The 55620-nt window shown below is 56.6% G+C and carries 62 protein-coding genes (2 of these 62 cut by a window edge); 42 read left to right on the plus strand and 20 right to left on the minus strand.

Annotated features, from left to right (window positions below; all coding sequences use genetic code 11):
* The 24 genes from flgG to nadA form a co-directional block, all read left to right on the plus strand.
* Window positions 1-555, plus strand: the 3' portion of a protein-coding gene (gene flgG, locus DFR26_RS09315) for a flagellar basal-body rod protein FlgG (protein ID WP_116208700.1). 231 nt of this gene lie to the left of the window's left edge; the window shows 555 of its 786 coding nt (coding positions 232-786); its start codon lies off the left edge, out of view; the stop codon is at window positions 553-555.
* 58 nt (window positions 556-613) lie between these two features.
* On the plus strand, window positions 614-1288 hold the full coding sequence (flgH, locus tag DFR26_RS09320) for a flagellar basal body L-ring protein FlgH (protein WP_220375762.1): 675 nt from the start codon (window positions 614-616) through the stop codon (window positions 1286-1288).
* A gap of 10 nt (window positions 1289-1298) precedes the next feature.
* On the plus strand, window positions 1299-2402 hold the full coding sequence (locus DFR26_RS09325; protein ID WP_116208702.1) for a flagellar basal body P-ring protein FlgI: 1104 nt from the start codon (window positions 1299-1301) through the stop codon (window positions 2400-2402).
* 12 nt (window positions 2403-2414) lie between these two features.
* Window positions 2415-2786 carry a rod-binding protein gene (locus DFR26_RS09330; RefSeq protein ID WP_116208703.1) on the plus strand — a complete coding sequence of 124 codons (372 nt, stop codon included), beginning with the start codon at window positions 2415-2417 and terminating at the stop codon, window positions 2784-2786.
* Window positions 2783-4417 carry a flagellar hook-associated protein FlgK gene (gene flgK, locus DFR26_RS09335; protein ID WP_116208704.1) on the plus strand — a complete coding sequence of 545 codons (1635 nt, stop codon included), beginning with the start codon at window positions 2783-2785 and terminating at the stop codon, window positions 4415-4417. Before DFR26_RS09330 ends, flgK begins: the two co-directional genes overlap by 4 nt.
* A 22-nt stretch (window positions 4418-4439) precedes the next feature.
* Window positions 4440-5459 carry a flagellar hook-associated protein FlgL gene (gene flgL / locus DFR26_RS09340; RefSeq protein WP_181899038.1) on the plus strand — a complete coding sequence of 340 codons (1020 nt, stop codon included), beginning with the start codon at window positions 4440-4442 and terminating at the stop codon, window positions 5457-5459.
* A gap of 138 nt (window positions 5460-5597) precedes the next feature.
* Complete coding sequence (locus DFR26_RS09345) at window positions 5598-6764, plus strand: flagellin (protein ID WP_116208706.1); 1167 nt, start codon at window positions 5598-5600, stop codon at window positions 6762-6764.
* A gap of 123 nt (window positions 6765-6887) precedes the next feature.
* The gene (locus tag DFR26_RS09350) at window positions 6888-7247 is read left to right on the plus strand and encodes a flagellar protein FlaG (RefSeq protein WP_116208707.1); all 360 of its coding nucleotides are present in this window, start codon (window positions 6888-6890) and stop codon (window positions 7245-7247) included.
* Window positions 7248-7317: 70 nt separating this feature from the next.
* Window positions 7318-8736 (plus strand): flagellar filament capping protein FliD, encoded by a 1419-nt coding sequence (fliD, locus tag DFR26_RS09355; RefSeq protein WP_116208708.1) that lies wholly within the window; start codon window positions 7318-7320, stop codon window positions 8734-8736.
* A gap of 93 nt (window positions 8737-8829) precedes the next feature.
* Entirely contained in the window at window positions 8830-9282 is a 453-nt protein-coding gene (gene fliS, locus DFR26_RS09360; RefSeq protein WP_116208709.1) for a flagellar export chaperone FliS, read from the plus strand.
* A 5-nt stretch (window positions 9283-9287) separates the two neighbouring features.
* Window positions 9288-9638, plus strand: coding sequence for a flagellar protein FliT (locus DFR26_RS09365; RefSeq protein ID WP_116208710.1), 351 nt, complete (start codon window positions 9288-9290; stop codon window positions 9636-9638).
* Window positions 9639-9645: 7 nt separating this feature from the next.
* The gene (locus DFR26_RS09370) at window positions 9646-10212 is read left to right on the plus strand and encodes a PilZ domain-containing protein (protein ID WP_116208711.1); all 567 of its coding nucleotides are present in this window, start codon (window positions 9646-9648) and stop codon (window positions 10210-10212) included.
* 113 nt (window positions 10213-10325) lie between these two features.
* A complete protein-coding gene (locus DFR26_RS09375; protein ID WP_116208712.1) occupies window positions 10326-11516 on the plus strand; it encodes a sigma-54 interaction domain-containing protein in 1191 nt (396 codons plus the stop codon).
* A 78-nt stretch (window positions 11517-11594) separates the two neighbouring features.
* Window positions 11595-11948 carry a flagellar hook-basal body complex protein FliE gene (fliE, locus tag DFR26_RS09380; RefSeq protein WP_116208713.1) on the plus strand — a complete coding sequence of 118 codons (354 nt, stop codon included), beginning with the start codon at window positions 11595-11597 and terminating at the stop codon, window positions 11946-11948.
* Window positions 11945-13591 carry a flagellar basal-body MS-ring/collar protein FliF gene (fliF, locus tag DFR26_RS09385; RefSeq protein ID WP_116208714.1) on the plus strand — a complete coding sequence of 549 codons (1647 nt, stop codon included), beginning with the start codon at window positions 11945-11947 and terminating at the stop codon, window positions 13589-13591. The genes fliE and fliF overlap by 4 nt, the downstream gene beginning before the upstream one ends.
* Window positions 13592-13595: 4 nt before the next feature.
* Window positions 13596-14591: a flagellar motor switch protein FliG gene (fliG, locus tag DFR26_RS09390; protein ID WP_181899039.1), complete on the plus strand. Its 996-nt coding sequence runs from the start codon at window positions 13596-13598 to the stop codon at window positions 14589-14591.
* Complete coding sequence (locus DFR26_RS09395; RefSeq protein WP_181899040.1) at window positions 14581-15219, plus strand: FliH/SctL family protein; 639 nt, start codon at window positions 14581-14583, stop codon at window positions 15217-15219. Before fliG ends, DFR26_RS09395 begins: the two co-directional genes overlap by 11 nt.
* The gene (fliI, locus tag DFR26_RS09400; RefSeq protein WP_116208717.1) at window positions 15216-16568 is read left to right on the plus strand and encodes a flagellar protein export ATPase FliI; all 1353 of its coding nucleotides are present in this window, start codon (window positions 15216-15218) and stop codon (window positions 16566-16568) included. The genes DFR26_RS09395 and fliI overlap by 4 nt, the downstream gene beginning before the upstream one ends.
* Window positions 16565-17020: a flagellar export protein FliJ gene (fliJ, locus tag DFR26_RS09405; protein WP_116208718.1), complete on the plus strand. Its 456-nt coding sequence runs from the start codon at window positions 16565-16567 to the stop codon at window positions 17018-17020. Before fliI ends, fliJ begins: the two co-directional genes overlap by 4 nt.
* Before the next feature lie 21 nt (window positions 17021-17041).
* Window positions 17042-18382: a flagellar hook-length control protein FliK gene (locus DFR26_RS09410; RefSeq protein ID WP_116208719.1), complete on the plus strand. Its 1341-nt coding sequence runs from the start codon at window positions 17042-17044 to the stop codon at window positions 18380-18382.
* 82 nt (window positions 18383-18464) lie between these two features.
* The gene (gene acuI, locus DFR26_RS09415) at window positions 18465-19451 is read left to right on the plus strand and encodes an acrylyl-CoA reductase (NADPH) (RefSeq protein WP_220375763.1); all 987 of its coding nucleotides are present in this window, start codon (window positions 18465-18467) and stop codon (window positions 19449-19451) included.
* A gap of 39 nt (window positions 19452-19490) precedes the next feature.
* The gene (locus DFR26_RS09420) at window positions 19491-20189 is read left to right on the plus strand and encodes an NAD(P)H-dependent oxidoreductase (RefSeq protein WP_116208721.1); all 699 of its coding nucleotides are present in this window, start codon (window positions 19491-19493) and stop codon (window positions 20187-20189) included.
* Window positions 20190-20204: 15 nt separating this feature from the next.
* On the plus strand, window positions 20205-21146 hold the full coding sequence (locus tag DFR26_RS09425; RefSeq protein WP_116208722.1) for a sterol desaturase family protein: 942 nt from the start codon (window positions 20205-20207) through the stop codon (window positions 21144-21146).
* Window positions 21147-21259: 113 nt separating this feature from the next.
* On the plus strand, window positions 21260-22327 hold the full coding sequence (nadA, locus tag DFR26_RS09430) for a quinolinate synthase NadA (protein WP_116208723.1): 1068 nt from the start codon (window positions 21260-21262) through the stop codon (window positions 22325-22327).
* Window positions 22328-22363: 36 nt separating this feature from the next.
* On the opposite strand, the gene DFR26_RS09435 is transcribed toward nadA, so the two are convergent.
* Window positions 22364-23833, minus strand: coding sequence for a M48 family metalloprotease (locus DFR26_RS09435; RefSeq protein ID WP_116208724.1), 1470 nt, complete (start codon window positions 23831-23833; stop codon window positions 22364-22366).
* Between the two features lie 80 nt (window positions 23834-23913).
* On the opposite strand from DFR26_RS09435, the gene DFR26_RS09440 reads away from it, so the two are divergent.
* A complete protein-coding gene (locus DFR26_RS09440; protein WP_116208938.1) occupies window positions 23914-24156 on the plus strand; it encodes a sulfurtransferase TusA family protein in 243 nt (80 codons plus the stop codon).
* Here the strand turns inward: DFR26_RS09440 and DFR26_RS09445 are convergent.
* The 16 genes from DFR26_RS09445 to aspS form a co-directional block, all read right to left on the minus strand.
* The gene (locus tag DFR26_RS09445; RefSeq protein ID WP_116208725.1) at window positions 24153-24620 is read right to left on the minus strand and encodes a peroxiredoxin; all 468 of its coding nucleotides are present in this window, start codon (window positions 24618-24620) and stop codon (window positions 24153-24155) included. The genes DFR26_RS09440 and DFR26_RS09445 overlap by 4 nt on opposite strands.
* Window positions 24621-24637: 17 nt before the next feature.
* Window positions 24638-25180, minus strand: a complete 543-nt coding sequence (locus DFR26_RS09450; protein WP_116208726.1) for a glycine cleavage system transcriptional repressor — start codon at window positions 25178-25180, stop codon at window positions 24638-24640.
* Between the two features lie 37 nt (window positions 25181-25217).
* Window positions 25218-25886, minus strand: a complete 669-nt coding sequence (gene queC / locus DFR26_RS09455) for a 7-cyano-7-deazaguanine synthase QueC (RefSeq protein WP_116208727.1) — start codon at window positions 25884-25886, stop codon at window positions 25218-25220.
* Window positions 25887-25889: 3 nt separating this feature from the next.
* A complete protein-coding gene (queE, locus tag DFR26_RS09460; protein WP_116208728.1) occupies window positions 25890-26531 on the minus strand; it encodes a 7-carboxy-7-deazaguanine synthase QueE in 642 nt (213 codons plus the stop codon).
* Window positions 26532-27416, minus strand: a complete 885-nt coding sequence (locus DFR26_RS09465; protein ID WP_181899041.1) for a tetratricopeptide repeat protein — start codon at window positions 27414-27416, stop codon at window positions 26532-26534.
* Between the two features lie 88 nt (window positions 27417-27504).
* Window positions 27505-28140 (minus strand): peptidoglycan-associated lipoprotein Pal, encoded by a 636-nt coding sequence (pal, locus tag DFR26_RS09470; protein WP_220375764.1) that lies wholly within the window; start codon window positions 28138-28140, stop codon window positions 27505-27507.
* A 127-nt stretch (window positions 28141-28267) separates the two neighbouring features.
* On the minus strand, window positions 28268-29554 hold the full coding sequence (gene tolB, locus DFR26_RS09475; protein WP_116208730.1) for a Tol-Pal system beta propeller repeat protein TolB: 1287 nt from the start codon (window positions 29552-29554) through the stop codon (window positions 28268-28270).
* A 3-nt stretch (window positions 29555-29557) separates the two neighbouring features.
* Window positions 29558-30361: an energy transducer TonB gene (locus DFR26_RS11105; RefSeq protein WP_181899042.1), complete on the minus strand. Its 804-nt coding sequence runs from the start codon at window positions 30359-30361 to the stop codon at window positions 29558-29560.
* On the minus strand, window positions 30358-30801 hold the full coding sequence (gene tolR / locus DFR26_RS09490; RefSeq protein WP_220375765.1) for a protein TolR: 444 nt from the start codon (window positions 30799-30801) through the stop codon (window positions 30358-30360). Before tolR ends, DFR26_RS11105 begins: the two co-directional genes overlap by 4 nt.
* 2 nt (window positions 30802-30803) lie before the next feature.
* Window positions 30804-31502, minus strand: a complete 699-nt coding sequence (gene tolQ, locus DFR26_RS09495; RefSeq protein WP_116208732.1) for a protein TolQ — start codon at window positions 31500-31502, stop codon at window positions 30804-30806.
* Window positions 31499-31912, minus strand: a complete 414-nt coding sequence (gene ybgC / locus DFR26_RS09500; protein WP_116208733.1) for a tol-pal system-associated acyl-CoA thioesterase — start codon at window positions 31910-31912, stop codon at window positions 31499-31501. Before ybgC ends, tolQ begins: the two co-directional genes overlap by 4 nt.
* Window positions 31905-32924 carry a Holliday junction branch migration DNA helicase RuvB gene (ruvB, locus tag DFR26_RS09505; protein ID WP_116208734.1) on the minus strand — a complete coding sequence of 340 codons (1020 nt, stop codon included), beginning with the start codon at window positions 32922-32924 and terminating at the stop codon, window positions 31905-31907. Before ruvB ends, ybgC begins: the two co-directional genes overlap by 8 nt.
* Window positions 32921-33523: a Holliday junction branch migration protein RuvA gene (gene ruvA / locus DFR26_RS09510; RefSeq protein WP_116208735.1), complete on the minus strand. Its 603-nt coding sequence runs from the start codon at window positions 33521-33523 to the stop codon at window positions 32921-32923. Before ruvA ends, ruvB begins: the two co-directional genes overlap by 4 nt.
* 50 nt (window positions 33524-33573) lie before the next feature.
* Window positions 33574-34092, minus strand: coding sequence for a crossover junction endodeoxyribonuclease RuvC (gene ruvC / locus DFR26_RS09515; protein WP_116208736.1), 519 nt, complete (start codon window positions 34090-34092; stop codon window positions 33574-33576).
* Between the two features lie 3 nt (window positions 34093-34095).
* Complete coding sequence (locus tag DFR26_RS09520; RefSeq protein WP_116208737.1) at window positions 34096-34845, minus strand: YebC/PmpR family DNA-binding transcriptional regulator; 750 nt, start codon at window positions 34843-34845, stop codon at window positions 34096-34098.
* Between the two features lie 3 nt (window positions 34846-34848).
* On the minus strand, window positions 34849-36657 hold the full coding sequence (aspS, locus tag DFR26_RS09525) for an aspartate--tRNA ligase (protein WP_116208738.1): 1809 nt from the start codon (window positions 36655-36657) through the stop codon (window positions 34849-34851).
* Window positions 36658-36887: 230 nt separating this feature from the next.
* Between aspS and DFR26_RS11110 the strand changes: the two genes are divergently transcribed.
* The 4 genes from DFR26_RS11110 (at window position 36888) to DFR26_RS09540 (ending at window position 39610) form a co-directional block, all read left to right on the plus strand.
* Window positions 36888-37055: a PA3496 family putative envelope integrity protein gene (locus tag DFR26_RS11110; protein WP_181899043.1), complete on the plus strand. Its 168-nt coding sequence runs from the start codon at window positions 36888-36890 to the stop codon at window positions 37053-37055.
* 103 nt (window positions 37056-37158) lie between these two features.
* The gene (locus DFR26_RS09530; protein WP_116208941.1) at window positions 37159-37758 is read left to right on the plus strand and encodes a superoxide dismutase; all 600 of its coding nucleotides are present in this window, start codon (window positions 37159-37161) and stop codon (window positions 37756-37758) included.
* Window positions 37759-37851: 93 nt separating this feature from the next.
* Complete coding sequence (locus tag DFR26_RS09535; RefSeq protein ID WP_181899044.1) at window positions 37852-39066, plus strand: ATP-binding protein; 1215 nt, start codon at window positions 37852-37854, stop codon at window positions 39064-39066.
* A 13-nt stretch (window positions 39067-39079) separates the two neighbouring features.
* Window positions 39080-39610, plus strand: a complete 531-nt coding sequence (locus DFR26_RS09540) for a response regulator transcription factor (protein WP_245953056.1) — start codon at window positions 39080-39082, stop codon at window positions 39608-39610.
* Between the two features lie 6 nt (window positions 39611-39616).
* Here the strand turns inward: DFR26_RS09540 and DFR26_RS09545 are convergent, their stop codons facing one another.
* Window positions 39617-40255: a DedA family protein gene (locus DFR26_RS09545; RefSeq protein WP_116208741.1), complete on the minus strand. Its 639-nt coding sequence runs from the start codon at window positions 40253-40255 to the stop codon at window positions 39617-39619.
* Window positions 40246-42084 (minus strand): protein-disulfide reductase DsbD, encoded by a 1839-nt coding sequence (gene dsbD, locus DFR26_RS09550; protein WP_181899045.1) that lies wholly within the window; start codon window positions 42082-42084, stop codon window positions 40246-40248. The genes DFR26_RS09545 and dsbD overlap by 10 nt, the downstream gene beginning before the upstream one ends.
* Window positions 42085-42233: 149 nt before the next feature.
* Here dsbD and ccmA point away from each other — a divergent pair, with 149 nt between their 5' ends.
* Genes ccmA through ccmE form a run of 5 tightly spaced genes read left to right on the plus strand, consistent with a single transcriptional unit; the run spans window position 42234 to window position 44984 of the window.
* Entirely contained in the window at window positions 42234-42866 is a 633-nt protein-coding gene (gene ccmA, locus DFR26_RS09555) for a cytochrome c biogenesis heme-transporting ATPase CcmA (protein ID WP_245953057.1), read from the plus strand.
* The gene (gene ccmB / locus DFR26_RS09560) at window positions 42866-43537 is read left to right on the plus strand and encodes a heme exporter protein CcmB (protein WP_220375766.1); all 672 of its coding nucleotides are present in this window, start codon (window positions 42866-42868) and stop codon (window positions 43535-43537) included. Before ccmA ends, ccmB begins: the two co-directional genes overlap by 1 nt.
* An 11-nt stretch (window positions 43538-43548) precedes the next feature.
* Window positions 43549-44319: a heme ABC transporter permease gene (locus DFR26_RS09565; RefSeq protein WP_116208744.1), complete on the plus strand. Its 771-nt coding sequence runs from the start codon at window positions 43549-43551 to the stop codon at window positions 44317-44319.
* A 32-nt stretch (window positions 44320-44351) separates the two neighbouring features.
* Window positions 44352-44528, plus strand: a complete 177-nt coding sequence (gene ccmD / locus DFR26_RS11360) for a heme exporter protein CcmD (RefSeq protein ID WP_425453367.1) — start codon at window positions 44352-44354, stop codon at window positions 44526-44528.
* A gap of 3 nt (window positions 44529-44531) precedes the next feature.
* Window positions 44532-44984, plus strand: coding sequence for a cytochrome c maturation protein CcmE (gene ccmE / locus DFR26_RS09575; protein WP_116208746.1), 453 nt, complete (start codon window positions 44532-44534; stop codon window positions 44982-44984).
* Here the strand turns inward: ccmE and DFR26_RS09580 are convergent.
* Window positions 44981-46261 carry an MFS transporter gene (locus DFR26_RS09580; RefSeq protein WP_116208747.1) on the minus strand — a complete coding sequence of 427 codons (1281 nt, stop codon included), beginning with the start codon at window positions 46259-46261 and terminating at the stop codon, window positions 44981-44983. The genes ccmE and DFR26_RS09580 overlap by 4 nt on opposite strands.
* A 61-nt stretch (window positions 46262-46322) precedes the next feature.
* On the opposite strand from DFR26_RS09580, the gene DFR26_RS09585 reads away from it, so the two are divergent.
* The 8 genes from DFR26_RS09585 to pheT all read left to right on the plus strand — a co-directional run.
* On the plus strand, window positions 46323-48125 hold the full coding sequence (locus DFR26_RS09585; RefSeq protein ID WP_116208748.1) for an autotransporter assembly complex protein TamA: 1803 nt from the start codon (window positions 46323-46325) through the stop codon (window positions 48123-48125).
* A complete protein-coding gene (locus DFR26_RS09590; RefSeq protein ID WP_116208749.1) occupies window positions 48122-51082 on the plus strand; it encodes a translocation/assembly module TamB domain-containing protein in 2961 nt (986 codons plus the stop codon). The genes DFR26_RS09585 and DFR26_RS09590 overlap by 4 nt, the downstream gene beginning before the upstream one ends.
* Window positions 51083-51151: 69 nt before the next feature.
* Window positions 51152-53095 (plus strand): threonine--tRNA ligase, encoded by a 1944-nt coding sequence (gene thrS / locus DFR26_RS09595; RefSeq protein WP_116208750.1) that lies wholly within the window; start codon window positions 51152-51154, stop codon window positions 53093-53095.
* Window positions 53085-53633 carry a translation initiation factor IF-3 gene (gene infC, locus DFR26_RS09600; RefSeq protein ID WP_116208751.1) on the plus strand — a complete coding sequence of 183 codons (549 nt, stop codon included), beginning with the start codon at window positions 53085-53087 and terminating at the stop codon, window positions 53631-53633. Before thrS ends, infC begins: the two co-directional genes overlap by 11 nt.
* A 102-nt stretch (window positions 53634-53735) precedes the next feature.
* Complete coding sequence (gene rpmI, locus DFR26_RS09605; RefSeq protein ID WP_116208752.1) at window positions 53736-53933, plus strand: 50S ribosomal protein L35; 198 nt, start codon at window positions 53736-53738, stop codon at window positions 53931-53933.
* Between the two features lie 18 nt (window positions 53934-53951).
* Window positions 53952-54311, plus strand: coding sequence for a 50S ribosomal protein L20 (gene rplT / locus DFR26_RS09610; protein WP_116208753.1), 360 nt, complete (start codon window positions 53952-53954; stop codon window positions 54309-54311).
* A 169-nt stretch (window positions 54312-54480) separates the two neighbouring features.
* Window positions 54481-55497, plus strand: coding sequence for a phenylalanine--tRNA ligase subunit alpha (pheS, locus tag DFR26_RS09615; protein WP_116208754.1), 1017 nt, complete (start codon window positions 54481-54483; stop codon window positions 55495-55497).
* A gap of 49 nt (window positions 55498-55546) precedes the next feature.
* A protein-coding gene (gene pheT, locus DFR26_RS09620) for a phenylalanine--tRNA ligase subunit beta (RefSeq protein ID WP_116208755.1) crosses the window boundary here: on the plus strand, window positions 55547-55620 show its start. The gene runs 2293 nt beyond the window's last position; only the first 74 of its 2367 coding nucleotides appear in the window; its start codon is at window positions 55547-55549; its stop codon lies off the right edge, out of view.

Here is a 55620-nt window from a genome sequence, read left to right on the forward strand (position 1 = left end):
GAGAAAATGTTCTCGCAAGGTGGCATCAACCAAACCAGCAATCAGCTCGATGTAGCGATCAATGGCCGCGGCTTTTTCCAAGTGCAAATGCCCGATGGCTCGGTCGGCTACACCCGCGATGGCTCACTGAAACTCAATGAGCAAAGCCAGCTGGTCACCGCCTCGGGCTATGTCATTGCGCCCGGCATCACTGTGCCTAGCAGTGCGCAGTCGGTCAGCATTGGCCGCGATGGTGTGGTCTCCGCACTGGTCGCCGGTGAAACCACGCCGCAGCAGCTCGGCAACTTACAGCTCACCGATTTTATTAACCCCGCCGGTCTGCAAGCGCGTGGCGAAAACCTCTATGTTGAGTCCGCCGCCAGTGGTTCGCCGCAAACCGGTACTGCTGGTATCGGTGGTTTAGGCACGCTCGAACAGGGTGCGCTCGAAGGCTCCAACGTCAATGTCGTGGAAGAGCTGGTGAATATGATTGAGACCCAGCGTGGCTATGAGATGAACTCAAAAGCCATCTCTGCCAGCGACCAAATGATGCAGTACTTAAACAACAACGTCTAAACCTGAGATAAGCCTGTGATGGCTAAGCCCCAGCATCCGCTGGCGGAGGAGTGTGCCTGTGAAAAACCTCATCATTATCTGTGCTGCCTTGCTGAGCACCGCCTGCAGCCAACATTTCATGGCCGCGCCAGGTGATGCCGCGTGGGCGCCAGCCGCGCCGCAAATAGCCCAACCATCTGCGGCCACGCCAGGGGCGATTTTTCAGGCCGGGCATAACCTCAATTTATTTCTTGATCATCGCGCTCGCCAAGTCGGCGACACGCTGACCATTGCGCTGGTGGAGCGCACCGAGGCCAGCAAACAGGCCAGTACCGGCACCGATCGCAGCACCAGCCTAGATGTCACGCCGCCCACGGTGTTTGGCGCGCCGGTGACCATCAACGGCCAGCCAGTATTTGGCACCAGCCTGAGCAGTGAGTCGGCCTTTGCCGGCAATGGCAAAAGCAGCCAGAGCAATCGCCTCAGCGGCAACATCACCGTGACGGTTTACGAGGTCTTGGCTAATGGCAACTTGCGCGTGCGCGGCGAGAAATGGCTGACGCTGAACCAAGGCGAAGAGTTTATTCGCGTCTCCGGCACCATCCGCCCAGTCGATTTAGCGCCGGATAACTCCGTGCCCTCATTCAAGCTCGCCGATGCGCGCATCACCTATAGCGGCAAGGGCGTGCTCGATGATGCCAATTCGATGGGCTGGTTGGCACGATTATTCCAATCCGTCTTGTCACCCTTGTGAGGATGACGCCATGAACCTGATTAAAGCTGTTTTTTTCGCCACATTACTGACACTGCCGCTCATCTCGCAGGCCGATCGCGTCAAGGATTTGGCAGGTGTGGCTGGTGTCCGTGACAACCAGCTGGTTGGTTATGGCTTAGTTGTGGGCCTCAATGGCACCGGTGACCAAACCAGCCAAACGCCATTCACCGTGCAAAGCATCCGCAATATGCTCAGCCGTTTTGGCATTCAAGTGCCGGATAACATCAACCCGCAGCTGAAAAACGTTGCGGCGGTGACCGTGCACGCCAATTTACCGGCGTTTGCCAAGCCCGGGCAGACTCTCGATATCACCATTTCATCGATCGGTAATGCCGGCAGCCTGCGTGGCGGCAGCTTGCTGATGACGCCGCTACTCGGTGCCGACAACCAGGTCTATGCCATGGCGCAGGGCAGCTTATTGGTCGGTGGTCTTGGTGTCTCAGGTGCCGACGGCTCGAAAGTCACCATCAATGTGCCGAGCGCGGGTCGTATTCCCAATGGCGCCACGGTAGAGCGCGCCGCGCCCAGCAGCTTAGCGGCCAATGGCTTAATTCAGCTGAACTTGCGCAGGCCTGATTTCACCACCGCCAAGCACGTCGCGGAGACCATCAATGCGCAATTTGGCGAGCAGACCGCGCGCGCGCTCGATGCTGTCAGTGTGCAAGTGGTGGGACCCATCGACAGCAATCAGCAAGTTAGCTTTATTTCGCTGCTGGAAAATTTAGAGGTCACACCCGGCGCTCCCTCAGCGCGTGTGGTGATCAATTCGCGTACCGGCACCATTGTCATTGGTGGCAATGTGCGGGCGCTGCCGGCGGCGGTCACCCACGGTTCATTGACGGTGACGATTAATGAAAAACCGCAGGTCAGCCAACCGGCGCCATTCTCGCAAGGCCAGACTGTGGTCACGCCAAACACCGGCATTGCTGTCGATCAAAACAAGCCGCGTATGTTTGCGCTGGACTTAGGTGTGACGCTCGATGACATCGTTAAATCCATCAATGCCGTGGGCGCCTCGCCAGCCGATTTGGTCGCCATTTTAGAAGCCTTGAGCCAAGCCGGTGCTTTGCGCGCCGAGCTTATCGTCATCTAAGGGAGCGCGCTCATGACCTCGTCTATTGGCAGCAACTACCACGGTTTTAGCGACCTCGCGGCGCTGAAAAAAGAAGCCGCCGAGTCGCCGCGTGAGGCCATCATGCCGGTGGCGCGCCAGTTCGAGTCGGTGTTTCTCAACATGATGCTGAAAAGCATGCGTGAGACCGTCGGCGAGGGTGGCCTGTTCGATAACGAATCCATGAAAACCTATCAGGGCATGTTCGATAACCAGCTCGCCTTGAGTCTTTCCCAGCAAGGTGGCATAGGCCTTGCAGAGTCTATAGCCAAGCAACTGGCACCTGAGGGCAGCGCGCTACAAAGCAGCCTGCACAGCCAGTCAGCACAGGCCGCGGCCATCAAGCCGCCAAGGGATGACTCATGAGCGATATGTTAGGCAGCGCACTGTCGGGGTTAAATACCTATCAGCGCGCCTTGGCCACCACCAGCCATAACATTGCCAACGCCAACACCGACGGCTATAGCCGGCAAACGGTGACAATGAACACGCGTAATCCGCAGCAGCTCGGGCCATTAACCTTAGGTTCCGGTGTGCAGCTGTCGAGCGTGCAGCGCGCCTACGATCAATACGCGGTAGTACAGCAGCGCTCCACCACCGCGAGTTTTGCCCAACAAGACACGCTGCATTCGCTGTCGGGCCGCATTGATACGCTGCTTTCTGATAGCGATCAGGGCTTGTCGCCGGCCATGTCGAAGTTCTATGACAGCATTCAAGCCGCCAGCACCGACCCCTCATCATTAGCCGCGCGCCGCGAGCTACTCGCCACGAGCAGCACGCTGACCGCACGCTTTCAAGGTATTGATGCCGAACTCAGCAGCATCAATGACGAGACCAACGCGCGTATTTCAGCCTCGGTCACCGAGATCAATGGCTTAAGCAAGCGCATTGCCGATTTAAACTTGAGCATCAGCCGCACCGTGGGCCAGGGCGGTAAGCCCAATGATTTGCTCGATCAGCGCGATACCGCGGTGCTGGAGCTCAATCAGATTGTTCGCGTGAGCACGCTGGAACAAAAAGACGGCACCATGAGTTTGTTTGTCGGCAATGGCCAACCACTGGTTTTGGGCACCCAGCAAAATACCTTAGCGCTGACGGGCAACCGCTTCGATCCAACCCGTGCGGAGGTGAGCTTTTCCGGTCAAGGTGAGATTACTAGTGCCTTAGAGGGTGGCTCATTAGGCGGGATTTTGGCGTTTCGTGACGATGTCTTGACGCCGACACGCAACCAGCTTGGGTTGCTTGCCAATCAATTGGCGAGCGCCTTTAACGATCAGCATGCGCAAGGCACGGATTTGCGCGGTGATGTTGGTGGTGATTTATTCAGCATCGCGGCCATTGAGCCGCAAGCCTCAAGCGCCAATACCGGCACTGCCGCGCTGAGCGTGACCGCTACCAATACGTTTGCGCTCACCGGCGATGCCTATGTGCTCAGTCAGACCGACACCGGTTGGCAATTGCGCAACACCACCAATAAACAGGTGGTGAGCTTAAGCGGCGATGGCAGTGCCGCGAATCCATTGAGCGCTGACGGCTTTTCGATGGTGGTCACTGGCAGTGCCGCGCGCAATGATGAGTTTTTGATCGCACCAACGGGCCTGTCGGCGAAAACCGTAGCGGTCGCTATTACCGATCCTGCAAAAATAGCGGCGGCTGCAAATGACGCCAACGCTGGGCCCGGTGATAACCGCAATATGCTGGCAATGGCGGGTCTAGAGAACAAAAAAGTATTGGTCAATGGCACCGCGACGCTCAGCGATGGCGTGCAGAGCATGCTTGGCAAAGTGGCGGCGACCACCCGCAGCTCACAAGTCGGTGCCGCGGCTCAGCAAACGCTGCTGACACAGGCCACCGCACGGCGCGACGACGTCAGTGGCGTCAACCTTGATGAAGAGGCCGCCAATATCTTGCGTTTTCAACAGGCCTATCAAGCCTCGGCACAGGTGGCGAGTGTCGCCAACTCCCTTTTTCAAACCATTATCAATGCCTTTAATTAAGGCGTTAGGGTGGAGGTCGACTATGCGTATTTCAACTCAGCAAATTTACCGGCAATCCATCGGCAATATGATGGAGCAACAAATACAGCTGACTAAAACGCAGCAGCAAGTCGCCACCGGCAAGCGCTTTCAAAACGCTTCGGAAGACCCCGTCGCCGCGCAGCAAAGCCTCGCCATGCAGCGCAGCTTGGATCGCCTCGCGCAATACGATAAGCAGTCGGTGTTGGTTGATGGCCGCTTGCGCGAAGAAGAAAATGCTGTGACGAGTAGCGTGCAAGTGTTGCAGCGCGTACGCGAGCTGGTCGTTGGCGCGAATAACGGCACGCAGAGCAATGACAGCCGTGCCGCGACTGCCGCAGAGATTCGTGAGCAGGTCAAATCATTGATGCAGCTCGCCAATAGCCAAGATGGCAATGGCCATTATTTATTTGGCGGCTACCAAGATGACACCGCGCCCTATAGCTTTGATGACGCCTCGCAAGCGGTGCAGACCAATACCCATGCCGGGCAGCGTTTGGTCAGTATTGGCCCGGGCCGGCAAGTCGCCGACGGCGATACCGGTGCGGCCGTGTTTCAGCAAGTACCTGCCAATGCCACGGATGTGGCGGCCGGGCAAATTGATCTGTTTACCGCACTCAGCCAAATTGCCACCGCCCTAGAAACACCCCGCAGTGGTGGCTTGGAGCCAGTCGTGCCACCGACCGTGCCAGCAGACCCCACCGAGCCCTATAACTTAAGTGACAGCACAACGACCGTCGATGGCCTCAATAAGGTCTTGGCGAAATCCTTAGTGGTGCTCGATCGCGGCCTCGACCATTTGAGCGATGTACGCACCAGTATTGGTGTGCGCTTGAATCAGATTGATCAGCAAAGTGAAACAAATGCCAGTAGCAGCCTTCAGTTATCGGCCCTAAAAGCCGATAACGAAGACATTGATATTGCCGAGGCTTACAGTCGTTTATCACTGCAAATCAGTGGCTTGCAAGCGGCTCAGAAAGCCTATGTGCAGGTTCAAGGGCTGTCATTGTTCAACTATTTGTAAGTCTCTGCAGGCTTTTGTGGTGCAAATGTAAAAGCCCCTCAAGTCTGCAAGCATCGGTTCGATATCTAGTGTGTCCGCGATACAAAGCCATTTGGGCAGAGGTCGCACAGTAACCAACGGTAGAAACGGAGAAACATCATGGCCCTGTCCATTAACACCAACGTGGCATCCTTGAACGCTCAACGTAACCTGAGCACTTCACAAAACAAAATGGCCGACTCACTGCAGAAACTGTCGACCGGTATGCGCATCAACAGCGCCAAAGATGACTCAGCTGGTCTGGCCATCTCCGAGCGTATGACCTCGCAAATCCGTGGTCTGAATGTTGCCGTGCGTAACGCCAACGATGGCATCTCGCTGGCACAAACCGCTGAAGGCGCGTTGAGCGAAGTCGGTAACAACTTACAGCGTATGCGTGAGCTCGCTGTGCAAGCCTCCAACGGCACCAACACGCAAGCCGACCGCGACGCGCTGAACACCGAGTTCACCGCACTGCAGTCAGAAATCCAACGCGTTGGCGAACAAACCAGCTTCAACGGCACGAAATTGCTCGATGGTTCTTTCTCGGGTGTGCAGTTCCAGGTTGGCGCCAACGCCGGTGAAACCATTGGCATCAGCTCGATCGCTAACGTGCAAACCTCAGCATTGGGTGGTGCACTGACACGTAACACCGCTACGGTTAACGCCTCAGCACTGACAGGCTTTGCAACAGCCATTGCAGCTGGTGATGTCACCATCGATGGCCCAGACAGCGCAGCAGGCGTGAGCATTGGCGCCATTGGCTCGGCAAGCAGTGCACAAGAGCGCGCCGGTCAGCTGGCTGAAGCAATCAACCGTGTGTCGTCACAAACCGGTGTTGGCGCCTCCTATGACAAAGTCACGGGCGACTTGAGCTTGACCAGCTCGGGCACCATCACTGTTGGCGGTGCGTCACCAGCCGTTGTCAGCAGTGGCTTTGCTGCCGGTGCTGCGGGTTCGGCAACCACAACAACAGGTATCGGTTCGCTGAGCCTGTCGAGCTTCACCAACGCTCAGCAGTCCATGGCTCACCTCGACAAAGCCATCTCTGAGGTCAACACCTCGCGTGGCAACTTAGGTGCTGTGCAAAACCGCTTCAGCTCCACCATTGCTAACTTGCAGTCGACATCGGAAAACCTCTCCGCATCACGCGGTCGTATCCAAGATACTGACTTCGCTGCCGAGACTGCCAATATGTCGAAAGGTCAGATCCTGCAACAAGCCGGTGTGGCGATGCTGTCACAGGCTAACCAGCTGCCACAAAGTGTGCTCAGCCTGCTGCGTTAAGGCCGAGCGTCAGCGCCAAGTCCCCAGGGCTTGGCGTCATGACTCCAACAAAAGGCAGCCGGTCTCACGACTCGCTGCCTCTTTGTCGTCTCGGTCAAACGGAATCTTGCTAGGAGATTAGCCATGACTATTGCCCATGTGCCCGCAAACACGTCATCGAATGCGAGCCTTACCGTAGTTAAAAGCACGCCAGAGCGCGCGACGTCTGTGGCGGCGGCGGAGCCAAAGCCAGTCGTTGACAAGTCTGCACCGAAGGCCGCGCCTGAGCCTGTCAGCCCTGCTTTACTGCAGCAATGGCAAGCGCAGCTGCAAGCACAACGCAAACTCGAGTTTTCTGTCGATGAAAGCAGTGGCCGTGATGTGGTCAAGGTCATCGACAGCGACTCGGGCGACCTCATTCGGCAGTTCCCCAGCGAGGAAGTGCTGAAGCTCTCGAGTGTGGCGAAAAGTGGCAAAGGCGGCTTATTTGCCGATGAAGCCTGATGCTATGGCACAAAGCTTGCTTCATTTAAAGCCAGTACCGTGCACATGCCAGACCAATGAGGATTGAGCCATGCCAACCATTACCAGTAGCGGCGCCAATGGCATTGATGTTAACAGCCTGGTGTCGCAACTCGTGGCCGCCGAACGCGCAGCGCCAGAGGCGCGCTTAGCCGCGAAAGAGTCGAAGGCTCAAACCAAGCTCTCGGCCTTTGGCTCGCTGCAATCGAGTGTCGATACCTTTCGTCAGTCGCTCGATAAGCTCAATAATGCCGACAGCTTGAGTGCGCGCACCACCAGCGTTGGTAAGCCCGAGCAGATGAGCGTCTCTGCCACACCAAAAGCCGTGGCGGGCAGTTACCGGGTCTCGGTTGAGCGTCTGGCTCAAACCCATCAAGTCGCCAGTACTGCCTTTACCGACAGCGACGCGGCGGTGGGTGAGGGGCGTCTGACTTTTAGCAATGACAGCGCTAGCTTCTCAGTGGTTATTGATAGTGAAAACAATAGCCTATCGGGTCTTCGTGATGCCATTAATAGCGCCAGTGCCAACACCACGGTACGCGCCTCTATTGTCCGCTCCGATGACGGCGATCATTTGGTGATGACCAGTTTGCAAAGCGGCGAGGCCGGTGAGCTCAGCGTCAGCGCCAGCGATGCCAGCGGTAACCCATTGCCGGCGATTCCGCTCGGTGGTTTGCTGCCAGGTGACTCGCCGAGTTTATCTGCCTTTAGCTACAGCACCGGTGGCAGCAGCAATGGCTTAGTGGAAAAGCAGGCTGCCCAAGATGCACAAATCATTGTTGATGGCTTTACCCGCAGCTCAAATAACAACACCTTTGATGATGTGGTTGAAGGCGTGACGTTTACCGCCAAAACCGCCGATGCTGGCAATCCGTTTACGGTCAGTGTCAGTGAAGATACAGGCGGCAGCAAAAAGTTGGTGGAAAACTTTGTCTTTGCCTACAACACCTTACAAACCACACTTAATGCGCTCACCAGCTATAACAGCACCAGCGGGCAGGCGGGTCAGTTGCAGGGCGACTCCACCACCTTGCGCTTGGCATCGGTGATTCGCGCAGAACTCAACACCGCCGTGAGTAGTGCCAGTGCCAATGCCGATACGCTGTCGGAGCTGGGCATTACCTCGCAAGTTAAAACTGGCAATTTAAGCATCGACAACACGCGCTTGGATGCGTTGTTGGACGAGTCGCCGGATGCGCTGGCCGGGTTTTTCAGTGGCGATGAGGGCTTTGCCTCACGCATTGATACGGCCTTAAAAAGCTTTTCCGGTAGCGATGGCTTGTTGGCCTCCCGCACCGATGGCTTGCGCACGCAATTGAAGGACTTAACCAGCCAGCGTGATGCCCTCGATTTTCGCATGGAAGGTGTGGAGGCGCGCTATTCAAAGCAATTTAACGCGCTCGACAGTTTATTGACGCAGCTCAATGGCACCGGCTCATTTTTGGCCGGCCAATTAGCCAGCTTGCTGTGATTAATTGCCGCGCGGCCCTAAAGATTTGGCCAAAATGGTCGTTAATAATCCTAGCTAGCGCTGCACAGACGCGCTGATTTCAGGAGATGATAAATGACGTATGCCATGGCCCGTGCCTCAAAGGCTTATGCCAACATTGGCGCGCAAACCAGTGTTGAGGCGGCCAGCCCGCACCGCTTAATACAACTGCTGTATGCCGGTGCAATCGATCGTATTTCGCGTGCGCGTGGTCACATGCAGCGCAATGATGTGGCTGATAAAGGCCTGTGCATTAGCCGGGCGATTGATATCGTCGATAGCCTGCGCGCCAGCCTCGATACTCGCCACGGCCATCCGCTCGCGCACAACCTAGAAAGCCTCTACGACTATATGTGCCGGCGTTTATTGCAAGCCAATAACGACAATGACGTGGCGCCACTCGATGAAGTTAGTCACTTGCTCGCGGAATTGAAGTCGGCATGGGATGCCATTCCCAGCGAACTGCACCGCGGTGCGCCCGAAGTATTTGACACACAGATGGGTAATGCCCAGGTGGTAGGAGCCTAAATCTCATGTCATCGCCGAATGTCCTGCCATTTCCCACACCGGCAAAGCGTCGCCCCACGCTCCAGTCGTTGCTGGGCATGACGCATGATTTATTAGCATTGGCTAAGCTCGGTGACTGGGAGGGTGCCATGCGTTTGCAAGAGCAGCGCCGAGATGCACTGGAGCTGTTTTTTGCCGATGTGCCGGTGACGCTGGCAAAAGCTGACATCGCCAGCACCATTCGCGCGATTTTGCAGTTTGATGCAGAGCTCACGGGGCATTTACAGCAAAGTCGCCAAGCCTTGATGGTCGAGGCCCGTGGTGCACGTCAGCAGCGTCAAGCCGCTGGCGCCTATTTGAGTTATTCGAGCTCTTGAGATTGCCATGACCGACATCCACTACGACAGCCAAGATGAAGCGCTGCATGAGACCATCAGCCTCAGCGGCCAATTGCCGATGCGCTATAGCGTCAGTGCTGAAGCACTGACCGAAGCCGAGCTGCTCAACATTAACGAGCGCAACTTAATGCTCTTTAATGCCATTGAGGTCGCCGAGGTGCAGCGCTACGTTGCCGACCCCGATGCCGATGATGGGGTGCAGGTCGAGTTGCAGCGCCTGGAGGCTAAGGTCGATTTATTGCTCGGCTTAATGAATCAGTTGCTCAGCCAGCAGCAAGACATTCCGCAAGCCCGCGCCGTGGTGCTTAATGCCGCTGCGTTGCAATGGCAATCCGGTGCCATTAAAGCGTCAGTAGGCGACTATGTGGTGGTGTCATTACATGTGCATAACGCCGTGGCGATGCCGTTGAGTTTGCCCTTGCGACTTACCCAAGAAGGCCGCGGTGAGCTCTATGGATTAACCGCATTAACACAAAATGCCCTCGATAAATTCCTCTTCCGCCAGCACCGGCGCGCCATTGCGGTGAGTCGTATGGCCCGCCAAGAGACTTAGCGCGCTTACACAATTCACAGTTGAGCAACACTTCTCGCTACGAAACCCGACTGAAGCAAAGCGTCAAATAACCGACTAATAGGACATCAAAGTTCTGACACGGATATTTGGCTATGACCGCTTCTCTCGCACTCAACGCAACCACCCCTATTCGCGCTTGCAACCCACTGGGCCGCTCGGATGCCATCGTCACGGTACGCGAATTGATTGGCCAAGTAGCCCCGCATGCCACCGTGGTGCTTATTCAAGGCGAGTCAGGCAGCGGCAAAGAAGTCGTCGCCCGCGCATTGCATGATGCCTCTCCGCGTCGCAACAAGCCGTTTGTGCCCGTCAATTGCGGCGCCATTCCTGCCGACTTGCTGGAAAGCGAGTTGTTTGGCCACGAAAAGGGCGCATTCACCGGCGCCATCAGCACCCGCAAAGGCCGTTTTGAGATGGCCGAGGGCGGTACGTTATTTCTCGATGAAATTGGCGACATGAGCTTGCCCATGCAGGTGAAATTGCTGCGGGTCTTGCAAGAGCGCTGCTTCGAGCGCGTGGGCAGCAACCAAACCATCAAAGCCAATGTGCGTATTGTTGCCGCCACCCACCGTGACCTCGAAACCATGGTGGATGCCGGCAGCTTTCGCCAAGATTTGTATTTCCGCCTCAATGTCTTTCCCATCATGGTGCCGGCACTGCGCGAGCGCCTCGATGATCTGGCCATGCTCACCAAACATTTTTGCCAGCGTCAGATTGAGCGCGACACCACGCCACCGGTATTTACCGAGGAGGTCATGGCCGCACTCTCGACTTACCAATGGCCTGGCAATATTCGTGAGTTGGAAAATCTCGTGGAGCGCTTATCGATTACGCACGCGGGCAAAACGCTCAGCACCACCGATCTGCCTGCACGCTATTACCCATTGGATGTGCTAGAGGATGAGATGGCTCGCGAGGCCGAGCGCAAAGCCGCGCGTCAGGCGCAGCTGGAGCAGGCGGCAAATCGTCAAGCCGTTGTTAGCGCCAATAAACCGCCGCTGATTGCCGTGGATCTTGACTCGCCAGCGCAGCGTAAGGCTGAACAGGCCATGCTGTTTGATCTGCAATCGGCTCCCGCCGAGCGCGCCCCAGCAGCCGATGCTGAACTGCCCGAAGAGGGTCTCGATCTGAAACAAACGCTGCAAGCGCTTGAAATACGCTACATCACCGAGGCTTTGGCCCGTGTTGATGGCGTGGTGTCGCGCGCGGCGCGCTTGCTGTGTCTGCAACGCACCACCTTGGTGGAAAAAATGAAAAAGCTGGGACTGCAAACGGCAAGCTAAAACTGGCATAGCACTTGCTATGTAACAGGGAAGACGGGCCACGAAGCGCCCAGCCATTGCACAAAAGAGGGTATGCGCATGACCAGTGTCAGCGGAGTCGACAACATACTCAGCCAAATTCGCGCCATGCGCCAATCCACACCGGGTGTGGGTTCCGCGCCAACGCCGGGCATTAACACGGTTGATCCCAGCCAAGGTGCCGTTAAGCCAGCCGGTTTCGGCGACATGCTGAAAGCCGGTATCGATAACGTCAATAGCGTGCAAAAAGCCGCCGCCGCCAATACCGCGGCCTATGAGCGCGGTGACAGCGAGATGAGCCTGACGCAAGTCATGGTGTCGCTACAAAAATCAGATGTGTCATTTAAGGCCGCCACTGAGGTGCGCAACAAAATGATTGATGCCTATCACGAAATTATGCGGATGTCGGTATGAGCCAGTTAAACGCCATGAATGCGAATTTATCGACCTTGGCGCAAGCGCCGTGGCTGCGCCAATTACTCATTTTAGTCGGCATCGCCGGCAGTGTTGCGTTTGGTGTTGGCTCGGTCATGTGGTCGCAAGGGCCAGACTACAAAATGCTCTACAGCAGCTTGGCGCCTGATCGCGCCGCCGCCGTGGTCGATACGCTCAACGCATTGAATATTCCTTACAAGCTTGAAGATGGCAGTGGCGCCATTTTAGTGCCCAATGAGCGTCTCCATGACGCCCGCCTGAAGCTCGCCAGCAGTGGCTTAGCCAGTGGCGATGGCAGCGGCCTGGAAATGATGAAAGACGAAAAGGGCTTTGGCGTTAGCGAGTTCATGGAGACAAAAAAATACCAACACGCCATTGAGACCGAGCTGGCGCGCACCATTGAAAGCCTACGCCAAGTGCGGCGTGCGCGTGTGCATTTAGCCATTCCGAAGCAAAGCGTGTTTGTGCGTGACCGTAAATCGGCTACGGCTTCGATTTTTCTCGATGTCTTTCCAGGCAGCGTGGTGGAAAAGCAAAACGTCAATGCCATTGTCAATTTAGTGGCGTCGAGCATCCCTGACTTGAGCGCTGAACAGGTCACCGTGGTCGATCAGCAAGGCAACTTGCTCTCGCAAAAAGACGATGACGCGCTGGCACAAGGCTCTCGCCAGTTTGACTATCGCCAGCGCGTGGAAAAAACCTATGAGTCGCGCATTGAGCAGCTCATCGCGCCCATCGTGGCTTCCGGTAAAGTCCGCGTGCAAGTTGCTGCAGACATTGATTTTGCCAGCTCGGTGGTGAGCCGCGAAAGCTGGAACCCCGATCGTGCCGTGGTGCGCAGCGAGCAAATCAATAGCGATAGTCGCGGCGGTAACAACCCCAACGCCAATGCCATGGGTATTCCGGGTGCGCTGGCAAACCAACCGGTGGCCAATGACGCAGCAGCAGATCCTGCCGCCGCCGCAAATGCGCCAGAAGCCCCAGCCAATGGCAGTCAGTCGATCACACGCAACTATGAAATTGAGCGCACGCTAAATCATAGCGACACACCCGCCGGTACCATTAAGCGGATGTCGGTGGCTGTGGTGGTGGATGGCCGCGCACAAAAAGATGCCGACGGCAAAATCGTTAAAGCCGCACCCAATGCCGCTGAGCTCGAGCGCTTAACGCTACTGGTTCAAGATGCTGTGGGCTACGTTGCCGAGCGTGGCGACAAGGTGACGGTGGTGAGTGCCGACTTTATTCCGGAGCCATTACGCGACGAAATCGATGCCCCAGGGTTTTGGCAAGAAGCGTGGTTTGCGCAGCTCATGCGTCAAGGCCTGACCGGGCTAGGCGTGCTGCTCTTGGTGCTGTTGGTGCTGCGCCCAGCCATCAAAAATCTTATCAGTAGCAATCAATTAGTGGCGCTGCCAGCAGGTGGCGCATCGGATGCACCGCATGGCCTAGATGGTGAATACATGGGGCAGCCTGCCACCGCCGGCATGGCACCCGCCGCGCCGTTGCAACTCGGCCATGACTTTGATCAGAAGGTGAGTTTTGTGCGCAATGTCGCCACGGAAGATCCCAAGCGCGTTGCTCAAGTTGTGAAAAATTGGGTGAATACCAATGCCGAGTCCTAAAGACATGAGCACAGATAACAGCCATCAAGCCGCGATGTTGCTGTTGATGATGGGCGAAGAGCAGGCCGCCGAAGTGCTGCGCCACATTGACTCCGACTCCGTTGAAAAGATTGGTATGGCCATGGCGGCGATTCGTGAGGTGAATCACGAGCAAGCCGAGGCGGTGGTGTCGCGCTTTCAAGAAACCATGGAGTCGCAAACCTCATTGGGCGTGGGGGTGTCGGGTTATGTGCGGCAAATGCTGGTGTCCTCACTGGGCGCTGACCGCGGCAAAACCTTGGCCGACCGCGTGCTTGGTGACGACGAACCGCTCGAGATCGACTCTTTACGTTGGATGGACTTAGACACCGTGGTGCACATGCTGCGTGATGAGCATCCGCAAATCGTCGCCATTACGTTGGCGCATATGCCGCAAGATCAAGCCGCCTTCATCATCAAGCAGCTGCCCTCGGCGCTGCAAGATGATGTGGTGCTGCGAATTGCGACGTTGGAAAAAGTGCCACAGGCCGCCATGCGCGAGCTGCAAGATATTTTGCACAACAAAATGCAGCTATCCGGCAACTTCAAATCGAAAGCGATTGATGGCGCTACCACCGCCGCCGGCATCATGAATAGTCTCGGCGGTGAGGTGGGCAACCGCATCATTAGCTCCTTAGAGAAGACCGACGGGAAATTGACGGAAAAGCTCAAGGACTTGATGTTTGTTTTTGCCAACTTGGTGCAGGTCACCGACAAAGGCATGCAGCTGATGTTGCGTGAGGTCTCCACCGATTTGCTGACCGTGGCGCTTAAAGGCGCGGATGAAAAAGTGCGTGAGAAAGTTTTTAAAAACATGTCCAAGCGTGCCGGCGAAATGCTGCTCGAGGACATGGAAGCGCGCGGCCCGGTGAAGCTCAGCGAAGTCGAAACCGCGCAAAAAGAAATTCTGGTGATTGCTCGTCGTTTGGCCGAAGACGGCACCATTTCACTGGGTAACGGGGGAGATGATTATGTCCAGTAATGTCGCTTGGGCGCGTTGGGATATGCCCCTGGTGGATAGCCAAGCGGAGGCAGCAGTGCCGGCCGAAGAGCCGTCATTGATGTCTGAAGCCAAACTCGCTGAATTGCACGACAAAGCGCGCCGCGAGGGCTGGGAGCAGGGCCTCAATGAAGGCCGTGCAGCCGCCAAGCAGGAGCTCGATGCGCAAGTGCAGCGTTGGCAGGGCTTGCTTGGCCAGCTGACTGAGCCATTGGCGGCTGTGGATACCGCCGTGCAAACTCAGCTGTTAGATTTAGCGATGGCGCTGGCCACGCAGCTCGCGCAACACGAGATCTCATTACACCCCGAGCAGGTGATGACCGTGGTGCGTGAAGCGATTGCGCTGTTGCCATCGGCCAGTGGTCGCGTGCGTGTGCAATTACACCCCGATGATGCGCGCTTTGTGCAAGGCCAATTGAGTGCCGACGAAGCGCATTGGCAGCTCGTGGAAAATGCCGCCATGCGCCGCGGCGGCGTGCAAGTCAGCACCGAAAATACCCATATTGATGAACGCTTTGAGACGCGCTTAGCGCGCACCTTTGAGCGCTTAATTGGTCAGGCGGCACCGGCCGAGTCGGTGGCATCACCTGATCGTGAGTCAGTTGCATGAGCGCCTCATCCAGTGAGCGTTGGTCAACCTGGCTGAGTGAGCGTCGCCGCCAACTCGGCGATGAGCCCGCGCCGGTGGTCGAGGGCAAGCTCAAGCGCGTGGTCGGGCTGATGCTCGAAGCCGTGGGCTGCCAAGTACCCATTGGCGGCTACTGTTTGGTGCAAACGGTCGATCAGGACTGGCTAGAAACCGAGGTCGTGGGCTTCTCTGGCGAGCGCATTTTGCTGATGCCCACTGGCGATATGCGCGGCGTCATGGCCGATGCGCGAGTGATCCCGCAAACTCGCAGTGCTAATGCTCCGGTTGGCGATGGCCTGCTCGGTCGCGTCATCGATGCCGCCGGTAATCCGCTCGATGGCAAAGGCTCATTAGCCTGTAGTAGCACGCGCTCCTTGCAGTCTGCGCCCATCAACCCGCTGTCGCGTAAACCCATCCGCGAGCCGCTCGATGTTGGCATTGGCGCCATCAATAGCTTGCTCAGCGTCGGTCGTGGTCAGCGTATTGGCCTGTTTGCCGGCAGCGGTGTCGGCAAGTCGGTGCTTTTAGGCATGATGACGCGCCACACCGAAGCCGAGGTCATTGTCGTGGCCTTAATTGGCGAGCGTGGCCGCGAGGTGAAAGAATTCGTAGACCATATTTTAGGCCCTGAGGATATGCGCCGCGCGGTGGTGGTGGCCACGCCCGCTGACCATTCGCCGCTGATGCGCCTGCGCGCGGCCTGGCAGGCCACGGCCATTGCCGAGTATTTCCGCGACCAAGGCAAGCACGTCTTATTGCTAATGGATTCGCTTACGCGCTTTGCCCAAGCCCAGCGCGAGATCTCGCTGGCGGTCGGCGAGCCGCCGGCCACCAAAGGTTATCCACCCACCGTGTTTGCACGGCTACCGGCGTTGGTGGAGCGCGCTGGCAATGGCGATGAAGGCGGCGGCTCGATCACCGCGTTTTATACCGTGTTGGCCGAGGGCGATGACCAGCAAGACCCGATTGTTGATTCTGCACGCGCCATTCTCGATGGCCACATTGTGCTCTCGCGCCACCTGGCCGAGGCTGGGCATTTTCCTGCTATCGACATTGAGCATTCGGTCAGTCGCGCCATGAACGACATCATCACGCCTGAACACAAAATGGATATTCGTCGCTTTCGGCAGATTTGGTCGACCTATCAGCAAAATAAAGACTTGATCGCCATTGGCGCGTATCAGCGCGGCTCCGACGCGCGCATCGATGAAGCCATCCGCTTGCAACCGAGCATGGCAAAGTTCTTGCAACAAGAAACTCATGAGGCGGTGAGCTACGCGCAAGCGGGCCAGCGCTTAAGTCGAGTCTTGGCGGGTGAGGAGATGCTATGAACCGTTCCCAACGATTAAAGCCCGTGGTGGCGCTGGCTGAGCGCGAAGAGTCACAACTCGCGCAAGCCTATACCGCGCAATTGCAGCAACTCCAGGCGGCGCGCGACAAGCTTCAGCAGCTTGTGCATTACCGCGCCGATTACGCGGTGATGGCTGAGCAAGTGCCGGGCCGCCCCATGGACCTGGCGCGATTGCAGGGCGCGCGTTTATTTTTGCAGCGCCTCAGTGATGCCATTGGTATGCAAGAGGCGGAGATTCGCCGTATTGATGCGTTGGTCAGCAAAGCCCGCATGAGTTGGCTCGGTGCTAAGCGTCATCAGCAAAGTATTGATGATTTGGTGACTCGCTATCAGCGTCAAGAACACCATATTCGTGAAAAACGCGAACAACATCAGCAAGATGAAATGGCCAGCCAGCGTTTGGCATGGCGCCAAAATGCGTATGCCAGCTAAGGCTGTGCCGCGAGAGATGACATGAATGTAATGACCGGAATAAGCGATACCAGTGCCGGGCCATTGGGTATTACGCAAGCCATGCCCACACCGCAGGCAACGAACCCCTTTGTCGCGTTGCTCAGCGGCCTGATGTCGCCGACTGCCGCGGGTACCGCCGAGCCGGTGCTCAGCAGCGAGGCGGTGTTAGAAAACCCAGAGGCATTGCTTGATGCAACACTGATCAGCGCCGATGAGGCGGTGGTCCTCAGTGAGGCCGCAGAGCCCGCGCTCAACGATGCCATGCTGGCGGCCTTGCCCGATGATATTGCCGCCGCCTTAGCGGAGGTCGCGCAGGCCTTAAATCCGCGCATGCCAGCGGCTGAGCCCGTTAAGTTGTCGGCGACTGCATTGTCCGATGAGCCGCTCAGCGATGATGCCGAGCCACTCAGCGACCAATTATTGACGCCGTTCATCAATCTCGCGCCAACGCCTACGCTGCGCCAAGGAATTGACGCGGCTGCGCACGATGCGGCCAGCGCGGCACCATTAGTATCTGTTGCGGCCACGCCACGGTCTGTGCTGCAAAGTGCCATGACCGATGCGCCTTTGCTTGATGCCGAAACCACAGATGCGCCCAGTCAGTTCACCTCAGCGGCTCCCGCGGCAACCTTAAATAGCACAGCCGATGTGCTCGCAGCGATCAAAGACAGTGGTGCACTGAGCCCTGCGGTGACGGCCTTGAAAGATGCCATGAGCGCGGCGGGTCTCGCCACCGATCAAGCCGACCAACTGATCAGCTTATCGGCACAAGGCGCGCCGGCACCGAGCACATTAGCCACCGCAGCGAGTGCGCCAGCACCAACGGCATTGCCCACCGCCAGCCAATGGACGGTGCCCGGTCATGCCTTGCTCGATAACAGCGCCTGGTCATCGGCCATGGCGGATCGCCTCACCTGGCTTGGCCAAAATGGCATGACCAGTGCGTCCCTGCACATCACGCCCGATGATTTGGGGCCAATTCATGTGCGCATCAGCATGAGTGAGGAGGGCGCCAAAGTGGCATTTAGCGCTGACCATCACGACACGCAGGGGTTAATCGAGAAGCTCTTGCCGAAGCTCCATAGCGCCTTTGAGGCCCAAGGCCTGCGCCTAGATGATGTGCGTGTACAGGCCGGCGCCTCGCAAGCGGCGCAACTGGATTTGAGCCAACAACAAAGCGGCGAGCAGGCCATGAAGGAGCAAGCGCAAAGCGGCCATGACTCATCGGGTCGATCGGGAGGCGCTGGTGCATCGGCCCACGCCGGCGACGCTGAAGACAATGGAGCGCCTGCCACAGTCGCTACATCAGCCAGCAATAGCCAGCTTGATGCCTATGCCTAACGTCTACGTCACGCTGCCTTGTTATTTTCGCGCGGAGCAGTGACCATCGATGCCATCTGTTTGTCAGTGATCGGAGTCGATGATGTTCAACGCGCTGTATTTAACTAAAACCGATGCCGGCTTTGCTGCCGCCGTGCAGGCCGTGTCTGTAGATGACCTACCCGAGGCCAGTGTCCGCATTGCCGTGGCCTATTCCACGCTGAATTACAAAGATGGCCTCGCCATCACCAATCGTTCGCCCGTGGTACGTCAGTGGCCCATGGTCGCCGGTATCGATGGTGCCGGTGAGGTGCTGGAAAGCTCGCATCCGGCGTGGCGCGTTGGCGATCAGGTCATCCTCAATGGCTTTGGTGTCGGCGAGACGCATTGGGGCTGCTTAAGTCAGCAAGCCGCGCTTAATGGCGATTGGCTGGTGCGCCGACCCGAGGCCTTTAGTGCTCGCGATGCCATGGTCATTGGCACGGCCGGTTACACCGCCATGCTCTCGGTGATGGCGCTCGAGCAGCAGGGCATTACGCCGGAGGATGGCGAGGTGCTCGTCACCGGCGCCAGTGGTGGCGTGGGTTCGGTGGCTGTGGCCTTGCTCGCGCACTTGGGCTATCGCGTGGTGGCTGCTACCGGCTCAGCGTCGGCGGCGGAGTTTCTCACCACGCTGGGTGCGCAGGAAATCATTGAGCGCAACGCGTTGTCTACTGCGGGTAAGCCACTGCAAAAAGAGCGCTGGGCCGGTGTCATTGATTCGGTGGGCTCGCACACCTTGGCCAATGCCTGCGCGCAAACGCGTTATGGCGGCGCGGTGACGGCTTGCGGCTTGGCGCAGGGCATGGATTTCCCAGCCTCGGTGGCGCCGTTTATTTTGCGCGGTGTGCGACTCATTGGCATCGACAGCGTGATGGCGCCGTTGGCTTTGCGCGAGCGTGCGTGGCAGCGTTTGGCGCGCGATTTAAGTCCGGCGGCCATTGCTACCATTGGCGCCACAGAGGTGGGCTTGTCGGAGGCTATTGCACAAGCGCAGGCGCTCATGGATGGCCATGTGCGCGGGCGTGTGGTGGTGGATGTTAACCGCTGATCTCGCTATGCTCGGGCCTTTGCTTTTATCGGTCTTGCCATGAATATTTTAATTGTCCACGCACACCCTGAGCCGCAGTCATTTACCAGTGCATTAAAAGATGCCGCCGTGGCGGATCTTAGCGCGGCAGGCCATAGCGTGGTGGTCTCCGACCTCTACGCCATGGGTTTTAACCCAGTGGCCAGCGCCGCCGACTTTGGCAGTCGCGGCGACGCCGATTACCTCAATTACGCGCTCGAGCAGCGTCATAATGTCAAAGCCGCGAGCCTCGCGCCCGACATTGCCGCTGAGCTCGAAAAAATCCAAGCCGCCGACCTCGTGTTGCTGAGTTTTCCACTGTATTGGTTCTCGGTGCCGGCCATTTTAAAGGGCTGGATAGACCGCGTGTTTGTCTCGGGCATCGTCTATGGCGGTCGCCGGATTTATGACGGTGGCGGCTTAAAAGGCAAGCGCGCGATGGCTATCGTGACCACCGGAGGCCGCGATCATATGCTCAGCCCTGGCGGCATTCATGGCGATCTCACCGAGACCCTCAAGCCCTTGCTGCAAGGCTCCTTGGGCTATGCCGGCATGACCGTGTTGCCGCCATTTTATGGCTATCATGTGCCCTATATTGGCGCTGAGGCGCGCGAGGCGGTACTAGCGAATTTCCGTGCCCAGCTGGCTGCCATCGATAGCCGTGAGCCCTTGGTCATGCCCTCGCTGGCTGATTTTGATGCCGAAATGAAACCGCTATAAGCCGCGGAGACCGCCATGATTGAGCTCATACAAGAGACCATCGCCACCATTGTGCCCACGCTCGAGCAGTGGCTCGGCGGGCCGGTGGATTGGAAGCAGATTATTCTCATTGGCCTGGCGCCGGTGTTTATTGCCACGTTTTTAGTGGAGTGGTGGCTGATGCGCCGGCGCAAGCAAGATGCGCATTTCAAGGGCAAGGACATCCTTACTAATTTAAACCTTGGCGGCGCCTACCAGGTCTTTGAGCTGCTCGTGCATGCGCTATTTTTCATGGCCGCCATGCATTGGGTTTATGACCAGCGCGTCTTCAATGTGCCGGTGAATATCTGGACGATTGTGCCGCTGTTTGTGCTGCTCGAGTTTTGCTATTACGTGTTTCATCGCAGCAGCCATCGCGTGCGTTGGTTTTGGTGCGCGCACGTCGTGCATCACAGCGGCGAGCACATGAACCTGAGCACCGCCATGCGCCAAAGCATGCTGTATTCGCTGACGGGCTACTGGCTGTTTTTCACTCCCCTGATGCTCATTGGTGTGTCGCCCGAGATCACGTTGGCCATGTATGCCGTGGATTTGGCGTATCAGTATTTTGTCCACACCGAGTCGGTGCGCAAGCTGCCGGCCTGGTATGAATATGTCTTTGTCACGCCCTCGCATCATCGTGTGCATCACGCGCGCAACCCGCAGTACATCGACAAAAACTACGGCGGTGTGCTGATTATTTTCGATCGCTTATTTGGCACCTTTGCCCCCGAAGAAGAGCCAGTCGAATACGGCATTGTGCGCCAAGTTCATAGTCACAATATCCTCACGCTGAACTTCCATGAGTTCATCGATATGGTTCGCGATATGGCTAAGCCCGGACCACTCTTGCAGCGCCTAAAGCATCTGTGGGCCCCGCCTGAATGGCAGCGCGCCAACCCCGATGCACCGCCGAGTGATCGCCAAGCGCCCATCTAGCTGCGCAAATAATGCACGCCTAAGCCGCGTGCAGGGTCTGTGCGGCGGCTAGGCAGTACCCGCGCCGCGCCCGCTGCGCTACCATTACCGAATTATTATTTTGACCGCCGCTCATGACTACCTCTACCGACACCCAGCGCCTTGTGGAATCTCATCTCGATGGCCTACAGCTGCCCCCGAGTGATACCGACAACTTAAATCCGGCGCAGCGCCAAGTCTTGCGTGAGGAAATTAAGGCCTTATTGAAAGCCAAAGATGCCGTGTTGGTGGCGCATTACTACACCGATCCAGAGCTGCAGTCATTGGCCGAGGAGACTGGCGGCTGTGTCTCGGACTCGTTAGAAATGGCGCGTTTCGGCAATGCGCATTCGGCGCAAACCTTAGTGGTCGCCGGCGTCAAGTTTATGGGTGAGACGGCGAAGATCTTAAACCCTGAAAAGCGCGTGTTGATGCCCACCTTAGAGGCCACGTGCTCGCTCGATTTGGGTTGCCCCATCGATGACTTCAGCGCCTTTTGCGATGCCCATCCTGACCATACGGTGGTGGTGTATGCCAACACCTCGGCGGCCGTGAAAGCGCGCGCCGACTGGGTGGTGACCTCAAGTATTGCCGTCGATGTGGTCGATCATCTCGCCGGGCTCGGTGAGAAAGTGCTGTGGGCTCCAGACAAATACCTCGGCGCCTATGTGCAAAAAACCACCGGCGCCGACATGCTCTTGTGGGATGGCGCTTGCATTGTCCACGAAGAGTTTAAGGCGCGCGGCATCCTTGATTTAAAGCGACAGTACCCCGATGCCGGTGTGCTCGTGCACCCTGAGTCGCCGGAGTCTGTGGTGGCGGTGGCGGATGCCGTGGGCTCGACGTCACAGCTCATTGCTGCGGCGAAAGACTTGCCGCATCAGCAGTTTATTGTGGCCACCGACCGCGGCATTTTCTACAAAATGCAGCAGGCCGCCCCCAATAAAACCTTTATGGCCGCACCCACCGCCGGTACGGGCGCGACCTGTCGCTCCTGCGCGCATTGCCCGTGGATGGCCATGAACGCGTTGGAAAATCTCGCGCAAGTGCTGCGCAGCGGCGATCAGGAAGTCTTTGTTGATGAAGCCACGCGTGTGTTGGCCATGAAGCCCTTGCAGCGCATGTTAGATTTTTCGGCGGAGCTTAAACGCAGCCGCGGCTAAGCGCGACAAACTAGTCAATGTGCCGTCTACGAGCGCCTAGCGAAACTCTTGATCAAGCAGGCGCATGACGCTCATGCGGCGCTTGATTTGCGTGCTCAGCGAATAGTTCTCGCCAGCTAAGCGCAAAGCGTTTTCGAGCTGGCTCTCCGCCGATTTTTGGCGTCCCTCTAAAAATAAATATTCTGCGCGCGCGCGAAACACGCCCATGGCATCTTGCTGCTTTAAGGCGCAGTCGGCGACCAAGCGCCAGAGGCGATTATCATTGGGCCGATCCCGTACCGCACGATCTAAGTCTTGGCGAATACTATCGGCACGCCCCAACGGCAGGGCGGCTTTAGTCAGGCGTTGCAAAACGCTGTGCTGATTCGGAAAAAGCGCCAAGGTGTCGCGCGCTTTGGTATAGGCACTGGCGTAGTTTCTGCTGGCTAGATCAATATCGATATCGCTGATGCGAAAATCAAGACGGTTAGGATCTGCTCGCAGCAGCGGGGCTAGAGCCTCGCGCGCGCCGACCACATCAGCTTTGCGTAGCAAGGCCAAGCTCAGCCCCAAGCGACTCGCCTCGGTATTACTGTTGCTATCCAAGCCATTTCGAAATGCGCTAATCAATTCATCGAGTTGCGTGCTGTTGGCGACTTGCAAACGGACTTGAATAAATTGAAATTCAGGGTGTGTGGTGAGGGCGGTGCGCGGGCTTTCAGCGACTCGGCGGGCGAGATCGGAGAGGCGTGTGCTTGATAATGGGTGGGTGAGCAAAAACTCAGGCAAGTAGCCTAAGCGCCGGGTGCGACGATCGAGCTTTAAGAAAAATGCTGGCATGGCACGTGGGTCATAGCCGGCGGCAGTCAGGGTTTGTAAGCCCAAACGGTCAGCTTCTTGCTCGTAGGTGCGGCTGTAGCGCAGTTGATTTTGCACGGCAATGGCCTGTGCCGAGGCGCCTACTGCCACGCCCAAATCGCCACCGGCGCCAGCCGCGGCACCGGCGATGCTCGCTAACAACCCGGCCAAGGCCAACCATTGATTGTATTGATTTGCCTCTTGTGAACGCGCGAAATGACGTTGGCTTAAATGGCCGAGTTCGTGAGCCAGCACACCCGCGAGCTCATCTTCGCTGTCGGATGTCAAAATCAAGCCTGTATTGACGCCAACCACGCCACCGGGCACCGCAAAAGCATTCACTTGCGTGTCATCAACCACCACCACTGAAAAGTCAGGGCGAATCAGTGTGGTGTGTAGCGAGAGCTTGTAGAGCAGCGCTTCAATGTAATCGCGCACAATGGGGTCAGGCCACAACGGCGCATTGCCGCGTAATTGCCTTAACCACGCTTGCCCGAGGCGTTGCTCGGTTGGGCCGTCGGCAATTAAGTCGGCTGGTTGTCCCAAGGTGGGTAGGGCGTTGGGGTCATCGGTGTCGATGGCGAGTGCCGTGAGCGGCGTCAGCCAGGCCATCAGTGCAAACAAACCGCTACGTAGTGGGTGCGACACAGCTGGCAGGCGATCAATCACGCATTAACTCCCTAGGCCGGCTGAGATGCCGGAGGCTCATGGTAGAATGAACGCTCATATGACGCTAGCCGATGACTGCCATGTCCACTTCACCAACGCCATCGCTGACCCTCGATTTCCGTGCGTTACGCTGCCCCATGCCGCTGTTGAAATTAAAGCAAGCATTGCACCGACACGAGCCGGGCACTGAGCTGGTTGTGCTCACTACCGATACCGGGGCATCACGCGATATTCCGGCATTTCTGCAACATACCGCACACCAGTTAGTGTCTGTCGAGGTGGCGGCCAACGGCGCAGCGACGTTTACGATTATTTCTGCTTAACCCAGTGCGGCCACCGCCGCTAATACGATGCTGGCGTGACCATCGGCTTTGAGTTTGCGCCATTCTTGCCGCAGCACGCCGTTCTCATCGATTAAAAACGTGCTGCGCTCAATGCCACGCACTTGCTTGCCATACATATTTTTCAGCTTGATGACATCGAAAAGCGTGCACAGGGCTTCATCGCTATCGCTGAGTAGTTCAAATGGCAGTGCTTGGGCGGTTTTGAATTTTTCGTGCGACTTTATGCTGTCACGCGAAATACCGAAAATGACCGTATTGGCGGCCGCAAATTCGGCGTGTAAGTCACGAAACTGCTGGCTTTCGAGTGTGCAGCCAGGCGTCGCATCCTTCGGGTAAAAATACAGCACCACGCGCTGACCTTGGAGGTCTGACAGGCTAATGGTTTTGTCGCTTGTAGCGGGCAATGAGCAGTCTGGCACTGCCTGGCCAATCGTTACGGTCATTGAGTACTCCTCGTTTATTAGGGTTTATGCGGCTCGATAATCGCATCTAAGTTGCGGTCATCACAAAACACCATGAAGTTTTCGCGTAGTAGGGCAATATGGACTTGCCCGGGAATATTCACCGTCATAGCCAGCGCAAACATCGGTGAACCAGTGTGCGGCGCGGCATAGGTGTTGGTTTCCATGGCCTCAATATTAATATCTTGGCTAGCAAAGAAATTGGCGATATCCGAGACGATGCCGGGGTTATCGAGCGAGATCACATGCACGGTATAAGGCATGGCCGGCACGGCTTGTGCGCGTAGCTCGGTACGTTTGATGATGAGCTCTAAATCATAGCGTTTGGCAACCGCGGGCAACTGCACCTCAAGTTTGGCGATGCCATCCCACGTGCCAGAAACCATCCAGATAATCGTGAACTCACGGCCCATAACCGCCATCCGTGAGTCGGCGATATTGCAGCGACACTCACTGGTGGTACGCGCCAGCGCTTCAACAATGCCAGTGCGGTCGCGTCCCATGGCAGAAATAACTAAATGGTGTTCGGCATCGGGGCGCATAGCAATTCCTTGGGTGATGAAAGCGGAAAATTAAGCCCTACTGATAGCGTGTAGGGTCTGTCACGCCGGCGACTTGAAAACCGTCGCGACGTAAGCGGCAGGCATCGCAACGACCACAGGCATGGCCATGTGTATCGGCCTGATAGCACGACACGGTGAGGCCATAATCTACGCCTAAAGCAAGGCCGGTGTGAATGATTTCTGATTTCGGTAATGCAATCAATGGCGTCTCAATACGCACACTGACACCCTCCACACCTGTTTTCGTGGCGAGGTTGGCCAGTGTTTGAAAGGCATCAATAAATGCCGGTCGACAATCCGGGTAGCCCGAGTAATCCACCGCATTGACACCGATGAAAATCGCCTCGGCCCCGGTGACTTCGGCAACCCCTAACGCAAACGCCAAAAATACCGTGTTGCGCGCCGGCACATAGGTAATGGGGATGCCTTCGCTATGCGACTCAGGGACGGCTAATGCTGCGTCGGTGAGCGCCGAGCCGCCCATTGCGCCTAAGTCAATGCGCAGCACGCGATGGTCTTTAACGCCGTAATGTGTGGCGATGGCGCGCGCGGCATTGAGCTCGGCATTGTGGCGCTGGCCATAATCAAAGCTGAGCGCGGTGATGGTGTAGCCTTGGGATTGGGCGAGGGCAAGGCAGGTGACCGAATCGAGGCCGCCTGATAATAAAACCACGGCATGCGACATAGTTCAGTGTCCTGGGGCGTTGTTCCAAAGGTATTTATGTAATTGCAGCTGCAGGCGACCAGGGAGGCGATCGGCGAGAATCCATTCGGCTAATGTGCGCGGCTCGAGCAGCTCATGGGTTGGTGAAAACAGCACATCACTGACCCGGGAGTAGAGGTCATATTGGTCGCATTGGCGCTTGGCCCAGTCGTAATCTTCGCGTGTGCTGATGACAAACTTGACCTGATCATTGGCGCTTAAGCAGGCAATATTTTCATAACGATTGCGATGCACTTCGCCGGAGCCTGGCGCTTTCAGGTCCATGACTTTCACCACGCGAGGGTCTACTGGCTCTAATGCCAGCGCACCACTGGTTTCCAACGAGACTTCGTAGCCGGCATCGCACAAGGCGGTGAGCAAGCTTAGGCATTCTGGCTGGGCTAATGGTTCGCCGCCTGTGACGGTTACATACTGCGGCGTGAAACTCGCAACGTGCGCTAGCACGTCTGCCTCCGACCACAGCGTGCCGCCTTGAAAGGCATAGGCGCTATCGCACCAGCTGCAGCGCAGCGGGCAGCCCGTGAGTCGCACAAATACCGTGGGTCGCCCCACGGTGCGCGCTTCGCCTTGCAGCGAGTAAAAAATCTCCGTTAAGCGAAGGCTCACTTAGCGTGTCACATTAGCCGGGTTGGCCGTTAAGTAGCCAGTAGCAAGACCGGCTTCGGCGCTGTCTGGAAAACGATTGACTACCGTTTGCATGAGCTGACGTGCTTCATTGCGCTGATCTTTGAGGTCGGCAATGGTGCCAAGCTTGTAATACGAGGAGGCGACCTTTGGGCTGCCTTCATAGTCACCAATGACGCGATTGAATTGTGCGCTGGCGGCATCGAGATCCGCTGGCGTGTTGGCTAAATGAAATTCGCCAAGCCAGTAATACGCATTAGCGACAAAGACGCTGTCGGGATATTGCTTGATGAAGCTATCCATCGAGACAATGGCCGCTGCGGGGCCTTCGCTACGAAAGCTCTGATAGGCCGCCAAATAGGCTTTTTTCTGCGCTTCAATATCGGCTAATGTGGCCACCGCCGCAGGGGCGGTTGGTGTCGCATCAGCGGGGTTGATCAGCGCTTCGCTAGCACTGGTGGCGTTGTTTTGGTTCAGTAGCTCAATGCGTTGGTCGAGATCGGTGTAGCGTGCGCGGCTATCTTCTTGCAAGCGATCAATCACTTGCTGCTGTTCTTCAACGCGCCCTTGCAGCGTGGCGACCGTGCTGCGCAAACCTTCAATTTGCTGGAACATATCCCACGCCGGGTTCACTGGCGCGGCTGGTTTGGCGACTGCCGCTGGGTTGGCGATCGGCGTGGACTGCTTATTGGCTTGATCGTTCGCTGTGTTTGCTCGGCGACCATTGATGTTTTCCACCGGTGCCATGGTTTGCAGGCCGGATTCGCGCTGGGCATTGGTGGTTGTTTGACAGCCGGCAAGTGCCAGTGTTGTGACAATGACCCATGGCGTCATCTTCAGGGCAGTACAAGGGGCGAACCGTGACATGGAAAAATCCTCAAAGCAGGTAAACATTGACACAGTATAAATAACAAACGGGCCGAAGCCCGTTGGTTATTTGCTAAAAAAGCAACGTTTAGTTAGGGCTGCCTGACACGTAGTCGAGTTCTACGCGGCGATTTTGCGCCCAAGCTTCTTCGTAGCTGCCATCAACCACGGGCTTTTCTTTGCCATACGACACCACCGTTAACTGACCAGCATTGACGCCGGCGCTCACGAGGTAGCGAGCCACAGCATTGGCACGGCGTTCGCCAAGGGCCAAGTTGTATTCACGTGTGCCGCGCTCGTCGGTGTGGCCGGAGAGCTGTAAGCGTGTGTTGGGGTTGTTGATTAGGTATTGCGCATGGGCATTGAGGCCGCCATAAGCAATCGCAGTGATGTCGCTGAGGTTGGTGCCAAAGTAATAGACACGAACACGCAGCAAATCAGCGCTGCTAGCCAATGAATCTGTGGAGATTACTTCAGTGGTGGAGTCGGCAATGACATTGCCTTCAATCGGATTACCAAGATTGGCCGAGCCAGTCTCTGGCATGGTGTTCATGTCTTCGGCAATGGGCGTTACGGCCTCAATGGCAGGAGCAGGTGGCAGGTTTTCAAACTGTGCATCGTCATTAGGATTGATGGGGCGAGGGCCGCGGAAAATCGAGCAAGCCGATAGGCTTACAATAATTAAACCGACAGTGGCCAGCTTTACGGACTTAGCAATTTTCAAAATGTGCTCCTTGGCTTCAATATAAACAACGATTTTTTATCATGATTTTGATGCATTCGTTGTCTGTCGTGAACAACGTTTGTACGGCGTCAGCGTTTACATAACGCAACATTAGCGCAGCCGCGCATTAGCGTAAATAGGGAGACCACACGGGCTCGCGCACTTCGCCATCAACAGCGGGCAATCTTAACTTAAAACGGCCATCGAGCGACATAATTCCCAGCACGCCTAAGCGGCCTTTTCGGGTTGCGTAGACGACCATTTGGCTGTTTGGCGAAAAGCTTGGCGACTCGTCTAATGGCGTGTCGGTGAGGATGCTGAAGACGCCATTGTTTAGGTCTTGAATGCCGATGGCGTAGGTGCTCGGGCCGGTCTGATGCACCATCGATAAATAACGACCATTGGGACTGATATCACCGCGCGCGTTAAATTTCCCGCTAAACGTCAGGCGTTTGGTGCCACCGGAGGCAATGTCGAGGCGATAGATTTGTGGACCGCCACTGCGATCAGAGGTGAAAATTAACGACTTACCATCGCTGCTCCAGCGCGGCTCGGTGTCGATTGCCGGGCTGTTGGTTAGGCGTTTTAGGGACTTGTCTGTGAGGTCCATGACATAAATTTCTGGGTTGCCATCGCGCGATAACGTCAGCGCCATCGACTTGCCATCAGGTGACCACGATGGTGCACCATTGAGGCCGGCAAAATCGGAAATTTTGGTGCGCTGGCGGGTGGCAAGGTTTTGCACAAAAATAGCCGGTTTGCGCGCCTCAAAGGATACATAGGCGACTTGTCTGGCACTCGGCGACCAAGTCGGTGACAAAATCGGTTCCACCGAGTCGAGCAACGTAATCTGGCGTTCGCCATCAATGTCTGACAATTCTAAGCGGTAGCGTCGCTGAGTGTTGCGCTTGTACTGATTGACGTAGAGGATCTTCGTCGAAAAAACGCCAGGCTCGCCAGTCACTTGCTTGTAAATGCGATCGCTAATGTAGTGCGCGGCGTCGCGCCAGCGACTTGAGTCAACGGTAAAGGTTTCACCTAGCACGCGCTCTAGGCCGCCTTTCTTCAGCAACTCATAGCGGAATGAATACCGTCCATCAGCGGTTTTGCTGGCTTGGCCGATAACCACTAGGTCGGCGGCAATATTTTGCCATACACCCGGTAGCATTTCGGCACTGCTGCTGGGCTGACCGGGCAGAGTGGCCGGGTCGACTGAGCGAAATTTGCCGCTGCGATCTAAGTCGGCACGAATGATATTGCCGGTGTTATCGCCGGCACTGATTCCACCAAATGGCACCACGGCAATCGGCAGGGCATCGTCTAAGCGCTGCGTGATTTCGATTGTAAGACCGGCTTGCGCTAGGCCTGAAATCAGCAATAAACAAAAGCCAAGACATGTGCTTCGCAACGCCATGGGTTACTCCTCGGTAGTGTAGTTCAGCGCGAACACACGAAAGTTATCACGAAATAGGGCAGCATCGGCAGGAACTGGCAACGGACTCGCACGTAACACGGCGTCTTTTACACTGGCATCGAAGGCCGAATTGCCACTGCCTTTCGTGACAATAACAGATGATACCTCGCCGCCAGGCAGCAAAGTGATGCGCAATACAGTGGCTAATTCACCCGTCACTTGTGGTGGTCGGCGCCATTGGCTTTTAATTTTGCGATTAATCGCCAGGGTGAACTCGCGTAACTGCGCTGCTTGTTGTTTTGCCAATGCTGCATTGGTGGCTGACTCAGTTAAGGCATCGATTTCAGATTGCATTTGTTTGGCCAAGGCATCTTGTTGCTGCTGGCGTTGCTGTGCAGCACGCTTCGCTTGCTCGGCTTCAATGATTTTTTTGGCCTCATCAGCAATACGTTTGGCTTCAACAGCCGGGTCTGGTTTCGGCTTTGGCTTTGGCTCAGGCTTTGGCTCAGGCTTTGGCTCAGGCTTTGGCTCAGGTTTTGGCTCAGGTTTTGGCTCAGGTTTTGGCTCAGGTTTTGGCTCAGGTTTCGGTTCAGGTTTCGGTTCAGGTTTCGGTTCAGGCTCAGGCGCTTGCACAGGTGCGACTGCCAGTTCAGGCGCGGCGACGGCTGCCGGCGGAGCCACCAACATCGCCTGCATGGCTTTTGGCACCTCCGGCAATGTGTGCGGGCGCACAAAAACAACCAAGGCAATCACCAAGACTGCATGGCCAAGCAGCGATAGCGTAGTGGCAGACCAGCTGAGCTTCATGGCGTGCTTGGCAGCTCAGTGAGCAAGCCAACTTGCGTCACGCCAGCTTGTTGCAGTGATGACATCAGCTCAATCACGCGGCCATAGCTCACGCGCTGGTCACCATTGACCAAGACCGGCAGTTTTTCACCGCGAGCCTGACGCAGTGCACGAATCTCACTCGGGAGATTTTGCATGCTGACTTCGCTGCGCGTGGTCGGGTCTGATTGCAGCCAAAAACTGCCATTGGCCTTTACCGTGACAATGAGCGGCTGCTGATCGTTGATCGACAGGGCATCGGCCTCGGCTTCCGGCAAATCCACTTCAATGCCTTGCGTGAGCATGGGCGCGGTGATCATAAAAATCACCAAGAGCACGAGCATCACATCGATATACGGCACGACGTTCATCTCGGCCATGGGCTTTTTGCGGGGACGTCGAAGCGACGATTGCAGGCTCATGCTCAGTGGCCTGTGGTGCTGCGACCGGCATGCGCTTCGCGATGCAAAATGCTGCTTAACTCTTCGGCGAAGATTTCATAACGCGATAACACGCTGTCGCTGTCGGCGGCAAAACGGTTATAGGCGAGCACCGCGGGAATCGCCGCAAACAAACCAATAGCGGTGGCAATCAGGGCTTCGGCAATGCCCGGTGCGACCACGGCGAGGGTCGCTTGCTGGACTTTAGCGAGGCCAATAAACGACGACATAATGCCCCAGACCGTGCCAAACAAGCCGATATACGGGCTGGTCGAGCCAACGCTGGCCAAAAACGGCAGCTGTGCTTCTAAGCGTGATTGCTCAACACTCAAGGCAATGCGCAGGGCGCGCGCAACCCCTTGCATGGTGGCTTCAGAGTCGGCATTTTTTTCACGTAGGCGCTGGAACTCTTGAAAGCCGGCACGAAACAGATTTTCGCAGCCGGAATCGGTGTTGGGGCTATGGCCGACTTGCTCGCTGAGTTGGCGCATATCGGCACCGGACCAAAAGCGTTCCTCAAACTGACTCGCCAAGGCCTTAGCGCGACTATAGACCGCGCGGCGTTGCAAAATAATGCCCCACGACATCACCGAGGCAAGCACCAAGATCAGCATGACGGCCTGCACCACAGGGCTAGCACCGAGGATTAAAGAGGTGATGGTCATCTCGGGAGCGGCTGTCATGGGGTATTTCCTAGCAAGGGACGAAGTAAGTCGGACAAGGTAGTGGGCAGCGCGCGTGGTTTCAAGTGCAAACGGTCTACGCAGGCAACTTCCACGCGGCCGGCGGCAATGATGACGTCATCTCGCCAAATGCGTTGACGAAAATGCAGTGAGGCACGGCCAATTTTACTAATCTCGGCGCTCACAATGAGCTGATCATCGAGGCGGGCGGGTTGTTTATAGTCAATGTCGACATGGCGCACCACAAACAACACCGGGTCGGGGCCGGTCAGGTAGTGGTCATAGCCAAAGCTGCGCAAACACTCGGTGCGGGCGCGCTCAAAAAACTTTAAGTAATTCACATAATAAACAATGCCGCCGGCATCGGTGTCTTCAATATAGACCCGCACTGGCCAGTGAAAATCAGCCATGCGGCGCCTCCGGCGGTTTTAGGCCGAGCTGTAGCCAGGCTTGTTGGCTGGCCATGCGACCTCGCGCGGTACGAATCACCAAGCCCTGCTGAATCAAATACGGCTCAATGACATCTTCTAATGTGCCGGCATCTTCCGATAGTGCCGCAGCCATGGATTCGACGCCAACCGGCCCTCCGCCAAATTTTTCAATCAGTAGCGATAAAAAGCGTCGATCCATGCCGTCGAGACCTTGCGGATCGACATCGAGCAGGGTTAGCGCATCGTGCGCGATGGCCTGCGTGATGACGCCATTGCCTTTGACCTCGGCAAAATCACGCACACGCCGCAGCAGGCGATTGGCAATGCGTGGCGTGCCGCGCGCGCGTTGAGCAATTTCCGCGGCGCCATCACGCTCAATGGGCAAATTCAGCAAGTCGGCTGAGCGCGACACGATATGCGTGAGGTCGGCGACATTATAAAATTGCAGGCGCTGGACAATGCCAAACCGATCACGCAATGGCGAGGTGAGTAGGCCTGCGCGCGTGGTCGCACCTATTAATGTAAACGGCGGTAAATCGAGCTTAATGGAACGCGCTGCCGGGCCTTCGCCAATGACGATATCGAGCTGATAATCTTCCATGGCCGGGTATAAAATTTCTTCCACTACCGGCGATAATCGGTGAATTTCGTCGATAAATAGCACATCGCCAGCTTCTAGGTTGGTCAGCAAGGCGGCTAAATCGCCGGCACGCTCAAGCACCGGGCCCGAGGTTGAGCGCAGTTCGCCACCCATTTCACGGGCAATGATATTGGCCAAGGTGGTCTTGCCCAAGCCCGGTGGCCCGAAGATCAAGGTGTGATCAAGCGCTTCTTCGCGGCTGCGTGCGGCCTCAATAAAAATCGCCATTTGCTCGCGTACGTGCGGCTGACCCACGTAGTCATCGAGGCGAGTGGGGCGAATGGCACGGTCAATGGCCTGCTCTAAGGGCTTGGTGGCGCCGCTGATGAGACGATCGGATTCGACACTCATGATTTCAATAAGCCTTTCAAGGCCGCGCGCACGAGGCTGGCTGTATCAGTGTGCGCGCTGGCCACGGCTTTCACCGCACGCTGCGCCTCCACTGGCTTATAGCCCAGCGCTTCTAGCGCACTGATGGCCTCATCGCTGGCCGAGGCCTCGGGCACCAGCGTCACCGAGGCGCGCTCATCGGGCAACGACACGCGGAATTTATCGAGCTTATCGCGCAATTCCACGACCAAGCGCTCGGCGGTTTTTTTGCCGATGCCAGGCACGCGGGTCAGGGTAGCGATGTCTTCGCGTTGTAAGCAGGCGCGCAGCGCGCTGACCTCCATGCCCGACAAAATAGTCAGCGCCAGTTTTGGCCCGACACCGCTGACCTTAATCAGCAATAAAAACACGCTGCGCTGCTCGCGCTCATGAAAGCCAAAGAGCTGATGGGCATCTTCGCGCACGCTTAAATGCGTCCACAATGTGAGTGGCTCATTGAGCGCCGGGAGCTGATAGTAGGTAGTTAATGGCACATCGACGGCATAGCCGACACCGTGCACATCGAGCACAATTTGCGCGCTGTCTTTATCAATGAGTAGGCCGCTTAAGCGCGAAATCATGCCGCGTTATCCTTGTTATTTTGCTGCGCTATGGCTGAGGTAAAGCCTCATCAGTGGCCACGGCCGCGACGCAAACCAGTGATCGTCATTTTTAGCATATTTGCGCTGGCATGGGCATGACAAAGTGCCGCCGCTAAGCCATCGGCGGCATCGGCCTGCGGGCATTGCTCAAGCTGCAATAAGCGCATGACCATGTGCTGAACTTGCGTTTTATCGGCCGCGCCCGTACCCACTACCGATTGCTTGATTTGCCGGGCGCTGTATTCAGCCACTACCACGCCCGCATGCCCCAATGCTGCGAGCGCCGCGCCTCGGGCTTGGCCGAGCTTCAGCGCCGAGTCGGCATTGTTCGATAAAAACACTTGCTCAACGCTGGCCTGCGTTGGTTGCCACTGCGCAATGATTTGCGTCAGGCCTTGAAAAATCGTTAGCACGCGTTCTGGCAGGCTATCCTCGGTTTTCATGCGAATGCAGCCGCTGTCGACATAGCGCCAGCCGCGGCCCTCGGCGGCGATGACGCCATAGCCGGTGATGCGCGATCCGGGGTCAACGCCGAGGATAATGGTCAAGGTTTAGGCATTTAACGCGGCCATCACGGCCTCGCTAAAATTGGCGTTGGTGTAGACGTTTTGCACATCGTCGAGGTCTTCGAGCATATCGATCATCTTGAGAATTTTCTCGGCCTGCTCCAGCACGGTGATGTCGGCTTGCGTGCTCGCCTGCATGGTCACTTCGGCCTGCTCGGGCTTCAATCCGGCGGCCTCCAGCGCATCCACCACGGCACCAAAAGCTTCTGGCGTGGTAACGACTGTGAAGCCATCGTCATCGCTTTCAACGTCATCCGCACCAGCCTCTAGAGCCACTTCGAGAAGCTGATCTTCGTGGGTCGCTGCGCTGAAGACGATTTCGCCGCGCTTGGCGAATAAATACGCCACGGAGCCGTTCGTGCCCAGATTGCCGCCATTTTTGCTAAAGCCGTGGCGGACTTCTGAGACCGTGCGATTGATATTATCGGTCATGGTCTCAACCAATACCGCCACGCCACCAACGCCATAGCCCTCATAGGTCAGTTCGTCGAGTTTTTTGTCGTCGTCGCCGCCAGCACCACGCGAGATGGCGCGGTTGACGACATCGCGCGTCATATTGGCGCCTAAGGCTTTTGAGACGATGGCGCGTAGGCGTGGGTTGTCGGCCTCGCTGGGGCCGCCTAAGCGCGCGGCCACGGTGATTTCACGAATAAATTTGGTGAAAATCTTGCCGCGCGAGGCGTCGGTACGCGCTTTTTTATGTTTGATGTTTGCCCATTTGCTGTGTCCGGCCATGGCTTACTCCTTCGCTGCCTGAGCGCTAGCGAGCTTCGGCTCTTCGCGCAAACGGATGCCGAGCTCACGTAGCTGTTTGGTCTCAACGGGTGCGGGCGCGTGCGTCATCAGGCATTCGGCCGTTTTCGTTTTCGGGAAGGCAATGACATCACGAATCGACGTGGCACCGGTCATCAGCATGACGAGGCGATCGAGGCCAAAGGCTAGGCCGCCATGCGGTGGCGCGCCGTATTTGAGGGCATCGAGCAGAAACTCGAATTTCTCATTGGCTTCTTCTTCGCTGATGCCGAGCGCTTCAAACACGGCTTTTTGCATGTCGAGGTTGTAAATACGCAGCGAGCCGCCACCGAGTTCGGTGCCATTGAGCACCATGTCATAGGCCACGGAAATGGCCTCGCCAGGGTTGGTTTTCAGCGTCTCAACATCGCATTTGGGCAGCGTGAAGGGATGGTGCACGGAGGTCCATTGGCCATCGGCAACCTCTTCAAACATCGGGAAGTCCACGACCCATAGTGGCGCCCATTCGCAGGTCAGTAGCTTCTGGTCATGACCGACTTTCACGCGCAAGGCACCGAGCGCATCATTGACTACACGGGCTTTGTCGGCGCCAAAGAAAATCAAGTCGCCATTGGCCGCACCGGTGCGCTCTATGATGGCTTTTAGGGCGTCATCGGGCAGGAATTTCACAATTGGCGATTGCAGACCGCTGCCTTCGCCATTGTGGATATTACTGATGTCATTGACCTTGATGTAGGCGAGGCCTTTGGCGCCATAAATACCGACAAACTTGGTGTATTCGTCGATTTGGCTGCGTGGCATGGCCGCGCCACCGGGCACGCGTAGTGCAGCAATACGGCCTTTAGGGTCTTTTGCGGGGCCGGCGAAAACTTTGAATTCGACTTTGTCCATCAGGTCGGCAACATCGACGAGCTCTAATGGGATGCGCAGGTCGGGTTTATCTGAGCCAAAGCGGCGCATAGCATCGGCATAGGTCATGCGCGGGAAGGCGTCGAATGTCACACCGAGCAGCTGGTCAAACAGCTCCACAGCCATATTTTCGGTGATCTGCATGATTTCCTCGTCGCTCATAAACGAGGTTTCGATATCGATTTGCGTGAATTCGGGCTGACGGTCAGCGCGTAAATCTTCATCGCGGAAACATTTGGCGATTTGATAGTAGCGGTCAAAGCCGGAGACCATCAGCAGCTGTTTAAAGAGCTGGGGTGACTGCGGCAGGGCGAAAAAGCTGCCGGGCTGAGTGCGTGAGGGCACCAAGTAGTCGCGCGCGCCTTCGGGGGTGGCGCGCGTCAAAATAGGTGTTTCCACATCTAAAAAGCCATGACGGTCTAAATAGTTGCGAATCAGCGTGGTGACTTTTGAGCGAAAGCGCATGCGCTCAAGCATTTCCGGGCGACGCATATCGAGGAAACGATATTTCAGACGAATCTCTTCGCCAACATTGCTGAAGTCATCATTGAGCGGGAAGGGCGGCGTTTCGGCCTGCGCCAAAATCTCAATGGCCTTACCCAACACCTCAATTTGCCCCGATGGCATATTGGCATTTTCAGTGCCGGCATAACGCTGACGCACGCGGCCGGTAATTTTCAACACGTATTCCGAACGTGATTTATCAGCGGTAGCAAACGCCTCCGGGGTGTCTGGATCAATGACCACTTGCACCAAACCTTCGCGGTCGCGTAGGTCGAGGAAAATCACGCCGCCATGGTCACGGCGACGGTGCACCCAACCGCACAATGTCACGGTTTGGTCGATAAAGGATTGATTCAAACTGCCGCAGTAATGGCTACGCATAAGGCCAACATCTCAGGTCAAAAAAGGGGCAAATGGCTCGCGCCATGGAAGCTAGCCGGCGAGTATAGCGAAGTCATTGCAGGCCTGCGAAGGGGGCTTTCACAGAAGACCTCTTTACAGATCAAAAATCTTGGCGTAAATAGCGCGATGAGTGGCGCAGTTAAGCAGTGTTTGCCCGAGCGATCGCCAGTCAACGCACGATGACGCATAGCCTGTAGGAGGGCTTGGTGATGGAAGATGCATTTATTGAAGACGCAGATGATCAAGACAGCGACGAGTCAGAAAAAACCAACTCGGTAAAGAATGTGCTCGATAAACGTCGTCTGCTAGATGACAAAATTGACGAGCGGCGTTTACGCCGGCAACTGCGCGATTACGACTTTGATTTAGACGATTAATTGCGCAGCCAGAAACGATTGTTAGCGGCGTCAACTTGCACGACGTCGCTGACTGGGCATAATGGACACGTTCAATTCACTCACAGACGACAAGGATTTGATTATGGCTTTTGAATTGCCTGCACTGCCCTATGACAGCGCCGCACTGGAACCACACATCACCGCGCATACCTTGAGCTTTCACCATGCCAAGCACCACAACGCGTATGTCACCAACTTAAATAACCTGATCAAAGATACTGATCTGGCCGACAAAAGCTTAGAAGACATCATGAAAGCCAGCGCTGGCGACGCCGCCAAAGCCGGTATTTTTAATAACAGTGCGCAAGTCTGGAACCACACCTTTTACTGGCACAGCATGAAGCCCAATGGCGGCGGCAAGCCCACAGGCGCCATTGCCGCAAAAATCGATGCAGACTTTGGCTCATACGAGCAGTTTGCTGAAGCCTTCAAGGCCGCTGCCGCCACACAGTTTGGTTCTGGCTGGGCGTGGTTGGTTGTCGGTGCCGATGGCAAATTGGCGGTGACTAAAACCGGTAATGCCGACTCGCCCTTGGTGCATGGCCACAAGCCACTGTTGACCATCGATGTCTGGGAGCACGCCTACTATTTGGACTTCCAGAACCGTCGTCCAGACTACATCAGCACCTTCCTAGATAAGTTGGTGAACTGGGACTTTGCAAATGCCAACTTGGCAGGCTAACGATCCCGTGGCTCGGCCGCCGCGTTGATGTCTGTGGCGAGCCCACCGGTTACAAAAAAGCACCCACGTGGTGCTTTTTTGCATTCCGAGACCATGCTTCGTCGGCATGTGCAAATGCTGGTGAACTTGCGCTGGGCCTTTGCTTTATTGCTGGTGCTGACAGCGAGCATTTGTCAGTGGTGGCTGACGCCGGCACCGAGCTGGTCTACGAGCTTGGTGATGGCATTTGCGCTGTTGATCGTCATCAATGTGCTCAGTCAGTTACGTTTGCGTGCTGCGCATGCGGTTGATCCTGATGAGCTTTTTCTGCAGCTTCTGTTCGATCTCGTGGTGCTGACGTGGCTATTTCATGAAAGCGGTGGCAGCAGCAATCCCTTCGTGACGTATTATTTAGTGCCGTTAGCCGTGGCAGCCTCGACGCTAGCGACGCGTCAAACTTATAGTTTGGCGCTACTCATGCTGGTCGCGTACGGCATATTGTTTTGGTGGCCAAGTGCCGCCTTGCCCGTGCCTTGGCCATGGCATAGTTATGAAGGCCATTTACTGGGTATGTGGGCAAACTTTGGTATTAGCGCCGGTTTGTTGGTGTTTTTTCTCGGCAGAATGCATCAGCGCTTACGCGCACAAGAGCGCCATCACGTTGAGCAACAACGCCAGCAATTGCTCAGGGACCAAGCCCTTGCGCTAGGATCTTTGGCCGCTACCGCGGTACACGACCTGGCCACGCCCATTGCCACACTGACTTTATTAGCTGAAGAGTTAGATGCCGCACCAGCCAGTGTGCGCAGCGATGTGCAGGCGCAGCTACAGCGCTGCCGAGGCATTTTGGCTGAGTTGCGCGAGCAGGCGCAGCATCCCGAGCATTTGCCTGAACAAGCACTGGCGTCGCTGATGGAGCATTTGCTTGCACCGCTGCGTGAGGCGTATGTGCAAACGCCGATTCGCGTGCAATTAGCATCGCCGCACGCGCTATTGGCGCTGCCGTGGAAGGCCCAGCAAGTCATTAGCCATGTGTTAAAAAATGCCTTGGAGGCGCCGACAACCGAGGTGCGCGTGCATGCACGTCTCAGCGCCACGCATTTTTACTGCAGTATTTCTGATGACGGCCCCGGCTTTAGTGCGGCCATGTTGGCGGCGGCCCGCGAGCGACGGCTGGAGCCCTATGCCAGTGAAAAACCCGATGGCTTGGGTTTGGGGCTGTGCTTGGCTTGCATCACCCTTGATGAACTTGGCGGGCAATTAATCTTGGCAAATGATCAGGGCGCGACGGTGCATATTGAGTTGCCTATTCATGCCCCAGAGTACTAAGCAGGAGTGCGCCATGCGCTTACTAATTATTGATGACGATGAAAGTTTTCGCGCGGCACTCGCTCGAGCCTGTGAGCGCCGGGGCTGCGTTGTTACTGTGGCTTCAGATCGCGCCTCGGCTTTGGGGCGTGCGTTGGAGTTTGGGCCTGATGCGGCAGTGGTGGATTTACGCCTTGCCGATGCCTCTGGTTTGGCGTTATTGCCCGAGTTATTGGCCATTCGCCCGGCTATGCGCTTGCTCATGCTGACCGGCTTTAGCTCAATTGCGACAGCCGTTGAGGCAGTGAAGCGCGGTGCCATCAATTATTTGGCGAAACCCGCCGCCGTCGATGATATTTTGCGAGCATTGGGGCATGGCGAGGCGCCATTGCCAGTCAGTACGCCAGCGGCGGCGCCAGAGCCCAGTATTGACCGCCTGACGTGGGAATACATCCAGCGTATTCTGCTAGAAGAGAGGGGCAATATCTCAGCAGCGGCTCGGCGTTTAGGCATGCACCGGCGCACCTTGCAGCGGCGCTTGAGTAAACGGCCAGTGGCGCATTAGGCCTTATTAGGGCAGCGTCGGGCCAGCTCGGCGGCCTTTAATAAAGCCAATAATGCCCGGCAGTATGCTCAAGCCAATGATGCCGAAAATCACCAAGATGAAATTCTCTTTCACCACCGGCAGGTTGCCGAAGGCATGGCCTAACCAAACAAAGCTGCCCACCCACAAAATGCCGCCAAACACATCAATCGGGAAAAAGCGGCGATAGTTCATGTGGCCCACGCCGGCCACAAACGGCGCCAGTGTTCGCACAATCGGCATAAAGCGAGCAATCACAATGGTTTTGCCGCCGTGGCGGGCAAAAAATGCCTGCGTTCGATCGAGGTCTTTGCGGCGTATCCAGCGTGAATCCCAGGTGTAGACGCGCTCGCCAATGCTGCGGCCGACCCAATAGTTGCAGTTATCACCCAAGACCGCCGCGAACCAGAGCAAGAAGGTCAGCGTGACCGGATCCATGATGCCCGTTGCAGCCAATGCGCCGGCGGCAAACAGCAGACTGTCGCCAGGCAAAAAAGGCATCACTACCACGCCAGTTTCAACAAACACGATCAGAAATAGTAGGCCGTAGATCATCATTGCGCCATGCTCATCAGCAAAGGCTTTTAAGTGGGCGTCGACATGCAAAATAAAGTCGATCAGTTCCATACGCGCTCCAAATGTGCGGCAAAGTTTGTCAATGAGGTAGCACCAATCACCGGTGCTTGTGCTGTGCCTTGGGCATCCCAAAATAAATACGCTGGCGGGCCGAAAAGCGCGTTGTCTTGCATCCACGCCAGCTGATCCGCGGTGGTCTCAGTGATATCAAATTTGATGCGCCGAGCCGGTTCCATTAGCGCTTGAATTTGTGGCTTGGATAGCACGTCATGCTCCATCTCAATGCAGCTCACACACCAGTCGGCATACACATCAACAATCACCGGCTGACCAGCGGTTTTTGCCTCAGCAATGAGCCGCTCTAGCGCCGCTCGGTCATTGACGCGCAAAAAGCCGAGGCCATCTTCGCCAGTTGTGGTGCGTGCTGCGGGTATATGCCAAGGCGATAGCAGTTGTTGGCCGCCCTGAGCGCCGGACCACACCAAACTGCCGCCATAGGTCATGAGGCATGTTGCCACGATCAGTGCTAGTGCGCGGCGTGTACTGGCAACGCTCATCAGGCCTAAGGCCGTGAGGCCAAAAAACACACCCCAGCCAATTTGAGCCTGCGCGGGGCTGAGTAAGCGCAGCACCATGGAGACGGCGACGGCGACTAGGCCCCAGGCAAATAAGCGCTTGATGATGTCCATCCAGGCGCCTGCTTTTGGAATTAAACGCCCGCCGCCGGCGCCTAAAATGAGCAGCGGCAAGCCCATGCCTAGGCTTAGCGCAAATAACGCGCTAGCGCCGAGCAGTGCATCTTGGCTGGTGCTCAAAAACAACATGACACCGGCCAAGGGCGCCGATACGCACGGCGAGACAATCACGCTGCTAATTGCTCCCATGATGAAAACGGAGCCGTATAAGCCACCGCGCTGCTGAGTTTGCGCGCGCTGAATCTTTTCCTGCCAGGCCTGCGGCAACGCGAGTGCGCGGCCTTGCCAAAGCATCACGGCCAAGCCAACAAAGAGCAGCGCGAAGCTGATGAGCACCGTTGGGTTTTGCAGTAGCGCTGAGATATTAGCGGCGGCCCCGAGACTAGCAATAAGTAGACCGGCGAGCGTGTACATCAAGCTCATACCGAGCACATAGCTGAGTGCAAGCAAAAAGCCTTGGCGCGCGGTCGGTGTTTTTTGGCCGGCAATAATCGCCGATAAAATCGGCAACATGGGCAAGACACAGGGCGTAAATGCCAAGCCAATGCCCAACGCTAAAAACACGCCAAGCACAACAATGAACGAGGCGCTGCCAAGCCAGAGTGCCAAGGCGCTGGCATTACTGGCATCGGGCGCCACCGGAGCCGGTGCGCTTTTTGCTCCGGGCGCTACGGGTGGTACGGGCGCTATGGCGCCGTCAATGCTCGGTCGCCAGCGAGTCAAGTCGACTGGCACGGACCATACTTGCGGTGGATAACATAGGCCGGCATCGGCGCAGCCTTGATAGCGAACCAACAGCGAGGCTTCACCCGTAGCTTCATGGGCTGGTGCCGCGATGCGTAAATCGATAGCGTCTCGAAACACCGCCACGCGGCCAAAGGTGGGGTCATCTAGCATGTCGCCGGCTCGCGATGTGCTGTGTGGCGGCAATACAGGTGCGATGCTGCCATCGGCCCATTGCAGTTGAAACTGCTTGTCGTAGAGGTAATACCCGGGGCTGATGGCAAAGTGCAGCAGCAAGTCGCCTTCATCGCTGATGACGCTGGGCACAAAGGCCTGCTCAACGGGCAAAAACTCGCCAGCCGAGGGACTGGTATCAAATAGTCCCACCGCCTGTGTGATGCTGGCGCTAATCAGCAAAACAGTGGCAATGAGCATTGAGAGCAAACGCTGCGAGCAGGGCATGGGCATATTCACGTGGATATTAAGTGGAAAGCACAGAACGTAAGCGGGCGATTATGGCCTGCTAATGATCGTGCTGCAAAGACTCAGTACCTAGACGCACAGGGCATGCGCTTAGGCTACACTACGCGCAGATTTTTCTGGGGGTGGCCGTGTTACGGGTGCAAGGGTTGACTGCGTGGCGTGAGGATCGCTGCTTATATCGCGATGTCGCATTGGCATTGCCCGCGGGGTCGATCACGCAAATTCGTGGACCGAATGGCGCCGGTAAAACCACGTTGTTAAAACATATTGCCGGCCTTGCTGGCCATCGCGCAGGGCTCGTCAGTTGGTTGGCCTATGACAGCCACAATGATCGCGATGATTTTCTACATAACCTGCTTTATCTCGGGCATTTGCCAGGCATTAAATCAGCCCTCAGTGTTGCCGAAAACCTCACGGCGTTGGCCGCTTGTCGAGGTGTGTCGCTGCCGCCTGAAACGATATCTTATGCCCTCAATACGGTGAAATTAGCCGGTTACGATGACATGCCGTGCCACCAGTTATCGGCGGGACAGTTACGGCGGGTGGCATTAGCGCGACTGTTTACCGAGCCGGTTGCCTTGTGGCTGTTAGATGAGCCTTTCACCGCCATCGATCAGGCCGGTGTGCGCGAGCTGGAGGGCTGGCTGGTAGCTCATGCAGCGCATGGTGGGGTGGTGTTGTTGACCACGCACCATCAGCTCCACGTCAGTTGCCCAGTGCACTATGTTGACCTGTTGCCGCTGCCAGAGGGGCGTGATTAATGTCAGCATTTATGGCGGTGATGATGCGCGACCTACGTATTGGTTTGCGCCAAGGCGGCGGTTGGTTGAACCCCTTAGTATTTTTTCTGATGGTCATTGCGTTGGTGCCTCTGGCGGTCAGCCCGGCGCCCGATGCTCTGCGCATGTTGGCAGGCGGCATCATCTGGATCGCGGCATTGCTGGCGGTGTTATTAGCCATGGATGGTCTGTTTCGTAGTGACTTTGACGATGGCACGCTTGAGCAATTGTCATTACATTCAACACCGATGGCCGTGCTGGTGCTGGCAAAAATTCTCGCGCATTGGCTGCTAACGGGGCTGTGCCTGACGCTATTAGCGCCATTGGCCGCGTTACTGCTTAATTTGCCGGTGCAGGCCATGGGTGTGCTGTGCTTAACGCTGCTCATGGGCACCTTAACGTTGAGTTTAATTAGCGCCATTGGTGCCGCCTTGACCGTGAGTTTGCGACGCGGCGGCTTGCTGGTGCCACTGATTACCTTGCCACTGCATATTCCCGTGGTGATTTTTGCTACAGCGGCTGTGCAGGCGAGTGTTATTGGCCAGCCTGTTGCGGGGTTTTTAGCGTTGCTGGCGGCGTTTTTGCTGCTTGCACTGATGATCGCGCCGCTCGCTAGCGCCGCCGCACTTGGCCTGCACAACAGTATTGATTAGGGCAACACACGATGAAATTTCTCAAGCGCCTGTGGGCAAGTATTGAAAGCACGGTCAGCCCACAACACTTTTATCGCCTCAGCGGTTTATGGCTGCCATGGTTTGTTTGGCCCGCGGTATTACTCGTTAGCGTCGGCCTCGTGTGGGGCTTGGCGATTGCCCCTGCGGATTACCAGCAGGGCAATAGTTATCGCATCATCTTTATTCATGTGCCCGCGGCGAGCCTTGCCATGGGCGGCTACTTGCTGCTCGCGAGTTGTGCCGTAATCACGCTGGTCTGGCGTGTGAAAACCGCAGCGGCCGTGGCACGTGCGGCAGCGCCAGTGGGCGCGCTTTTTTGCCTCATGGCACTGATTACCGGGGCGTTGTGGGGCAAACCCACGTGGGGCACTTACTGGGTGTGGGATGCGCGTCTCACTTCTATGCTTATTTTGCTGTTTTTATATTGCGGCGTGATGGCGCTACAGCAGGCCTTCGACAGCCAAAGCCAAGGCAGTAAAGCTGCCGCTTTATTGGCGCTGGTGGGTGTCATCAATTTGCCCATCATTAAATATTCCGTGGAATGGTGGAACACCCTGCATCAGGGCTCGACATTTCGCATTACTGAGCGCCCAACCATGCCGCCAGAAATGTATTTGCCTTTGTTAGTGATGTTTGTCGGGCTTTACTGCGTCTTTGTTAGCGTGGTGCTGATGCGCAGTCGCCATGAAATTTTACGGCGTGAGGTACGCAGCCGCTGGGCGCAAGGCGTTATTCAAGGGACGGCAGGGGGCAAGCACTGATGTACTTTTCCAGCTGGGCAGCATTTTTCGCCATGGGGGGCCACGCGCCGTATGTCTGGGCATCCTATGGGCTGATGGCGTTTAGCCTAGCGGCGCTCATTATGGCCTCACGTGTCAGTCAGCAACGTTGGCTAAAGCAGCAACGTCGGCGGCATCACGCGCAACAGCGCGCGCCCATCATTTCTCATTCCACCTCTCAGGAGCACTAAGTCATGCACCCGCAACGTCGTCGCCGTTTGATTTGGATCATTGCCTTGCTGCTAGGGCTGGGCGCCGTAGTGGCATTAGCGAGTTATGCGTTACGGCAAAACATCAATTTGTTTTACACGCCCTCGCAGTTAGCCGCCAACGAGGCGCAAGAGGGTCGACGCATTCAAGTGGGCGGACTGGTGGTGCAGGGCTCCGTGCAGCGCTCAGCGGATAGCTTGGCGGTGCGTTTTATGCTCAGTGATTTGCAAGCGAATGTGCCCGTGCAATTTAACGGCATCTTGCCGGACTTATTTCGCGAGGGTCAGGGTATCGTGGCAAATGGCGTCTGGAGCAATGGTGAAGTGATGGCCGATGAGGTGTTGGCCAAGCATGATGAAAACTATATGCCGCCGCGCGTTAAAGAGGCTATTGAGGCCGCCGGCCATCCTGGCGATGGCAACAAAGCAGCCTACTAATGCGCTGCACTTGGCGCTTGCTGGAAGCGCCAACGCCAAGTGGTCAATAACGTCAGTACGCCAAGCCCCATCAGCAGGCTATAGAGCGAGAGGCCGGCAACACCCAAAATAACCATGGCCGCTAAAGCGCTGGCGACCATAAACAGCGCATTCAGTACGTTGATGCCGGCGATCACTTGCGCGCGCTCATGGGCCTCGGCATCGTGCTGAATAAGTGCATACAGCGGCACAATATATAAGCCGGCACTGAAGCCCACAGCGGTTAGCTGGCCGATATGCCGCCAAGCGCCAGGTGCCGTGAGCCATTGCGACACATTGAGCAGTTCGCCGACGGCGGCCTCACGCGGAATGAGTAAGCTTAATGCCGCCATCAACAGCCCGCCCAGCATGACCACGCGCCCTGGCGGCAGGTAGTTGACTAGCACATGGCAGGCCAGCGAGCCGGCGCCAATGCCCACTGAAAATAGCACCAACAGCGCGGTAGCCACGCCGGCATCACCACCCAAATAGCGTTGTGTGTATTCGGGTAGCTGCGTTAGCCAGAGCGCGCCAAATAACCAAAACCACGAAATGCCAAGGCTCAAACGCCAGCGAAATGCGCTGCGCCGAAGCGTCGCGAGACAGGCTTTGGTATTGCGCATGAGGTGGTAATCGGTGCGTTGTTTGGCGGCGATGGCCATGCCAGCGGGCATTTTGCGGCTAAATGCCCAACCCACGAGGGCCAAGGCAATGAGGCTGGCGCCGAGTACAGTCACATCGGCATTAAAAACGGTGACCAGCACGCCGCCAAATAAACTACCAAGCAAAATCGCCAGCGAGGTGGCGGTTTCCACTAGGGCATTGGCGGGCATTAAGGCGCTCGGCGCTAAGCGTTCGGGTAGCCACGCGTATTTGATCGGACCAAATAATGCTGACTGGGTTCCCATGCCGAACAGCGTGATCAGTAGCAAGGTCAGTGACTGCATATAAAATCCGATGCAGGCGACGCTCATCAAGACAATTTCCAATACCTTTATTTGCCGTGCGAGCTGCGCTTTTTCAAAGCGGTCAGCCCATTGGCCCGCAATCCCAGAAAATAAAAAGAACGGCAAAATAAACAAGCCCGCGCATAAATTAGTCAGCAGTCCAACCGGCAAGTCGCTGTAAGTGGCGGTTTGGTAGGTCAGCAATAAGATCAGCGCCTGCTTAAAGGCGTTGTCGTTGAAGGCGCCGAAAAACTGCGTCCCGAAGAGCGGCCAAAATTGTCGCTGACCCAGAACCTGACCTAGAGATGGCATAGCAAGCGCTCATGACGGTGAAAGTAAGGCCGAGTATGCCCAGACTGCGTCGATAATCGCTATGATGGCGGATAATTTTTCGCGGGAGGTGGCTTTGCGCGCGTTGGTCTCGGTCTTATGTGTGGTGTTGATGAGTTGCTTGGGCCTGACAAATGCCTATGCAGATGATTGGCGCTATGACGTGTCACCAAAATCACTGACCGAGGCGGTGAGCGCGGCGGCGAGTCCGTGGCATGAAAAAGCGGCTTTGCTTGATGCGATTGACCTGACCAAGAAGCCAGCGCCGGCGTTGACAGCGGCAGCCAAAGCCACACAAGCGATTGCCGTGCACGATGCGGTTGTTGAGACGCTAAAAGCAGAAGGTTATTACCACGCGCAGGTGAGCGTGACGCCGCGCGGTGAGGGTATGGCGGTGCACGTGTTGGCGGGCGAGCCGGTGCGTGTGGCTAAGGTATCGGTGCAATGGCAGGGCATGGAGCACGCCGATCGCGGCTTTCAAGCGCCAGACTTTCCGCTCAGCACCGGCGATATTTTGGTGCAATCCGTCTACAGCGACTTTAAGCAGTCCGTGGATGCCTTAGCACTTTCGCGTGGGTATTACGCGGCACAATGGCGCACCCAGCGCATTGCCCTCGACCTTTTCAGTCGCACTGCCGATATCACGCTGATTTACGATCGTGGCGAGCGTTCTCATTTTGGCGAGGTGCGCTTTATTGACCAGCAAGGCCGCGCTTTAGAAGCTTTAGCGCCCCGGTGGCTGGCGACCTTGACGCCTTTTCAAGTCGGTGATGCCATCAGCGCCAAACACCTAGTGACGCTACAAAAAAACTTACTCGATACGCGCTATTTCCATGATGTGCGTGTGGATTTGCAAGCACCCGACGCGCACGGTCGCCGGCCGGTGTTAGTGCAAGTTGATATTCGAGAGCCAAATAAAGTGTCTATTGGCCTTGGTTTTGCCACGGATGTTGGGCCGCGTGTCAGTGTTAATTGGCAGCGCCCGCGCTTAAATGCGCAAGGCCATGGCATTGAGGCCAGCAGCGAGTTTTCTGTGGTGCGTCAGCAGGCGGAGGTGCGCTATCGGCTGCCCTATAAGCATCCCATTGAGGACACGATTCAGCTACTGGCGGGCATTTCGCAAGATGACATTGATGACACGCAAACGACCCAGACGGTGGTGGGCGTGCAGCGTGTTATTGCGCCGAAAGCCGGTTGGCAACGCACCTATGGCCTAGAGCTCAGCGAAGAGCGCTTTCGCCGTCAAAGTGGTGAGTCTGATGCGCAGCAATTTTTCGTGCCGAGCCTGAGTGTCTCGAAGCTGCGCAGTCGCGGCGGCCTTGATCCTACGCACGGTTTTCGCCAGCAATATCATCTGGAAACAGCGAGTACGGCGGTCTTCTCCGATGCCGATTATTTATTATTGCGCGGTAATTGGCGCTGGCTAACCACGTTGGCGCAGCGTCATATGTTGCTCGCGCGTGTTGAGCTCGGGCACATCATTAGCGATGACTTTCAAGCGGTAGCACCGAGCACTCGGTTTTATGCCGGCGGCGACAGCAGTGTGCGTGGTTATGACTACCGGCGCTTATCGCCACGTAACGCCAATGGCGAGAGCATTGGCGGTCAAAACCTAGTGGTGGGCTCGTTTGAGTACGCTTGGCGTTGGTTGCCGAGCTGGCGGCCAGCGGTATTTTTAGATGCGGGTAATGCGTTTACCGGTGGCTGGCAGCCGCTGAAGCTAGGTGCAGGCGTTGGTATGCGCTGGATCTCGCCGGTAGGCCCAGTGCGTTTTGATATGGCTTCGGCCATTTCGGAGCCAGGGGCACCGTGGCGTGTGCATTTAACCTTGGGTGCGCCGTTATGACGGCCGTTAGCGCGCCTCGTCGTGGGCTGCGATGGGCGGGGCGCGTGCTGCGCACTGGCGCTTTTTATCTGCTGTTGCTCATCCTATTGGCACTGGGCGCGATGCTGTTTAGTGAGTCCGCACCCCGTTGGCTATGGCAACAGGCCAAGCCGGCGGTGCCGGGCCTTGAGCTCAATGGCATTGGTGGCAGTTTGGCTGGCGGGCTGACGCTGGAGTCATTATCGTGGCGCAATGAGTCGCTGGCGGTTCGCGTTGAGCAACTCTCGGTAGCGGTGCGTTTTCGCGCACTCCTGCGCGGGCAACTTGCGCTGGATTATGTGCGCAGCGAACGCGTTGCCGTCACGGTATTAAAGCCCAGTGAGCCAGCGGTATTTGTGCCACCACGCTTGGCATTGCCATTTGCTTGGGCGTTGCCAGAGCTGGCCATCAATACGCTGCAATGGACGGCCTATAACGCCGAGCCGGTGCAGCTTGAGTCGCTCGCTTTAGATGCCGAGGGCGAGGCCACTGGCGTCACCGTGCATCGGTTGAGTGCCGCGTATGCGCGCTGGCAATTGGCGGCGCAGGCAGCGCTGAACTTACGCGATCAATGGCCATTAGCCGCCACGCTGATGCTCAATGGGCCAGATCTTGCCAGCCAGCGCATCCAGCTTGATGGCGACCTGTCGGTCCTGCGCGCGCGTCTGCGTGGGCCGGCGCAATACCCCATTGCCTTAGAGGCACGCGTCAATGCCTTGCTGCCGACGTTGCCATTTCGTGGTCGCTTGTCGTGGCCGCAATGGCAACCGCCTGGCCAAGATGATTGGCGCCTAGAGCCTGGTGCCATGACATTTGCTGGCTCCACGGCGCAAGGCGAATTGGCGCTGGATTTACGCGCCAGCTTGCGCGAGCAATCAACGTTGGACTGGCCTGCTAATGCGCCACGCCGCGCGCACTTGAGCGGGCCGTTGCGCTGGCGACTTGAGCAGGGTGCATTGCAGGCGACACTCGCTTGGGTGGGGCAAATGGGGCGTGCACCTTGGCGCGTATCGGCGCGCTATCAGCAGGATCATCCGGAGCACACGCAGCTGGCCATGAGCCTGGCCGATGCGCAGATAAATGTCAGTGGCTGGCCTAGCTCAGGCATCAAGGCCCGCGTGGCAATTGCTCGCCTTCAGCGTTTCCAGTCGTCGGTTGCCGGCGCCTTCAATGCGCAGGCCACATGGCGCGGTCATTGGCCCGATGGTCAGGGCAAAATACAGCTAAACCTCAGCAATCTCGGCGCCCCAGGCAGTGCCACGCCGTGGCTGTCGTCGGCGCAGCTTCGTATGGATGGCGGCTTAGCCGCGCACCGTGTCACCGCCCAGGTGCACGCGCCAGCTGCAACGTTGTCGCTAAGCGCGACTGGCACGGCTTTATTGGCTGAAAAACGTTGGCATGGTCAGCTTGCTAGCGCCACGCTGACCCCGGCGCAGGGTCGTTGGCAGCTCAGAAAGCCCGCGGCCATAGAGCTATCAGCAGACACTAGCGCGCTGGCCCCGGCGTGCTGGCGGCAAGTCGATCCGGCATTGAGTGCTTGGCAGGTTTGCACCGATGCAACGCTGTCACCACAGCAATGGTTAGCGACACTTCGCGCCACCGCCCCCACAGGCGGTGAGCTGGAGGCAACGCTGCGCCGCGATCCGTCCGCAGCAGATCCCGCGCTCGATGCCGATGTACGTTGGCAGGCCATCAACCTCGCGGCATTGCCCATGGCCTTGCCGGATAATCTAAGCCTCACTGGGCAAAGTCAGGGTCAGGTGCGCGTCAGTGGCAGTCTCGCCGAGCCACGCGTTCATGGTCAGTGGGGGCTTGATGCCAGCGTGCAATGGCCTCGTTACGGGTTGTCGTGGCCGAGCGTGAATCTTGATGGCGAGTTGCTCGGTCAACGCACGCGCTTCAGCGCAGCGTTGACCGACACCAGTGCCGGCACATTAGCCATTACCGGGGAGGCCGCCTGGCAACCAGCACTAACTCTGGCCATGCAAGTCACTGGCGATCAATTAGCGTTTGCGTATGCGCCGTGGGTGCAGGGACGTGTTTCGCCGGCGCTCAACATTGCCTGGCAAGATCAGCAGTTGCGTGTGGCTGGTGATGTGCTCGTTAATCGCGCAGATATTACGCTGAAGGCATTGGCGGCTGGTGCACCGAAGCCCTCGCCAGATGTGGTCATTGTGCGCAATAGCAAAGGCGAGCCTGTTGCTACGACGGCATCTGAGGGCGGATTGCCACTGGATTTGCATGTGCGAGTGCTTTTGGGCGATGCCATTTCGTTGACCGGCTATGGGCTTGCGGCAGGCTTGCGCGGACAGCTGTTACTCACGCAATCACCGAGCAGTACATTGGCGGCAAACGGTGACATTAGTCTCAAGCCAAATGCGCAATTTGCTGCCTACGGCCAACGCTTAGACATCGAGCAGGGGCGTTTATTGTTTGCCGGCCCCCTCAGCTCGCCCGACATACGCCTAATGGCCTCGCGTGAAGTCGATGGCGTCCGCGTTGGTGTCACGGTCATGGGGCAGGCGCCGAAACCGACAGTGACGCTGACCAGCGATAGCCCCATGTCGCAGGATGAAATCCTCTCGTACTTGGTGCTGGGGCGTTCGCTCGGCAATAACACCGAGCCCAGCGCCGCCGATAAGCAAGCCCTAGCACTCAGCGCGGCGCTGAATGTGACAGGTAAAACCGGCGCCATTGGTCTGCTCGGCCAGCGTTTAGGTATCAGCGATTTTGCCATTGGCACGCAAGGCGACTCTGAGGCCACCGAGGTGGCGGTATCGGGGCGCTTAAGCCCGAAACTGTGGTTGAGCATTGGCCGCGGCGTGTTTCAGCCGTCGCAATCGGTGACCGTGCGCTATCAAATTAATCGCCGACTCTCATTGGAGGCGTTGAGCGCTTTAGAGTCGGCAATAACCTTGTTTTATAGCTGGCGCTTTTAGCGCTACACTTGCGCGCTAATTTCTACGCCTAATCAGTTGCGCCGACACGGTCGGACTAGGGGAGTTTTGATGCCGGTTATTACCTTGCCCGATGGCTCGCAGCGCGAGTTTGAGCAGCCTGTCAGCGTGATGGACGTGGCATCGAGCATCGGCCCTGGCTTGGCGAAAGTCACCATTGCCGGTCGTCTGTTGAGCGTCGATGGCGAGGCGCGCCTCATCGATGCCTGCGATCTCATCAGCGAGGACACGCAGCTACAGATCATCACGCCCAAAGATGAGGCGGGTGTCGAGATTATTCGCCACTCGTGTGCGCATTTGGTCGGTCATGCCGTGAAGCAGCTGTTTCCCACCGCGAAAATGGTCATCGGCCCGGTGATTGCTGAGGGCTTTTATTACGACATCGCCTATGAGCGGCCCTTTACGCCCGATGATCTGGCGGCGATTGAGGCGCGCATGAAGGAGTTGATCGCCACCGAATATAACGTGGTGAAAAAAATGACGCCGCGGGCCGAGGTTATTGAGCTGTTTACGGCGCGTGGCGAAGAGTACAAGCTCCGCCTCATCGAGGACATGCCCGATGAAACCGCCATGGGCCTCTACCATCACGAAGAATACGTGGATATGTGCCGCGGTCCCCACGTGCCCAACACGCGCTTTTTGAAGGTCTTTAAGCTGACTAAGTTAAGCGGTGCGTATTGGCGAGGGGATGCCAATAACGAGCAATTACAGCGCGTCTATGGCACCGCCTGGGCCGATAAAAAGCAGCTTGCCGCCTATATTCAGCGCATTGAAGAGGCAGAAAAACGTGACCATCGCAAAATCGGGCGCGCGCTAAACCTATTTCACTTGCAAGAAGAAGCGCCGGGCATGGTGTTTTGGCACCCGCATGGCTGGACGATTTATCAGGAAGTCGAGCAGTACATGCGCCGCATCCAGCGTGAGGCGGGCTATGTTGAGGTGCGTACGCCGCAAGTCGTTGATCGCGTGCTCTGGGAAAAGTCTGGGCATTGGGGCAATTACGCCGAGAATATGTTCACCACGCAATCGGAAAGCCGTGATTATGCGGTGAAGCCGATGAATTGCCCCTGCCATGTGCAAGTTTTCAACCAGGGCTTAAAGTCATACCGCGACCTGCCATTGCGCATGGCTGAGTTCGGCGCCTGCCATCGCAACGAGCCCTCGGGCGCGCTGCACGGCATCATGCGTGTGCGTGGCTTTACGCAAGATGACGCGCATATTTTCTGCACCGAGGCGCAAGTGCGCCAAGAGGCCGCAGACTTTATTCGCCTCACCCTCAAGGTCTACGCCGATTTTGGCTTTAACGATGTCACCTTGAAGCTATCAACGCGCCCAGCCAAGCGCATTGGTAGCGATGAGCAATGGGATCGCGCCGAAAAAGCCTTGGCCGATGCCCTCGATGAGTCGGGCTTGAGCTGGTCGTACTTGCCCGGCGAGGGTGCGTTTTATGGCCCGAAAATCGAATTCACGCTGCATGATTGCCTCGGGCGCGCCTGGCAGTGCGGCACATTGCAATACGATCCGAACTTGCCTGAGCGTCTCGATGCCAGCTTTGTTGCCGAAGACAGCACGCGGCAGCGGCCCATCATGCTGCATCGCGCCATTCTCGGCTCATTTGAGCGATTTATTGGCATGTTGCTAGAAAACTACGCCGGTATTTTGCCAACGTGGTTGTCGCCAGTGCAGGTTTGTCTGATGAATATCACCGATAAACAGGCGCCAGCGGTCGCAGAAGCGGAAAAAGTCTTGAAATCTAAAGGCTTTCGCGCCATTAGCGACTTGAGAAATGAGAAGGTTGGCTATAAAATCCGCGAGCGTACGCTTCAGCGCATTCCCTATATGCTGGTTATTGGCGATCGGGAAGCCGAGCAAGGCTTGGTGGCTGTGCGTACTCGCCGAGGGGAAGACCTCGGCAGCATGCCGCTGAGCACGTTCATGGAGCGTTTGCAGGCGGATATTACCCAGAAAGGGTCACTAACGGAGAATGAACATTAAGCCAGAAAATAAGTCGGGTCGTGACAGCAAGCGCGCGACCATCAATGGTGACATTACGCACCGCGAAGTGCGTCTGATCAACCAAGATGGCGAGCAAGTCGGGATTGTGGGCATTCGTGAGGCACTGGCAGCGGCTGAAGCCGTTGAGCTAGACCTTGTCGAAATTGTCGCGGATGCAGAGCCCCCCGTGTGTCGCATCATGGACTATGGCAAGTTCGTTTTCGAAAAAAAGCAGCAGGCGAAAGAGGCTAAGAAGAAGCAGCACCAGATGCAGATCAAAGAGATCAAGTTGCGTCCGGGTACTGAAGAGGCCGATTATCAAGTCAAGCTGCGCAATATCGTACGTTTTCTAGAAGATGGCGATAAGTGTAAGATTACATTGCGGTTTCGCGGTCGCGAAATGGCGCACCAAGAGCTGGGTTTAAAGCAGCTGCAACGTATCGAGGTCGATCTGGCCGAGATCGGGGTTGTGGAACAACACCCGAAAATGGAAGGGCGCTTGATGGGCATGCTCATCGGTCCCAAGAAAAAGAAATAAGTTGGCAGGACGCTGATTTATGACTTACCCCCAAGTCAGCTGAGCATCAGTCTGCGGACCGCTCAACAGGGCTGAAAGGGTCACTAAACGAGGTAAGACACAATGTCTGCAAAGATCAAGACCAAACGCGGCGCTGCTAAGCGCTTCGTTAAGACGGCGAATGGCTTTAAGCGTAAGCAAGCCTACAAGCGCCACATCCTCACCAAGAAATCGGCGAAGCGTATTCGTCAGTTGCGCCCCATGACTCAGGTTGCTGCCTGTGACGTGCCAAGCGTGCTGCGTATGCTGCCTAACTGCTGATCTGACGGAGGATAAAAAATGGCTCGTGTAAAACGTGGTGTAATTGCCCATCGTCGTCACAAAAAAGTGCTCGATCGCGCCAAGGGTTACTATGGTGCTCGTTCGCGCGTCTATCGCGTCGCATTCCAGGCGGTTATCAAAGCCGGCCAGTATGCTTATCGTGACCGTCGCCAGAAAAAGCGTCAGTTCCGTGCCCTGTGGATTGCCCGTATTAACGCCGCATCGCGTTTAAACGGTTTGTCCTATAGCCGTTTGATCAACGGTCTGAAAAAGGCATCCATCGAAATCGACCGTCGTGTATTAGCCGATATTGCTATGCATGATGCTGCCGGTTTTGCTGCGATTGCTGAAAAGGCTAAGGCCAGCCTCGCTGCCTGATCGATCGGTTGTCAGTTCGCTGACGACCTACCGTGCGTGCACGGTATAAAGGGGGAAGGGCCATTGCGGTTCTTCCCCTTTTTTATTGACCTGTCTTGCTGCCATTGGCGCAGACACATTTATTCAAAACTGATGTTTCATGCATTGGTTTTAAAAGAGATGATGGTTTATGAGTGATTTGCAGGCCTTAGTAGATAACGTCAATGCGGCTGTGGCTGCAGCGCACGATGTGGCCAGTGTCGAGCAGCTGCGCGTGGAGTATTTGGGCAAAAAAAGTCTACTCAGCGCGCAATCTAAGCGCCTTGGTGGCATGGATGCTGACGCGCGTAAAGCCTTTGGTGCCGAGCTCAATGCTATCCGAGAGGCAGTGACTGAGGCCATTAGTGCGCGTAAAACGACGCTGGAAGCGCAGGCTTTGGCCGATAAACTCAGCCGCGAGCAGATCGATGTCACCTTGCCTGGTCGTGGCGAGCAGGCCGGCGGCTTGCATCCAGTCACGCGGGTGATGGAGCGTATTGAAGACTTCTTCACGCAGGCCGGCTTTCAAATCGCCGATGGTCCCGAAGTCGAAGATGATTTTCACAACTTCGAAGCGCTGAATATTCCCTCGCACCATCCGGCGCGGGCCATGCACGATACCTTCTACTTCGATGCTAATCGTCTCTTGCGCACGCATACCTCGCCGGTGCAAGTGCGGGTTATGGAATCGCAACAACCGCCCATTCGCATTGTCTGCCCAGGTCGGGTCTATCGCTGCGATTCCGACTTAACGCATTCGCCCATGTTTCATCAAGTCGAAGGCTTGTTGATCGATGAAAACGTCAGCTTCGCCAATTTGAAAGGCATGATTTCTGAGTTCTTGCAGGTGTTTTTTGAGCAGGATCTGAACGTACGCTTTCGGCCCTCGTATTTCCCCTTTACCGAGCCTTCTGCCGAAGTCGATATTGCCTGCGTGATGTGTGCGGGTAAGGGCTGTCGTGTTTGTAAACAAACTGGCTGGCTCGAAGTCTTGGGCTGCGGCATGGTGCATCCTCAGGTGCTAAGCAACTGCGGCATCGACCCTGAAAAATACCAAGGTTTTGCGTTTGGCATGGGCGTTGAGCGCTTTGCCATGCTGCGTTATGGCGTCAATGATTTGCGCTTATTTTTCGATAACGACGTGCGTTTCTTGCGCCAATTTTCTTAAATATCAATCATCTATAGAGCGTACTTCAGGTGCGCTTTGCGAGTGTGTTATGCAATTTAGTGAACAGCGCCTGCGTCGCATTGTCAGCCCGAATGTCTCGACTGCCGAGCTCGCCCACCAACT

Origin of the sequence: Paraperlucidibaca baekdonensis (assembly GCF_003387535.1) — a bacterium.
Lineage (GTDB): Bacteria > Pseudomonadota > Gammaproteobacteria > Pseudomonadales > Moraxellaceae > Perlucidibaca > Perlucidibaca baekdonensis.

What these genes read in the sequence shown, in the direction of transcription:
- DFR26_RS09325 (WP_116208702.1), top strand. Translation starts at nt 1,299, where the DNA reads ATGAACCTGATTAAAGCTGTTTTTTTCGCCACATTACTGACACTGCCG.
- DFR26_RS09330 (WP_116208703.1), top strand. Translation starts at nt 2,415, where the DNA reads ATGACCTCGTCTATTGGCAGCAACTACCACGGTTTTAGCGACCTCGCG.
- flgK (WP_116208704.1), top strand. Translation starts at nt 2,783, where the DNA reads ATGAGCGATATGTTAGGCAGCGCACTGTCGGGGTTAAATACCTATCAG.
- flgL (WP_181899038.1), top strand. Translation starts at nt 4,440, where the DNA reads ATGCGTATTTCAACTCAGCAAATTTACCGGCAATCCATCGGCAATATG.
- DFR26_RS09345 (WP_116208706.1), top strand. Translation starts at nt 5,598, where the DNA reads ATGGCCCTGTCCATTAACACCAACGTGGCATCCTTGAACGCTCAACGT.
- DFR26_RS09350 (WP_116208707.1), top strand. Translation starts at nt 6,888, where the DNA reads ATGACTATTGCCCATGTGCCCGCAAACACGTCATCGAATGCGAGCCTT.
- fliD (WP_116208708.1), top strand. Translation starts at nt 7,318, where the DNA reads ATGCCAACCATTACCAGTAGCGGCGCCAATGGCATTGATGTTAACAGC.
- fliS (WP_116208709.1), top strand. Translation starts at nt 8,830, where the DNA reads ATGACGTATGCCATGGCCCGTGCCTCAAAGGCTTATGCCAACATTGGC.
- DFR26_RS09365 (WP_116208710.1), top strand. Translation starts at nt 9,288, where the DNA reads ATGTCATCGCCGAATGTCCTGCCATTTCCCACACCGGCAAAGCGTCGC.
- DFR26_RS09370 (WP_116208711.1), top strand. Translation starts at nt 9,646, where the DNA reads ATGACCGACATCCACTACGACAGCCAAGATGAAGCGCTGCATGAGACC.
- DFR26_RS09375 (WP_116208712.1), top strand. Translation starts at nt 10,326, where the DNA reads ATGACCGCTTCTCTCGCACTCAACGCAACCACCCCTATTCGCGCTTGC.
- fliE (WP_116208713.1), top strand. Translation starts at nt 11,595, where the DNA reads ATGACCAGTGTCAGCGGAGTCGACAACATACTCAGCCAAATTCGCGCC.
- fliF (WP_116208714.1), top strand. Translation starts at nt 11,945, where the DNA reads ATGAGCCAGTTAAACGCCATGAATGCGAATTTATCGACCTTGGCGCAA.
- fliG (WP_181899039.1), top strand. Translation starts at nt 13,596, where the DNA reads ATGAGCACAGATAACAGCCATCAAGCCGCGATGTTGCTGTTGATGATG.
- DFR26_RS09395 (WP_181899040.1), top strand. Translation starts at nt 14,581, where the DNA reads ATGTCCAGTAATGTCGCTTGGGCGCGTTGGGATATGCCCCTGGTGGAT.
- fliI (WP_116208717.1), top strand. Translation starts at nt 15,216, where the DNA reads ATGAGCGCCTCATCCAGTGAGCGTTGGTCAACCTGGCTGAGTGAGCGT.
- fliJ (WP_116208718.1), top strand. Translation starts at nt 16,565, where the DNA reads ATGAACCGTTCCCAACGATTAAAGCCCGTGGTGGCGCTGGCTGAGCGC.
- DFR26_RS09410 (WP_116208719.1), top strand. Translation starts at nt 17,042, where the DNA reads ATGAATGTAATGACCGGAATAAGCGATACCAGTGCCGGGCCATTGGGT.
- acuI (WP_220375763.1), top strand. Translation starts at nt 18,465, where the DNA reads ATGTTCAACGCGCTGTATTTAACTAAAACCGATGCCGGCTTTGCTGCC.
- DFR26_RS09420 (WP_116208721.1), top strand. Translation starts at nt 19,491, where the DNA reads ATGAATATTTTAATTGTCCACGCACACCCTGAGCCGCAGTCATTTACC.
- DFR26_RS09425 (WP_116208722.1), top strand. Translation starts at nt 20,205, where the DNA reads ATGATTGAGCTCATACAAGAGACCATCGCCACCATTGTGCCCACGCTC.
- nadA (WP_116208723.1), top strand. Translation starts at nt 21,260, where the DNA reads ATGACTACCTCTACCGACACCCAGCGCCTTGTGGAATCTCATCTCGAT.
- DFR26_RS09440 (WP_116208938.1), top strand. Translation starts at nt 23,914, where the DNA reads ATGTCCACTTCACCAACGCCATCGCTGACCCTCGATTTCCGTGCGTTA.
- DFR26_RS09445 (WP_116208725.1), bottom strand. Translation starts at nt 24,620, where the DNA reads ATGACCGTAACGATTGGCCAGGCAGTGCCAGACTGCTCATTGCCCGCT.
- DFR26_RS09450 (WP_116208726.1), bottom strand. Translation starts at nt 25,180, where the DNA reads ATGCGCCCCGATGCCGAACACCATTTAGTTATTTCTGCCATGGGACGC.
- queC (WP_116208727.1), bottom strand. Translation starts at nt 25,886, where the DNA reads ATGTCGCATGCCGTGGTTTTATTATCAGGCGGCCTCGATTCGGTCACC.
- DFR26_RS09465 (WP_181899041.1), bottom strand. Translation starts at nt 27,416, where the DNA reads ATGTCACGGTTCGCCCCTTGTACTGCCCTGAAGATGACGCCATGGGTC.
- tolB (WP_116208730.1), bottom strand. Translation starts at nt 29,554, where the DNA reads ATGGCGTTGCGAAGCACATGTCTTGGCTTTTGTTTATTGCTGATTTCA.
- DFR26_RS11105 (WP_181899042.1), bottom strand. Translation starts at nt 30,361, where the DNA reads ATGAAGCTCAGCTGGTCTGCCACTACGCTATCGCTGCTTGGCCATGCA.
- tolR (WP_220375765.1), bottom strand. Translation starts at nt 30,801, where the DNA reads ATGAGCCTGCAATCGTCGCTTCGACGTCCCCGCAAAAAGCCCATGGCC.
- tolQ (WP_116208732.1), bottom strand. Translation starts at nt 31,502, where the DNA reads ATGACAGCCGCTCCCGAGATGACCATCACCTCTTTAATCCTCGGTGCT.
- ybgC (WP_116208733.1), bottom strand. Translation starts at nt 31,912, where the DNA reads ATGGCTGATTTTCACTGGCCAGTGCGGGTCTATATTGAAGACACCGAT.
- ruvB (WP_116208734.1), bottom strand. Translation starts at nt 32,924, where the DNA reads ATGAGTGTCGAATCCGATCGTCTCATCAGCGGCGCCACCAAGCCCTTA.
- ruvA (WP_116208735.1), bottom strand. Translation starts at nt 33,523, where the DNA reads ATGATTTCGCGCTTAAGCGGCCTACTCATTGATAAAGACAGCGCGCAA.
- DFR26_RS09520 (WP_116208737.1), bottom strand. Translation starts at nt 34,845, where the DNA reads ATGGCCGGACACAGCAAATGGGCAAACATCAAACATAAAAAAGCGCGT.
- aspS (WP_116208738.1), bottom strand. Translation starts at nt 36,657, where the DNA reads ATGCGTAGCCATTACTGCGGCAGTTTGAATCAATCCTTTATCGACCAA.
- DFR26_RS11110 (WP_181899043.1), top strand. Translation starts at nt 36,888, where the DNA reads ATGGAAGATGCATTTATTGAAGACGCAGATGATCAAGACAGCGACGAG.
- DFR26_RS09530 (WP_116208941.1), top strand. Translation starts at nt 37,159, where the DNA reads ATGGCTTTTGAATTGCCTGCACTGCCCTATGACAGCGCCGCACTGGAA.
- DFR26_RS09535 (WP_181899044.1), top strand. Translation starts at nt 37,852, where the DNA reads ATGCTTCGTCGGCATGTGCAAATGCTGGTGAACTTGCGCTGGGCCTTT.
- DFR26_RS09540 (WP_245953056.1), top strand. Translation starts at nt 39,080, where the DNA reads ATGCGCTTACTAATTATTGATGACGATGAAAGTTTTCGCGCGGCACTC.
- DFR26_RS09545 (WP_116208741.1), bottom strand. Translation starts at nt 40,255, where the DNA reads ATGGAACTGATCGACTTTATTTTGCATGTCGACGCCCACTTAAAAGCC.
- dsbD (WP_181899045.1), bottom strand. Translation starts at nt 42,084, where the DNA reads ATGCCCTGCTCGCAGCGTTTGCTCTCAATGCTCATTGCCACTGTTTTG.
- ccmB (WP_220375766.1), top strand. Translation starts at nt 42,866, where the DNA reads ATGTCAGCATTTATGGCGGTGATGATGCGCGACCTACGTATTGGTTTG.
- DFR26_RS09565 (WP_116208744.1), top strand. Translation starts at nt 43,549, where the DNA reads ATGAAATTTCTCAAGCGCCTGTGGGCAAGTATTGAAAGCACGGTCAGC.
- ccmD (WP_425453367.1), top strand. Translation starts at nt 44,352, where the DNA reads ATGGGGGGCCACGCGCCGTATGTCTGGGCATCCTATGGGCTGATGGCG.
- ccmE (WP_116208746.1), top strand. Translation starts at nt 44,532, where the DNA reads ATGCACCCGCAACGTCGTCGCCGTTTGATTTGGATCATTGCCTTGCTG.
- DFR26_RS09580 (WP_116208747.1), bottom strand. Translation starts at nt 46,261, where the DNA reads ATGCCATCTCTAGGTCAGGTTCTGGGTCAGCGACAATTTTGGCCGCTC.
- DFR26_RS09585 (WP_116208748.1), top strand. Translation starts at nt 46,323, where the DNA reads ATGATGGCGGATAATTTTTCGCGGGAGGTGGCTTTGCGCGCGTTGGTC.
- DFR26_RS09590 (WP_116208749.1), top strand. Translation starts at nt 48,122, where the DNA reads ATGACGGCCGTTAGCGCGCCTCGTCGTGGGCTGCGATGGGCGGGGCGC.
- thrS (WP_116208750.1), top strand. Translation starts at nt 51,152, where the DNA reads ATGCCGGTTATTACCTTGCCCGATGGCTCGCAGCGCGAGTTTGAGCAG.
- infC (WP_116208751.1), top strand. Translation starts at nt 53,085, where the DNA reads ATGAACATTAAGCCAGAAAATAAGTCGGGTCGTGACAGCAAGCGCGCG.
- rpmI (WP_116208752.1), top strand. Translation starts at nt 53,736, where the DNA reads ATGTCTGCAAAGATCAAGACCAAACGCGGCGCTGCTAAGCGCTTCGTT.
- rplT (WP_116208753.1), top strand. Translation starts at nt 53,952, where the DNA reads ATGGCTCGTGTAAAACGTGGTGTAATTGCCCATCGTCGTCACAAAAAA.
- pheS (WP_116208754.1), top strand. Translation starts at nt 54,481, where the DNA reads ATGAGTGATTTGCAGGCCTTAGTAGATAACGTCAATGCGGCTGTGGCT.